Source organism: Brevundimonas sp. GW821-FHT09G01, from assembly GCF_059416065.1.
Map to the genome: position 1 here is coordinate 220,802 of NZ_JBWKOL010000004.1, position 52,961 is coordinate 273,762.

The following is a 52,961-nucleotide window of genomic DNA, read 5'->3' on the forward strand; positions in this document are numbered from 1 at the left end:
GATGCCGAACATCGCGGCCAATGCGGCGGCGATCGCGTTCGGCGATTTCCGGCGCGGCTATCTGATCGTCGACCGGGCGGGGGTGCGCGTGCTGAGGGACCCGTACTCGGCCAAGCCCTATGTGCTGTTCTACACCACCCGGCGTGTCGGCGGCGGGGTGCAGGACTTCGACGCGATCAAGGTGATGAAGTTCAGCGCGACCTAGCCCGCTGAGGGAGTGAGTTGGCGGCGGGTGGCGAGCGAGTCGCTACTCGCCGCCCGGCGTTCGCCACCATCAATCAAAGCGAGGTCGATATGACCGCACCGGTGTCCCTCACCGAGGCGAAGCTGTTCCTGCGCGTCGAGCACGGCGCTGAGGACGGGCTGATCCAGACATTGATCGACGCGGCCCGGGCGCGGGTCGAGGGCGACGTGGGCCTGATCCTGACGTCCACCTCGCCTGCTCCATTGCGGCTGGCCATCCTGATGCTGACGCTGCGCGGCTATGAGCGCGGCGAGACCGAAATGCCGATCCAGCCGGTCGAGGCCTGGCTGGCGCCGTACCGCGTGGTGCGGTTGTGATCGCCGCGCGCATGCCTTTGCTGGCCCAGGTGTTCGAGGTCATCGAGGCGGAGACGCCCTATGGCGGACGCAGCCTGACCTATGAGCTGATCGGTTCGGCCTGGCTAAGGGCGGGGCCGACGCGACGACGGGACAGGAGCGAAGCGGGGACCTTGACGACGGTTGAGACCCTGACGGCCGAGATCCGGCTGGATTCCCGACTGACCGCCGGGCGTGTGCTGCGCTTCGGCGGAGGAGACTGGCGGATCGTCTCGGGCGAGCCGGTCGACCGCCGGAGCATCCTTCATCTGGAGCGGACGCGATGAGCCATGAACTGGCCCTGCAGAAGGCGCTGATCGTGCATTTGAAGCACGATCCGGCGACCTCGGCCTTGCTGGGCGGTCGGATGTGGGATGCGCCGCCGCCGGAGCCGAGCTATCCGCACCTGCTGATCGGCCGCAGCGAAAGCCGGCCGGTCGCGGCGGACGGCGGCGGGATCGAGCATCTGCTGACGTTGACCATCGTGTCCCGCTTCCAGGGCGCGGAGGAAGCCAAGGCCGCCCTGGCGTCGGTCCGTGCATGCCTGACTGATGCGACGCTGGAGGCGGACGGGGTGCGGACCGTCAGCCTGGGCGTGCGCTTCAGCGATGTCTGGCGGTCGCCCACCGGTCCCCGAACCTATGCGGTCCTGCGTGTGCGGGCCGTGACCGAAGAAATCTGAACCGGACGGAGATTCACATGAGCGCTCAACGCGGCAAGGACATCCTGCTGAAGATCGAAAGCGGGGGCGGCGGTTTCACGACCGTGGCGGGGTTGAGGGCGCGGACCATCGCGCTGAACGCCCGGACGGTCGACGCGACCGACGGCGACAGCGCCGGGCGTTGGCGTGAGCTGCTGTCCGGCGCTGGAGTGCGGTCGGCGGCGGTGAACGGACAGGGCGTGTTCCGGGATGCGGCCTCGGACGCCCTGATCCGCGAGGCCTTCTTCAGCCAGGCGACGCGGATCTGGCGGCTGATCGTGCCGGACTTCGGGCAGCTGGAGGGACCGTTCCTTGTGGCGGCGCTGGAGTACGCCGGGGAGCATGAGGGGGAGGCGACTTTCGCGATCAGCCTGGCCAGCGCCGGCGAGATCGCCTTCGAGGCCCTGTGATGAATGGCGCACGGGGCGAGGCGAGGGTTCGACTGGCCGGCGAGGAACGCACGCTTTGCCTGACGCTGGGTGCGCTGGCGGAGATCGAGACGGCGTTGGGCGTGGAAGGGTTGGGCGGATTGGCGGACCGGATGCGCCGGTTGTCTGCGCGCGATCTGACGGCGGTGCTTACGGCTTTGCTCAGAGGCGGGGGCGAGACGGCGCTGGCCGGCGACCTGGTCGTGGCGCTCGATCCGCGCGAGGCCGCTGAAGCGGTGGCGATGGCGTTCACGGCGGCGGCGGAATGAGCAACCGCTGGGGTGAGATGCTGCGGACCGCAGTGAGCCTGGGGATCCGGCCGGCGGTCTTCTGGCGCCTTTCGCTGAGGGAGTGGCGGATGCTGACGGCGCGGCCTTCCGGGCCGGAGCCCATGGGACGCGATGCGCTCGAACGACTGGCGGAGGCATGGCCCGATGAATGAGATGTTCAGGCCCGATGGGCTGGAGGAGACGCCCCGACGGGTCGCGGAAGCGGCCGCGGCCCTGGAAAGTCTGCGGGAGCCCGCAGAGCGGGCGGCGGCGGCGGTCGAAGACGCCTTCGGGAAGGCGGCCGACGGACTGGCGCGATCATTGGCAAGGGCGGCGGCGGATGGGGAGATCACGCTCGCCGAACTGGCGCGCGCTGTGCTGACGGTCGTCAACAGCGCGGGCGGCGGAGGGGCGTCGGGGTTGTCGGGCGCCATCGCCAATGCGGTGTCGGGACTGTTCTCGGGCAGCCGGGCCGATGGCGGACCCGTCTCTGGCGGGGGAGCCTATCTGGTCGGCGAGCGTGGACCGGAAGTGTTTCGTCCGATGGGCTCGGGGACGATCGAAGCGGCGACGGGGAGCGCGGTGACGGTGAATGTGTCCCTCGGCGGCGGGGTCCCGGGTTTGCTGCGCTCCGAGGCCCAGATCGCGCAGATGCTAGCTCGAGCGGTGGCCTTGGGCGCGAGGAGGCTTTGATGTCTTTCCATGAGGTGAGACTGCCCACCCGTCTGGCGTTCGGATCGACGGGCGGGGTCGAGCGGCGAACCGAGGTGGTGACGCTGGGGTCGGGCCACGAGCGGCGATCGACGCCATGGGCGGCCGGCCGAAGGCGTTATCTGATCGGGGCCAACCTGCGATCGCTGGACGACATGGCGACGCTGACAGCCTTCTTCGAAGCGCGGCGGGGGCGGTTGTACGGCTTCCGGTTTCGGGACTTCTCGGACTTCAAATCCTGTGCGCCGGGCGCGAGCGTCGGTCCGGCGGATCAGAGGCTGGGGCAAGGCGACGGAGCGCAAACGATGTTTACCTTGCGCAAGACCTACGGCGAGGGTCCGGACGCCTGGAGCCGCCTGATCGCCAAACCGATCGACGGATCGGTGCGGGTGGCCGTCAATGGAGTGGAGACCTCGGCCTTCACGGTCGATGTGGCGACGGGTCGGGTGACGCTGGCGGCGGCCCCTGCAATCGGAGCGGCGGTCACCGCCGGGTTCGAGTTCGATACGCCCGTGCGCTTCGACTCCGATCGGATCGAGGTGACGCTGGAGAGTTTCGACGCCGGCCGGATAGCCGCCTTGCCGCTGATCGAGATCAGGATCTGAGACATGCGCGACATACCGACCGAGCTGGTCGCCCGCATTGAAAGCGGGGCGGCGACGCTGTGCCATGTCTGGCTGCTGATGCGGCAGGACGGCGAGCGATTGGGCTTCACGGACCACGACCGCGACCTGGACCTTGACGGCGTGATCTGCCGCGCGGCCAGCGGCTGGACGGCCGGGGTAATGGAGAGCGCGGTGAATCGCGTCGGGACGGTCTCAGTGGCAGGTGTTCTGGATGACGCGATGATCCGCGCGGAGGATCTGAACGCCGGTCTGTACGACCGTGCGAGCATCGATCTGTGGCGGGTGGATTGGGCCAGGCCCGAACTCAGGGTGCGGCTTTGGTGCGGACGGCTGGCCCGGGTGCGGCGGGAGGGTGAGGCCTTTACGGGAGAGCTGGAAGGGCCGTTCGCGGCGCTGGATCGGGTGGTCGGCCGGACCTTCGGCCGGGGCTGCGAGGCCGAACTGGGCGACAGTCGGTGCGGCGTGGTGCGCGCCGCCTTTCCGGGCCTGACCTGCGACCGGCGCTGGGCGACCTGCGTAGGCGTGTTCGGAAACGGGGCCAATTTCCGGGGCTTTCCCGACATCCCGGGCGACGATTTTCTCGCTGCATCTCCCGTGGAGGGTGGTCGGAACGACGGCGGGAGCCGCCGGTGAGGGCGCGGGTGCTGGCGGCGGCCCGGAGTTGGCTGGGAACACCCTATCGACATCAGGCCAGTATGAAGATGCAGGGGGCGGATTGCCTGGGGCTGGTGCGCGGGGTGTGGCGCGAGGTCGTGGGCGTGGAACCGGAGGCGGCCCTCGCCTACGGGCCTGACTGGGCGGAAGCGGGCGGTGAAGAGCTGTTGTGGGCTGCGGCGCGGCGATGGCTGGTCGAAATTCCGGTGGCGAGAGCGCAGGCGGGAGACGTGTTGCTGTTTCGCATGGCGGCGGGTGTGCCGGCCAAGCACTGCGCCATTCTGAGCGATGAGGCCGGCGAGGGGCGGATGATCCACGCCTACTGGGGGCGGGCGGTGGTGGAGAGCTGGATGGGGCGGTGGTGGCGCCGGCGGCTGGTCGCGGCTTTTGCCTGGCCCGCGCCCCGGGTCCCGGAAACAGACGGAGAATAGAGAAGATGGCGCAGGTGGTGCTGGGCGGCGTTGGGCAGGCCCTGGGCGGCGCGCCGGGCGCGATGCTGGGTAATTTCATCGGCCGCGGTATCGATCAGGCGGTCGTCGCGGGCCTGCAGCCGGCCCGGCAACGCGGGCCGAGGCTGGAAGGCCTGAAGCTGCAGAGCACTTCGGAAGGCGCTCCGATGGCCTGCATTCTGGGACGTGCCCGCGCGGTCGGACAGGTCATATGGGCCGCACGCTTCCTGGAGGACCGCCACACGTCGTGGGCCGGAAAGGGCGGGCCGCGCACAGTGGAGTACGGCTACTCCCTGAGCTTCGCGGTGGCGCTGTGCGAAGGCGAGATCGACGGCGTCGGAAGGATCTGGGCCGATGGCCAGCCGATGGATCTGTCCGGGGTCGTCTTCAGGGTGCATCGGGGCGGCGAGACCCAGGCGCCGGATCCCCTGATCGAGGCGGTTGAAGGCGCGGCGCCCGCCTATCGCGGGACAGCCTATGTGGTGTTCGAGGACTTGCCTCTGGGGCCGTTCGGCAACCGGATTCCGCAGCTGGCCTTCGAAGTTTTCAGGCGGCCGCGGGGCGTGGAGGCGCGACTCGAGGACCGGCTCGAGGGCGTCTGCCTGATCCCCGGCGCTGGGGAGTTCGTGCTGGCGACCGAAGCGGTTCTGCGGCGCGAAGGGCTGACGCGGACGACGCCGGAAAACGTCCATGGCGACGGGCGCGCCGATCTGACGGCTTCGCTAGATCAGCTCCAGGCGCAACTGCCGAATCTCAAGCGAGTCAGCCTGGTGCTCGGCTGGTTCGGTGACGACCTGCGCGCGGAGCATTGCCGGATCCGGCCCGGCGTCGAACGCGTCGGGAAGGCGACCGAGCCCCTGTCCTGGTCGGTGGCCGGGTTGGAACGACAGGACGCGCACCTGATCTCGGTCGCGAGCGGCGGCCCGGCCTATGGCGGCACGCCTTCCGATGACTGCGTGCGACAGGCCGTGGCGGAACTGAAGGCCCGGGGGCTGGAAGTGACGCTGTACCCCTTTGTCTTCATGGACATTCCGGCGGACAACGCCTTGCCCGATCCGTATGGCGGATCGGCGCAGGCGGCCTATCCGTGGCGAGGGCGTCTGAAAGGGCGTGACGGTGCGGCTGCGGCGGATGATGTGGCCGAGGTGTTCGGCGCCGAAGACGGCTGGGGGCTCAGGCGTCTGGCGCTGCACTATGCGGCTCTGGCGGTGGAGACCGGCGCCGACGGATTGCTGATCGGCTCGGAGATGCGCGGGCTGACGACGACGCGCGACGTCCCCGGCGGCTTCCCGGCGGTCGGCGCATTCCGCGATCTGGCCGCCGAATGCAGGGCCGTAGTGGGCGCGGACGTCAAGTTGTCCTACGCCGCCGACTGGTCGGAGTACGCCGGCCCGCGCGATGGCGGAGACGTGCGGTTTCACCTTGACCCGCTGTGGGCCGATCCGAACATCGATTACGTCGGCATCGACTGGTATCCGCCGCTGGGTGATTGGCGCGACAGGGATGGCGGGCTGGATGCGGCGAACCACAAAGGTCCGGATGATCCTGCCTATCTGGCGGCCCAGGTCTCGGGCGGCGAGGGCTTTGACTGGTTCTACCGCGACGACGCCGATCGCGCTGCGCAGATGCGGACTCCGATCACCGACGGCCTGACGGGTGAGGACTGGGTGTTCCGGGCCAAGGACCTGGTCGGCTGGTGGAGCCATCCGCATCATGAGCGGACCAGCGGGGTGCGCAATGCGTCTCCGACCGCCTGGCTGCCCGGCATGAAGCCGGTACGGCTGGCGGAGTTCGGCTGTGCGGCAGTGGATCGGGGCGGCAATGCACCGAACCTGTTTCAGGACCCGAAGAGCGCAGAGAGCGCCCTGCCGCCGTTCTCGACCGGAGCGCGGGACGACCGGATGCAGCGGCGCGCGCTGGAGGCGGTGCTGAGTCATTTCGCGGAGAATAATCCGCTATCGCCCATCTACGGCGGACCGATGCTTGAGGCCGCCGACGCCTGGTGCTGGGACGCCCGACCATGGCCGGCCTTTCCCGGTCGAGACGACATCTGGGCCGATGCGTCGGGCTGGCGCTGCGGCCATTGGCTGAATGGCCGTCTGCACGGCGAGACGCGGGACCTGATCCACGCGCTTCTGGAACGAGGCGGGCTGGACACGTTCGAGATCGGCGCGGTGACGGGGCAGATGGATGGATACGTCGTCGATCGCCCGATGCGGGTCCGCGACGCGCTTGAACCTCTGCTGGCGGGGCTCGGGATGCGCATGGTCGAACGGGGCGGGCGCATCGCCGTGATCGGCGATGAACCGGTGACGGCGAACCTTCAGGTTGAGGCCTTCGCCTTGCCGGACGAGGGAGCTGCGGTCGGCGTGGAGCGGAGCCTGGAGCCGCGCCCGGCGATCGCGCGGGTGCGCTTCATCGACGGGGCGCGGGACTATCAGATCGGTTCGGTTCTGGCGCGCACGGCCGGGGACGGCGGGGACGTCGATCTGGACTTGCCCGCGGTGTGCGGGCCGGCGCTGGCGCAAGCGGCCGCGGAACGCGCCCTGATCGCCGGCGAGGGCGGGCGCCTGAAGGTGACGCTCGGCCCGGTCGAGGCCCTGCGGCTGGAGCCCGGCGATGTCGTCGCCATCGACGGATGGAGCGGGCTGTGGCGCGTGAGCGGCCTTGATGTCTCCGAGGCCGCCTCGGCGACGCTGGAACCGGTCCGATCGGTTCACCCTGGCGATGACATGACCGTCCCTGGCCGTCCCGATGACGGCGCTGTGGTCGGTGCGCCCTTCTTCCGCATGCTTGAGCTGCCGCCCTTACCGGGCGTGGAAGACGCCGTAGGGCCGCTCGCGGTGGTGGCGGCGGAGCCTTGGCGGCCGATGCAGGTTCGGGCGGGGACGTCGACCGACGCCCTGACCTTGCGCACGGATGTCGACCGGCCCGCGACGGTGGGCGTCCTGACAGCGCCCCTGTCGTCCGGCCCGCGGCACCGCTGGGACGAGACCTCCGTCCTGACGGTTCAGGTGGAGGGACGGGCGCCCGAAAGCCGGAGCGAAGCCGCTGTACTGGCCGGGGCCAATGCGGTCGCGGTCGAAACCCCTGCGGGATGGGAGTTGCTCCAGTTCCGGCAGGCGGACTTGCTCGGCGACGACGTGTGGCGGCTTTCGGGACTGCTGAGGGGACAGCAGGGCACCGAGGCGGCGATGCGCGTGGGCGCCGGAGCCGGAGCTATCGCAGTGCTTCTGGACGCCGTTCCGCCGAAGGTATTGTCGCCCCGGGCGGAGCGCGGTCTGCCGTTGCTCTGGCGTGCGGGACCGACCGGCCTGCCGGGCGGGCGAGGCGTCAGCGAACTTCATTGGACGCCCAGGGGGCTGCATGATCGGCCGTGGAGCCCCGCGCACCTGCGGTGTCGGGCGCGATCGAACGGCGACTATGACCTGACCTGGGCGCCTCGCGCCCGTCTCGACGGGGACCGATGGGACGGTGAAATCGCCGCGAGCGATCCCTCGCGGTTCCGGGTCCAGGTCATCCATGAGGGCGCGCCCGTACGGAGCGTCGAGGTCGAGACGGCGGCGGTCGTCTACGCGGGGGCGGATGTCGGGGCCGATTTCCCGGCAGGGCCACCCGAAGGCGTCATGATCTCGGTGGCGCAGTGGGGCGAAGGCTATGGTTGGGGCGAGACCGCGACCACGACGCTCTGAATTCGTCCATGAACGACGGAAGTGGTTTGCGGAATCCGCCGGATGACCTAACTGAAACGCTCGGCATCCAGCGCAGGAGCGGACTCGAACGTGGCGGGCGATCCCTACAAGGAACTGGGCGTGGCCCGGGGCGCGAGCCAGGACGAGATCAAGAAGGCGTTCCGCAAGCTCGCCAAGGAACTCCATCCCGACAAAAACCCCGGCAACAAGGACACCGACGAGCGCTTCAAGCGCGTGACGGCGGCCTTCGACATCCTGGGCGACAAGGACAAGCGGACGAAGTTCGACCGCGGCGAGATCGACGCCGACGGGCGCGAGCAGTTCCGCGGCTACGGCGGCGGTGCGGCGGGCGGCGGGCGTGGCCCCGGCCAGAGCCCGTTTGGCCAGGGCGGCCAGCGCGGTGGTTTCGAAAACATCGACCTGGATGAAATCTTCGGCGGCATGTTCAGCGGCGGAGCCCGTCCCGGGACGCGCGGTGGCGGGTTCGCGGCCAAGGGCCAGGATGTGCGGGCGACGCTGGAGATCGGCCTTGAGGATTCGATCTCCGGTGCAACCCGGCGGATCCAGTTCTCGGACGGGCGCACGTTGGACGTGGCCATTCCCAAGGGGGCAGGCGACGGCCAGACGATCCGTTTGAAAGGGCAGGGCATGCCCGGCCGCGGCGCCGAGAACGGCGACGCCCTCATCGAACTGAAGCTGATGCCGCACCCGATCTTCACGCGTGACGGGGCTGACCTGACCATGGATCAGCCGGTGCCGCTGTACGATGCGGTGCTGGGGGGCAAGGTTCCGGTCCGGACGCCGGAGGGCACGGTCAGCATGACCATCCCGGCCGGCTCCAGTTCGGGCAAGGTGCTGCGCCTGAAGGGGCGGGGCGCCTACGCCAACGGCAAGCGCGGCGACCTGCTGGCCAAGCTGATGATCGTCCTGCCTGAAGACGACATGGCGCTGACCAAGCTGGCGCAGAAGGCGCGGGACGAGGGGCCGATCCGGCCGTTCCGGGACTAGGGCGGCGATGGCCAGCAAACCCAATATCAAACCGGCCCGCCCGTGGTTCTCCTCCGGGCCGACGGCGAAACGACCCGGATGGTCGTCGCAGGCCTTGCCGCATGACCTGCTGGGCCGCGGCATTCGCGCGCCCGAGGTGGTGGCGCGGTTCGCCCACGGACTGAAGCTGACCCGCGACCTGCTGCAGGTCCCGGCGGACTGGGCTCTGGTCTATGTGCCCGGTTCCGACACCGGCGCCGTCGAGGCGGCTATGTGGTCGATGCTGGGCGAGCGTCCCGTACAGGTCCTGGCGTTCGAGAATTTCGGCAAGGTCTGGGCGACCGATGCGAAGACCCACCTGAAGCTGGAACCCGAGGTGCTCTCGGCGCCGTGGGGTCAGTTCCCTGATGTGTCGAAGGTCGATCCGACGAAGGATCTGATCTTCCCCTGGAACGGCACGACCTCGGGCGTGAAGGCCCCGGGGGCCGACTGGATCGCCGCGGATCGCGAGGGAATCGTGATCTGCGACGCCACCTCGGCCGCCTTCGCCATGCCCTTGCCGTGGGACAAGCTGGATGTGGTGACCTTCAGCTTCCAGAAAGCGCTGGGCGGCGAGGCGGGACTGGGCGTGGCCGCGTTGTCGCCCCGGGCGGTGGAGCGGCTGGACCGCTACGAGCCGCCGCGGCCGGTGCCCAAGGTGCTGCGGCTGCGCGATGACAAGGGCTTCGACCGGCTTCTGGCGACCGGCTCGATGCTGAACACCTTTTCGGTCTGGACGCTGGAAGACTGGATCGATGGGGTCGAATGGGGGCTGTCGGTCGGCGGTCTGGACGCCCTGATCGCCCGGACGGACGCCAATGCGGCGGCGCTGGACAAATGGGTGTCGCGCACGCCGTGGGTCGAATATCTGGCCGAAACCGCTGACATCCGCTCGACCACCTCCGTCTGCCTGAACATCGTCGATCCACGCGTTAGGGCCATGGACGACGATGCGCGCCGCGATCTGGTCATCCGCATGAAGGCGCTGGTCGAGGATGACGGCGCAGCGTTCGACATCGAAGGCCACCGCAACGCGCCTGCCGGACTGCGTGTGTGGTGCGGCTGTACGGTCGACGCCGACGACATCGAGGCCCTGACGCCGTGGCTGGACTGGGCGTTCGCGACGGCGATGGCGGATTATTCCGCCGACTGACGGGACACCCGGCGATTCCCCGGTTATAGGCTGCGCCCGCATTCCGGATACCGGACAAGCGGAGAGTGAACCTTGGCGAACGTCGCAGTGGTCGGCGCCCAGTGGGGCGACGAGGGCAAGGGCAAGATCGTCGACTGGCTGTCGAACCGGGCCGATATGGTCGTGCGGTTCCAGGGCGGTCACAACGCGGGCCACACGCTGGTCGTCGACGGCAAGGTCTACAAGCTGGCGCTGCTGCCGTCAGGCGTGGTGCAGGGCAAGCCCTCGATCATCGGCAACGGCGTGGTGGTCGATCCATGGCACCTGGTCGGCGAGATCGAGAAGATCCAGGCCCAGGGCGTCGCCATTACTTCCGACATCCTGACGATCGCGGACAACGCCTGCCTGATCCTGCCGATCCATCCGGCGCTGGACGTGGCGCGCGAGGCCGCCGCCAGCGCGCCGGGCGCCAAGATCGGCACGACCGGCCGCGGCATCGGCCCGGCCTATGAGGACAAGGTCGGCCGCCGCGCCATCCGTGTCTGCGACTTGGCCAACGAGGAAGACCTGAAGGTCAAGATCGACCGCCTGCGCTCGCACCACGATCCGCTGCGCGCGGGCCTGGGGCTGGAGCCGATCGATCCGGCGGCCCTGCTGGCGCAACTGCTCGAGATCGCGCCGAAGATCCTTCCTTACGTGAAACCGGCCTGGCGGGTGCTGGATCAGGCCAAGAAGGACGGCAAGCGCGTGCTGTTCGAGGGGGCGCAGGGCGCCTTCCTGGACGTGGACCACGGCACCTATCCCTATGTCACCAGCTCCAACACGGTGGCCGGACAGGCGGCGGCGGGGGCGGGCATCGGGCCGCGCGGCGTCGGCTATGTGCTGGGCATCGTGAAGGCTTATACGACCCGCGTCGGCGAAGGCCCGTTTGCCTGTGAGCTGAACGATGAAGTGGGCGAGCATCTCGCGGTCGTCGGCCGCGAGGTCGGCGTCAACACCGGCCGTGCGCGTCGCTGCGGCTGGTTCGACGCCGTGCTGGTTCGCCAATCGGTGGCGATCAACGGCATCGACGGCATCGCGCTGACGAAACTCGATGTGCTGGATGGTCTGAAGACGCTGAAGATCTGCGTCGGCTACCGCATCAACGGCGAGGTGCTGGACTACCTGCCGTCCAGCCTGAAGGATCAGGCGTCGGCCGAGCCTGTGTTCGAGGAGCTGGAAGGCTGGACCGAGAGCACGGGCGGCGTGCGGACGTTCAAGGACCTGAACGCCCACGCGCTGAAATACGTGCGCCGGATCGAGGAGTTGATCGGGGCGCCCGTGGCCCTGCTGTCGACCAGTCCCGAGCGGGACGACACCATCATGATGCGCGATCCCTTCCTCGGCTAAGCCGGAACGCCAGCGTTCAAGGCAATTTAACCCCACGCGGTCATAGGGTGGCGGACCTGAGGGAGGTTCGTGCGTGTTCGCAATTGATCGTCGTATCCTGGCCCGGATCGAACCGGTGACGAAGCGGGTCCTGATCGTGGATCCGAACCCTCACGCCGCGCGTCTGCTCAACGATATCGTCAAGGCGCTCGGCGCCCGCGACATCATCATCGAGGTCGACGAAGAGCGGGCGATGAAGGCCGCCGCTGCGCTGGAACCCGGGATCGTCTTCACCGAACGCACCGGCCCGGGCCTGGCCGGTGAAAGCCTGTCCCGCCGCATCCGCCGCTCCGATATGGACTGTCGGCGCGCGCCCATCATCATGGTGACGGCCGAGGCCACGGCCACGACCATCCTCGGCGCTCGCGACGCCGGCGTGCACGAATTCCTGCGCAAGCCCTTCACCAGCGGCGATCTGTTCAAACGGGTCGAGAACGTGGCCCTGAAGCCGCGCGACTGGATCGAGGCCGTCGGCTACGTCGGTCCTGACCGCCGCCGCTTCAACTCGGGCGAATACACCGGTCCGGCCAAGCGCAGGGAGGACCGCGCCGCCAGCGGCGCCGCCGCCGTTGAGGCCGCCAAGGACCAGGCCATGCGCATCCTGGCCTCGGCCCTGGACCAGTTCGATCACGATCCGATGCAGGCCGTCCGCGCGATCCGCGAACAGGCCGCGACGCTGAAGACCATCGCGATGAAGGTTTCGGACACACGGTTGGTGGTCGCCGTCGGCGCGCTGGAAGTCAGCCTGGCCTCGGGGCCGGGCACCAAGGAAACGTTGTCAGCCCCCATCGGCGCCCTGCTGGCCATGCATCAGGCCCAGCCCATGAAAAAGGCGGGCTGAAAACAGCCCGCCTTCGTTTCTTTCCTTTGGCGCTAACGCTCGCGACGCAGTCGCTCGCTGCGTGAGCGACCTTATGCGTTGACCAGGTTCCGCTCTTCAGCGGCGGCGCGCATGGCCTTCTGCAGCTTCTCGAACGCCCGCACCTCGATCTGGCGCACGCGCTCGCGGCTGACGCCATACTGGCCGGCGAGTTCTTCCAGCGTGACCGGATCGTCCTTCAGGCGACGCTCGGTCAGGATGTGCTTCTCGCGGTCGGTCAACTCCTGCATGGCTTCCTGCAGAAGGCCCATGCGGAGCGACTTTTCCTCGCTCTCGGCCAGCGCCGTCTCCTGCGAAACGGCGGTGTCGTCGGCCAGCCAGTCCTGCCATTCGCTCTCGCCGTCGGCGCGGAGCGGCGCGTTCAGCGAGGCGTCGCCGCCAAGACGGCGGTTCATGCTGATGACGTCCTCGTTGGTCACGCCCAGCTTGGTGGCGATGGCCTCGACGTGCTCAGGGCGCAGGTCGCCTTCCTCGAAGGCCGAGATCTGGCTCTTGGCCTTGCGCAGGTTGAAGAAGAGCTTCTTTTGCGCCGCGGTGGTGCCCATCTTCACGAGCGACCAGCTGCGCAGGATGTATTCCTGGATCGAGGCGCGGATCCACCACATGGCGTAGGTCGCCAGGCGGAAGCCCTTGTCCGGATCGAATTTCTTGACGGCCTGCATCAGGCCGACGTTGCCCTCGGAGATCACTTCGCCGATCGGCAGGCCGTAGCCGCGATACCCCATGGCGATCTTGGCCACGAGACGAAGGTGCGAGGTTACGAGGCGGTGGGCGGCTTCGGGGTCCTGATGCTCGGTCCAGCGCTTGGCCAGCATGAACTCTTCGTCCTTGGCCAGCATCGGAAACTTACGGATTTCCGTGAGATAGCGCGACAGCCCCTGTTCAGGCGACATTACCGCGAGAGATTTAGCGACAGCCATGTGGTCCCTCCGACCGAAACTATGAGCGGGTCCATCGGAAACGGCCACCGAATGTGCGCCGCCGCCTCACCCCTCAACTGATGAAGTAGGGACGGGTTTCCGTCTTTGTCAGAGGCGGATCGTCACACGAAAGCGTGACCGTTGCCCGGGCGCCACTACGCCAGTCGAGGGAGCTTATAACCGATAGTCCGTCCTTAATCAAGACTGACTATTCAGAGGCCCAGAATCTGGCGGTAGGTCGGGTGAACGACGTCCGCGTGTTCCGGGTGCTTCTGGAAATAGGCCGAGAAGAACGGACAGACGGGCAAGATCAGAAGGCCGCGCGCGCGGGCGTCCTCGATCACGTACTTGGCCAGGCGGCTTGCGATGCCGCGGCCCTCCAGCTTCACGGGCACCAGGGTCTCGGTGATCATCAGGTTGGGCGGCGACAGGTTGTAGGTCACCACGGCGATCTCGCCCTCGACCGGCAGTTCGTAGCGTTTGGCGTCGGCGTTATCGCGGATGTCTGAGTCGGCCATGGGAGTGTCCTTCAAAGCTCTGACAGCAGGGCCTCGAGCCGCTGCATGTCAGGAGGGGGAGGGGTTTCGAACCGCAGCGTTTCGCCCGTCACTGGATGGACGAACCCCAGGACGGCGGCGTGCAAGGCTTGTCGTGTCAGCCCGGCCTCGGCGATCGCCGCCCGAACGGGCGCCGCCGGGCTGCCGGAGCCATAGGTCGCGTCACCGAGGATTGGCGCGCCCTTCGAGGCCAGATGCACGCGGATCTGATGGGTGCGGCCCGTATGCAGGGTGCAGGCGACCCGGGCGGACAGGGGCGCGCCGCCCGCACGGACGGGCTCGCCGAAGGTGCGCTGGACCACATAGTCGGTGATGGCGTTGCGGCCGCCGGAGCGTAGCACGGCCATCTTCTTGCGGTCCGACGACGAGCGGCCGATCAGGGTCTCGATCCGGCCCCTTTCCGGACTGGGCGCGCCGCGCGTCAGAGCGATGTAGGTGCGTTCGATATCGTGCGTCGCGAACAGGGCCGAGAGGCCCGCATGCGCCCGGTCGGTCTTGGCCGCGACCATCACGCCCGAGGTGTCCTTGTCCAGCCGGTGGACGATGCCCGGCCGGGCCACGCCGCCGATCCCGGACAGGCTGTCGCCGCAGTGGGCCAGCAGGGCGTTGACCAGCGTGCCGGTCTCGCTGCCCGGCGCCGGATGGGCGGCCATGCCCGCCGGTTTGTCGATGACGATGAGGTCCGCGTCCTCGTAAAGCACGGTCAGCGGAATGGCCTCGGGCTGCGGCGTGGCCGGCGCCACGGGCGGCAGGATGACGACGTACTGACCCGCCCGCGCCTTGGCCGAGCCGCTGTTGAGAGTTTCGCCCTCGAAGCTGACCGCGCCCTCGGCCAGCAGCGCCTGCAGACGGGCGCGCGAAAGGGTGGGGAAGACATCCGCCAGCGCCTTGTCCAGACGCACGCCCGGCGTCTCGATGCGGGCCTCCAGCACCGTCGTCTCGTCGTCTTCCGTCAGCAGGGGTTCGTCGGACACCAGGCGCTCCGCCGCCGGACGGCGGTTCCGTCCGTCTAGCATGCTCTGGACCGGCGGCGTCAAACGGGGGCTTGGTCAAAGCTTAACCGTAAGTTACCCTCCGGCCCTCTTCCGGGGAGGGGTCCCATGCGTACCGTTCTGTTGAGCATCGGCCTGATTGTCGCCACCACGCTGCTGGGCAGCTGCGCGACGATGAGCGCGGAGGAATGCGTGGCCGGCGACTGGAGCGGCAAGGGTTTCTCGGACGGCGCGGCGGGCTATGCCCAAAGCCGTCTGGGCGAGCATGCCGCAGCCTGCACCAAGCACGGGATCACGCCCGACGACGACGCCTACCGCGCCGGTTGGGCCCAAGGCGTGCTGCGCTACTGCACCCCGCCGAACGGCTTCGCGCAGGGCCGCAACGGCTCCGCCTACAACGGGGTCTGCCCGGCCAATCTCGAGGATGACTTCCTGCCCGCCTATCAGGACGGCCAGCTGGTCTATGCTTCGGAGCAGGCCATCTCCAATGCGCGCAGCAGCGTCGATAGTCTGGGCGGGCGGCTGGAAGAGCTGGACGACAAGCTCGCGTCCAAACAGCGCGAGCTGCGCGGCGAAGGGCTGACGGACGAGCAGCGCGACCAGCTCCGCAACCGCATCCAGGAAATCCGCCGCGAGCGCGAGGATACCGAGCGCAACTGGCGCCGCGCGCAGCGCGACCTCGACGACGCGGAGCGCAATGCGCGCGACGTCCGCTATCGTCTGCAGCGCCACTACGGCGCCTGGTGAATCCGGCGGGCGGGCGTCACGCGCCCGCCCTGCCGACAGGCGGTCAGGCCGCCTTCTTTTCCAGCTTGGCGTCCCACTGACCCAGCGAGGCCAGGCCATTCATGCGGGCGCGGTGGTGGAAGGCCGCCTGGGCCTTGGCGACGTTCTCGGCCTTGCCCGACCAGGCGCGCTGCGGCGCGGCCTGCAGGGCGCGTCCGTACGAGAAGGTCATCTTCCACGGGAAGCCGCCGATGCGGTTCATGGCGTCCAGGTGAGCCGTGGCCTGTTCGTCCGTCTGGCCGCCCGACAGATAGGCGATGCCCGGCACGGCCGACGGCACGGTGGCCTTCAGGGCGGCGATGGTGCGCTCGGCGACTTCCTCGACCGTCGCCTGACGCAGGCTGCCCTTGCCCGAGATGACCATGTTCGGCTTCAGGATGATGCCTTCCAGCGCCACGCGCTGCTCGGCCAGTTCATTGAAGACGGTCTGCAGCACCTGACGGGTGACCTCGTCGCAGCGCGCGATGTCGTGCGAACCGTCCATCAGCACTTCCGGCTCGACGATCGGCACGATCTGCTCCTGCTGGCAGATGCGGGCGTAGCGGGCCAGGGCGTGGGCGTTGGTCTTGATCGCGCCCCAGGTCGGGATGCCGTCGGCGATGTCGATGACGCCGCGCCACTTGGCGAAGCGGGCGCCGCGCTCGTAGTGGGCGCGCAGGCGCTTGGACAGGCCGTCCAGGCCCTTGGTCGCCGTCTCGCCGGGGAAGCCGGCCATCTTGGAGGCGCCCTTGTCGACCTTGATGCCCGGGATCGAGCCGGCGGCCGAGATCAGGTCGACCAGCGGCGTGCCGTCCTTGGCGTCCTGGTACAGGGTTTCCTCGAACAGGATCACGCCCGAGATATGCTCGCGCATCGTCTGCTCGGAACGGAACATCAGCTCGCGATAGTCGCGGCGATTCTCTTCGGTGTTCTCGACGCCGATCGCGTCAAAGCGCTTCTTGATCGTGCCCGTGGATTCGTCAGCCGCCAGAATGCCCTTGCCGGGCGCGACCATGGCTTCGGCCACGAGGTTGAGAGCCGCCAGATCCATCGGATTTCCCCTGAGTTGATGATTTGCGTGGCGGTCTAGCGCCGAACGCGGATGAAGTCATCACGCCTTGTTACAGGCGCGGGGCTCAACGGCCCTTGAACAACGGTGTCCTTACTGCGCCTGCAGCGCCTCGACGCCGGGCAGGGGTTTGCCTTCCATCCATTCCAGGAAGGCGCCGCCGGCTGTGGAGACGAAGGTCATGTCGTCGGCCACGCCCGCATGGTGCAGCGCCGCGACCGTGTCGCCGCCGCCGGCCACCGCCACCAGCGCACCGGCCTTGGCCAGTTCCGCCGCATGCTTCGCCGCGGCCACCGTGGCGGCGTCGAAGGGCGGCACCTCGAACACGCCCAGCGGGCCGTTCCAGATCAGGGTCTTGGAGGCGTCCATGGCGGCGATCAGGCGCGCCACGGTCTCGGGGCCGGCGTCCAGGATCTTGTCGTCGGCGGACAGAGCCTCGCCCGCCTTGACGGTCCGCGTCGCGGCGCCCGGCTTGACCTCGGTCGCCACCACCACATCGACGGGCAGCAGCAGTTCACAGCCCTTGGCCTTCGCCGTTTCCATGATGGCGCGGGCGGTGTCGGCCATGTCCTTCTCGGCCAGCGAGCCGCCGATATCCACGCCCTGCGCATACAGGAAGGTGTTGGCCATGCCGCCGCCGATGGCCAGGCGGTCCAGCTTGGCGACCAGGTTCTGCAGCAGGTCCAGCTTGGTCGAGACCTTGGCCCCGCCCACGATGCCGATCACCGGCTTGACCGGATTGCCCAGCGCCTTGTCCAGCGCATCCAGCTCACGGCGCATCGACTCGCCCGCATAGGCCGGCAGCAGGCGCGCCAGTCCCTCGGTCGAGGCGTGGGCGCGGTGCGCGGCGGAGAAGGCGTCGTTGACGTAGACGTCGCCCAGCTCGGCCAGCTGCTTGGCGAAGGCCGGATCGTTCTTTTCCTCGCCCGCATGGAAGCGAATGTTCTCCAGCAGCACCACGCCGCCCGCGTCCAGGTCGGCGATGGCGGCCTTGGCGTCCTCGCCGACGCAGTCATTGGCGAAACGGACGGGCGCGCCCAGCAGCTGCTCCAGGTCGTCGACGACCGGCTGCAGGCTCATCGACGGCACGCGCTGGCCCTTGGGCCGGTCGAAGTGGGCCAGCAGGGCCACCTTGGCGCCCGCGTCGCGCAGCTTGTTTATCGTCGGCAGGGCTACGCGCAGGCGGGTGTCCTCGGTGACCTTCCCGGCCTCCATCGGCACATTGAAGTCCACGCGAACCAGCGCGGTCTTGCCGGCGAGAGAGCCTGCGTCGTCGAGAGTGCGGAAGGTCATGGCAGGCATCCGGTTACATCTGGCTCCACGCCCAGATGACGTAGACGAAAAAGACGGTGACGAAGGTGAGCATCAGTAGCAGGCCGCCGACAAGAATGCTCAGCAGAAGCCTTGGAGGACGAACCGATCCGCGCCGCCGCCAGAGGATGATCACCCAACCGGCGGAAAGCAGCCAGAAGATCGGGATGAGGCGGAGGAAGAGGTTCCACAGGCCGCCGGAGGTCAGCAGGTTTCCCTGCGACAACCCTTGGCCAATGTAGTGGGGCAGGTCGAAAGCGGTCGGGCCACAGTACAGAGCCAGCGGCGCTGACAGAACCAGAAGGACCGTCAGCGCCCACTTCATTCAGAGGAACTTCGCCATCACCAGCGCGGTGTCGGCCATCCGCGTCGCGAAGCCCCACTCGTTGTCGTACCAGCTCAGCACGCGGGCCAGCTTGCCGTCGACGACTTGCGTCTGGGGCAGGGCGGCGGTCGACGAGGCCGCGATGTGGTTCAGGTCCGACGAGACCAGCGGGTCGGTCGTCGTGAACAGCACGCCCTTCATCGGGCCATCGGCGGCGGCCTGCAGGGCGGCGTTGATCTCGGCGACGGTCACTTCACGACCGGCGACGACCTTCAGATCGACGACCGAGACGTTCGGGGTCGGGACGCGGATCGACGAGCCGTCCAGCTTGCCCTTCAGTTCCGGCAGGACCAGGCCCAGGGCCTTGGCGGCGCCCGTCGAGGTCGGGATCATCGACAGGGCGGCGGCGCGGCCGCGGTACAGGTCCTTGTGCATCGTATCCAGCGTCGGCTGGTCGCCGGTGTAGGCGTGGATGGTGGTCATGTAGCCGCGCTCGATTCCGAACAGGTCGTTCAGCACCTTGGCCACCGGGGCCAGGGCGTTGGTGGTGCACGAGCCGTTCGAGACGATGATGTCGTCGGCGGTCAGGGTCTCGTGGTTGACCTTGTAGACGATGGTCTTGTCGGCGTTCTCGCCCGGAGCCGAGATCAGCACGCGCTTGGCGCCGGCCTTCAGGTGGGCCTCGGCCTTGTCACGGGCGGTGAAGATGCCGGTGCACTCGAACGCGATGTCGACGTTCAGTTCCTTGTGCGGCAGGTTCGCGGGATCGCGCTCGGCGGTCACCTTGATCTTGCCCAGGCCCACGTCGATCCAATCGTCGCCGTGCTCGACCGTGCCGGGGAAGCGGCCGTGGACCGAGTCGTACTTCAGCAGGTGGGCGTTGGTGGACACCGGGCCCAGATCGTTGATCGCCACCACTTCGATGTCGCGACGGCCGTGCTCGACGATCGAACGCAGGACGAGGCGGCCGATGCGGCCGAAACCATTGATGGCGACGCGGACGGTCATGGGCAGGGCTCCTTTGGAAGCGCGATGTTCAGGGTCGGCGCTTCAATGGAACCCCCGGGCCGGGGATTCAACCCCGCGACCGTAACAAGGCGTGATCAACTGTAACGCCGACCCTCAATCGGTGCGGCGCGACCGGGGCCCCGGACCATTCGGGCTCAGCCCGTCGAAGGCAATCACCCGCCCGCTCGCATCGCGGCTGAAGCGGTAGCGCCGCGAGGGATCGCCGACCACGGTGAAAGTGTCTCCGTCCAGCCGCCGCAGCAGAACCGGCGGGCGCCGGCCGCGCGCGATGGCCAGGCCGTCGCCGCTCACCGACACCGCGGCCTCGCCGTAGGTCCCGGCATAGGAGGCCAGATCGCCTGGCGCGGTCGATGCGGTCAGCGCCTCCAGCGCCCAGGCGGCGTCGCGGCGCCCGGCGTCGGCCGCGACGATTCGCTCCAGCGCCAGCGCCTGCGCGCGGTCCAGCGCTTCGTTCCACGGCGTGGCCTCGTCGGGCTGCACGCCGCTGCCTTCCCAGTTTCGGCCCGTGACGGGATTTCGGGGCGACCCTTGCGAGATGAAGACCGCGAACCCGCCGCCGACGGGAACCATGCCGCCCGGATTGGCCGCGCCTCCGGAGGCCTCGCCGACGATCGTCGCGCGGCGGGCGCCCTGCAGGGTGTAGGGAAAGGCCTCGCCCGCCGATCCGGTCCGGGCGCTGATCAGCACATACAGCGGCACGTCCAGCCGGGGCGTCGGATAGAAGACCGTCGGCGCCTCGCTCTCCATACCCTCGCGGCTATGGAAGACGTTGTAGATCGGCGCATTGGCCGGGGTGAAGGCGCTGGTCAGATAGCCGACCATCGACGGCGCGCCGCCGCCGTTGTCGCGCAGATCGAAGATGACCGCGTCCGTATCCGCCACGAAGGCCAGGGCCGCGTCCGCCGCCTTGCGCGCCGGATCGTCCGCATTGGAGAAGTCGATGTTCGAGAACTGGCGCAGGTCGATGTAGCCGATGTTGCCCGGCAGGATCTCGACCTTGCGGAAGCCATAGTGGGCGCGCGCCTCCGGGTTCGGGCCCCGCGCCACGGGCCTGGGCGCTGGCCCGCCCTCGCCCGGACGCGGGCGGGCGACGGGTGCGTCCGGATCGTAGGCGACGTTGAAATGCGCGTCGGCGGGCCGCAGGCGGGCGCTCAGCGCGGCGGCCAGGTCCGGTCCGTCCGTCAGGGCGTCGAAGGCGCCAGAGGCGGCGGCCTGTTCCAGATCGCCGGCGATCCGCTCGGCGGCGGCGGGATCGAAATAGAGCTGGCGGATGCGGGCCGCGACGGCCTCGGCGGTCTGGCGCGGCGTCTGCCGCTCCGCCGCCGCGACCGGCGCGGGCCGCTGCTGGGCCAGGGCGGGCGTGGCGGCCAGCAGGGCGGCGGCGATCAGGAGATGACGCATCAGGCGGACTCCGCGGGGTTCAGGGGCAGATGCAGCCGGGCGGTCAGGCCGCCGCCCGTTCGGTTGGACAGGATCACGTCCCCGCCCGAGGCGCGCGCCGCCTGCCGGGCGACGGTCAGGCCCAGGCCCGCGCCGCCGGTCTCGCGGCTGCGCGACCGCTCGCCGCGATGGAAGGGCTCGAACGCGGTCTCCAGTTCCTCGTCCGGCAGGCCGGGCCCGTCGTCCTCGACGGTGACGACCGCGGCGCCGTCGGCGGTGAAGGCTTTCACCCGCGCGCCGCCGCCGTACTTCACGGCGTTGCCGATCAGATTGTCCAGCGCCCGGCGCATGGCGGCCGGGTCGGCCAGTACGGGCAGGGCGCCGCCGCCGTCGAACGCCGCCGCCGCCCCGGTCTCGGCGAAGCCCGCCACGCAGTCGGCGGCCAGGGCGTCGAGGTCCAGCGCCTCGCGCCGCTCCGGCTGCGTCTCGCCGCGAACGAAGGCCATGGCCTGGGCGATCAGGGCGTCCATCTCCTCGATGTCGGCGGCCATGCGGTCGCGCACCGCGTCCGGCGCCTGCTCGGCCCGGAAGCGCAGCCGGGTCAGGGGGGTGCGCAGGTCGTGGGCGATGGCCGCCACCGTCTGGGTCCGCTGGCGCATGTGATTGCGCAGGGACGCCTGCATGTCGTTGAACGCGTGGATGGCGGTGCGCACCTCGCTGGGGCCCGAGGGCGTCAGCGGTTCGGCGTCGGGATCGGCGCCCAGCCGTTCGGCGGCGTCGGCGAAGACCCGGATGGGCCGGGTCAGCCGCCGCGCCATCCACCACACCAGCGGGGCCAGCAGCAGCATCGAGATCATCAGGCCCAGCAGCACCCTCTGCTGCCAGGGCGACAGCAGGCCGCGCGGCGGCTCGACCGTGGCCCAGCGCCCGTCGTCCTGTTGCACCGAGGCGGTGAAGGGGGCGAAGGTCAGCCGGTCGGCCTGGATGGTGAACTGCTGGATCGTCGAGTTCACGATCGTGCGGCCGTCGCCTCCCGCACGGCGCATGGTGAAGCGCGTCGGACCGTTCGGGGACGTCACGACTGCGCCGCTGCGGACGGTTGTCGCGCTTCCCGGACCTTCGGGGCGCACGAAGATGAAATCCGTCTCGCGTCTGGGGCCTTCCGCCTCGGGCGGCCTTTCACGGCGCGGACCCCGACGGCGCGGACCGTGTTCGACCGAGACCCGCACCTTGCCCGGCGCGACGTCCAGCCGTTGGGCCAGGTAGCCGGCTATGGCCAGGGCGATCGGGTCGCCGGCGTCGCGGTCGCTGCGTTTGACGGGTTCATCGGTGATGCGGCGGCGCAGGGGGCGCCCGTCGGAGGTCTCGGCGGTTTCGCCCTTCAGCGCCTGGACGGCGGCGGCCATGCTGAAGCCCACCGGCTTGGGATCGGGCGACAGCACGACCAGGCCGAAGGTCACGGCCTGCGACAGGATCAGCGCCACCGCCGCCAGCGCGGCGACCTGGACGAAGACCGGGAAGGAGGAGGGACGCTTCAAGTCGCGGCCCGTTGCCGTTCGACCTTCACGTCGAACATATAGCCCTCGCCGCGCAGGGTCTGGATCATCTCCAGCCCCGAACCGTCGTCCAGCTTCTTCCTCAGGCGGCTGATCTGCACGTCCATGGCGCGGTCGAAGACATCGGCGTCCGCGCCCCGCGCCCGCTCCAGCAGCTGGTCGCGGGTCATGACCCGTCCGGGCCGCTCGGCGAAGGCGCGCAGCAGGGCGAATTCACCGGCGGACAGGCTGACCGGCTCGCCGTCCGGCCGGGTCAGGTCGCGCCGCAGCAGGTCCAGCCGCCAGCCGGCGAAATTCAGCGCCGGTCCGGTCGCGCCGGGCTCCTCGCGCGGGCGGCGCAGCACCGCCCGCACCCGGGCCAGAAGCTCGCGGGGATTGCAGGGCTTGGCCAGGTAGTCGTCGGCGCCCAGTTCCAGGCCGATGATCCGGTCGGTGTCCTCGCCCATGGCGCTCAGCATCACGATCGGCACGCCCTTGCCGGACATGCGTCGGCAGACGGACAGCCCGTCCTCTCCCGGCATCATCAGGTCCAGCACGATCAGGTCGGGCGCGCGGGCCGCGATCGCGCGGTCCATCTCGGCGGCCGAGGCGGCGCCCACGGCGTCATAGCCGTGCTGGATCAGGTAGTCGCACAGCACCTCGCGGATGCCGGGATCGTCGTCGACGACGAGAATGCGTTGAGTGTCGTTCTGCATGGCCGCCATTCTGTCGAACCTTGAAGACGCCGTCATTTCAGCACTGAAACATTGTCCGCGAACGCTGAAATATCGATGCAAGGCGGTGGTGCTTCAACAGACCGTCGAAAACTCCGGAAGGCCCTTCGCCCATGCTGACCCTGATCGCCCTGTCCGCGGCCCTGCTGCAGGATCCGCCCGCGCCGCCGCCCCCGCCGGAAGTGCGCAGCCACTTCGTCTTCATGGGCGCCGGCGGCGACGGTCCGGGCAATATCGACGCCGACGGCGACGGCCAGGTCACCCGCGAGGAGTTCGCCGCCCCCCTGAACGACGCGTTCGCCAAGATGGACAAGGACGGCGACGGTCGACTGTCGCGGGACGAGCTGGCGTCCGGACATGGACCGGGCGACGGTCATGTCGCTGTCCGGCGTCTGGGCGGCGGAGCCGGCGTGGAACGGTTCGAGTTCCGGCGTCCGGGCCCGGGGGGCGAGCGCGCCGCCCGCATCGAACGCGACGGCGAGCACACCATGGTCTTCGTCGGTCCCGACGGCCCGGGCGAGGACGGCCGCGTGGTGGTCCGGACCCTGCCGGACGGCGGTCCCGGCGTCATCCGCTTCCGGCGCGGGCCCGGCGGCGAACCCGGCGGACGCGTCGAGGTCCGCACCGCCGTCAGCGACCACGGCTCCGACGATCTGGACAAGGACGGCGACGGCAAGATCAGCGAGGCCGAGTTCACCGCGCCGCTGCGTGAGGCCTTCTCCCGCATGGACGCCGATCACTCCGGTTTCGTCGAGGAAGGCGAGGGCGCCGGCGAGAACCAGGTCCACGTCTTCGCCCGTCGCGTCGCGCCGGCCGATGGCGAGTGATCCGCACCCGGCGAATTCGTGATTTGGCCGTCATACGACGGGCGCCCTAACGTGGGTTGATGTCCTTCCGTCGTCTCGTTTCACGACTGACCGTGTCAGCCGCGATGGGCCTTGCGCTCGTCGCGGCTCCGTCGTTCGCCGGGGCGCGCGCCACTGACGAGGCGCCCGCCGTCGCGGCCCCTGCCGCCTCGCCGGTCCTGTCCCCGCGCGAACGGATGCGGATGAACCAGCGGGTCTTCGACCAGGTCTGGGGCGAGGTCCGCACCCAATACTACGACCCTCGCCTGCATGGGGTCGACTGGAACGCGGCGCGCGGCGTCTACCGCCCGCGCGCCCTGGCCGCGCAGGACGACCGCACCCTCTATGTCGTGCTGGACGAGATGCTGGGCCTGCTGGACGACGACCACGCCGGCGCCGCGCCGCCCGCCGTCGTTCGCCGCCAGGACACCCTGCGTCAGCCCCGCGCCGCCATCGGGGTCACCCTGCGGCCGGATCCTGCCCATCCCGGCGACTACACCATCGAGTCCGTCCGTCGCGGCTCTCCGGCCGAGGCGGCGGGCGTAACCGAGGGCTGGCGGCTGCATACGGGCGAAGGCCTGTGGAGCCCCGAACAGGATGTGGTCGCGGGCCGCGTGATCAACCTGGCCTTCGTCGATGAGGAGGGGCGGCCTCGCCCTCTGGATTTGACCCCGGTCGTCATGGAACCCCAGCCCGCCTTCGTCGCCGACCGCTCGCGGCCCGGCGTGGTGGTGCTGAAGGTCGATGGCTTCGAGCCCGGGCTCGGCCGCTGGATGGGGCGGGAACTGGCGGACCTGCCGCCCGAAACCGATGTCATCGTCGACCTGCGCGGCAACCCCGGCGGGCGGCTGATGGAGGCCGAGGCCGTGCTCAGCTGCTTCCTTCCGCGCGATCAGGTCTGGGCCACGCGCACGCCGCGCTCGGGCCGCCAGATCGTCATGCGCGCCGGCGGCGGCTGTGGCGAGCTGAACGGGCCGGTGGCCAATCCCGTCGCCGTTCTGGTCGATGGCGACAGCCGCAGCGCCGCCGAACTGACCCCCGCCGCCCTGCAGGAAGCCGGGCGCGCCATGGTCGTGGGTGAGCGGACCGCCGGCGCGGTGCTGGTGTCGCAGGAGACGCGTCTGCCCGACGGTGGACGCCTGACGCTCAGCCGCGCCGACTTCGTCACCTCGGGCGGGGTGCGGCTGGAGAAGCGCGGCGTGACCCCCGATTATGAGGCCGCCGCGACCCGCGAGGATCGTCAGGCCGGTCGCGATCCGGCCCTCCAGGCGGCGATTTCCGCCCTCGCGGCCCGGCCCCAGGGCGAAACAGCCTTGGCCGGAGCGGCTCCTGCGCTCTAGCTTGGGCGGATGATCCGCACCGCTCAACGCATCCTTGTCGTCGCTTTCGCCCTGTCGCTGGCGGCCTGCGCCTCAATCCCCTACGCCCGTCTGGATGAACTGCCCCCGCCGGTGCAGGTCGCCGACGGTTCACCGGCGCGAGCCGCGCTCAACGCCGAGGTCTATGACGCCGCGGTCGGTTATGTGGAGCGGCTGTTCTACAAGCGCGACTTCGGCGGCGTGCCCTTCAGGGAGGCCGCCGCCTCCCGCCGCGCCGCCGCCGTGGCCGAGCCGGACGAGGACGGCTTTTACGCCCGGCTGACCGAACTTCTGGAGCTGCTGGACGACGACCACACCCACACCCTCAGCCCGGTCGAGCGGGAGATGGTGCGCGCCCGCGAACAGGGCGAGGCGCGGGCCGGCTTCGGCATCGTGGTCACCCCGCGTGGCGACGAGCGCTACGTCGCCCTTGTCCGTCCGGGCACGCCGGCGGCGGAGGCGGGCGTCCTGCCGGGCTGGAAGATCCACACAATCGCGGGCCGTCCGGCGCTTCTGGCCTCGCCGCCTGTCGTCGGCCGGACCGACCGGGTCGTCTTCCTGGACGAGGAGGGCCGGGAGCATGCCCTGGACCTCACCGCCGTCCTGACCCCGCCCATCGCCCGGTTCGAGACGCGGACGCTGGAGGGCGGCGTCGCCTATATCCGCTTCGATGACTTCGACCAGACCCGTTACGACCAGTTCAAGGCCGAGATGCAGCGGCTGGCGGGCGAGCCGCCTCCCGGCCTGATCCTCGACCTGCGCACCAATGGCGGCGGGCAGTTGAACCTCGAAGCCCTGACGATGTCATGGTTCTTCACCGAAGACCGGGACGTCGTCATCCTCAAGGGACGCTTCATCGACAAGCGGATGCACGTCGATCCGGCCCCGCAACCCTATCTGGGACCTGTCGTCATCCTGACCGGCCCCGGTTCGGCCAGCGCGGCCGAGCTGCTGGCGGGTGTGATGCGCGAGCACGGCAGGGTCACCATCGTCGGGGGAACCACGCGCGGGGCGGTCACCGGCACCCGGGCGATCAATCTGCCGGACGGCGGTCTGCTGCGGGTCGGAATGCTGGTCATGACCACGCCCAACAGGGTGACGCTGGAGAAGGTCGGGGTCACGCCCGACATCGTCGTGCCCGACGACTGGCGCGCCGTCCGCGAGGGGCGCGATCCGGCGCTGGAGGCGGCGTTGGCCGCCGTCCGCGACCTGGCGTCTAGCGCAGCGCCACGCTGATCCGGAGGGAGGCCACGACCAGGGCCGACGCGTCGCGGTCGCCGCCGGGATTGTTCACCCATTGGACGCTCGGCTGCAGGGTCACGCGCCCGAAGGTGTCGGCATAGGTCAGCTCGATTCCTTCCTCGGCGTGGGCGGCGTCGATGCCCTCGTCGCGGAAATTGGCCCGCGCCTTGTTCGACAGCAGCCCCTGATGCAGGCCCAGCGACAGGGCCGCGTCGGGCCGTGACGGGAAGACGTGGTCCAGCCGCACCCCGGTCTGCCAGCCGCCCTCGAAATCGGTGGTGTCGCCGTCCGAAAGCCCGACCCGCAGGAAGGCGCGCGCGTTCAGCCCGGCGTCGTTCTCATAGAAGCCGCCCTCGGCCAGGGCATAGGCGCCCTGGGCCTGGCGGTGAGCCGGATCGCCCAGGACCGTGGTGTCGCGGATATCGTCCTGGTCCTCGCCATAGCGCCAGCCGCCGACAGCCAGCCGCACCGGACCGTTCCAGCCCGCTTCAGCCAGGTAGAGGGCGCCGCTGTCCAGGTCGGTGTCCACATGGGCGTCGCCCAGCGAGCCCGCCTCGGCGTTCACCGCCGCGACCTGCACATAACGGCCGTCCAGGTCGCCCAGCCGCAGGCGCACGGCCAGGGCGGTCGAGGGGAAGATGGAGGGGCCGTTGGGACCGGTCGCCGCCAGCTCCGAGCCGATGCCGAACGGCGGGGCGATCAGGAGGTCCGAGGCCGAGGTGGAATAGAATTCGCTATTCACGTCATACAAGCCGGCCAGCACCGAACCGGCGCCGAAGTCCTGCTCGACCCACAGCTCGTAGACGCGGGCGCCCTGGTCGGCGACCTCGATGTTGTCGACGCCCTGCAGCGTTCCGGCCACCGCATTGGGCTCGCCGCCGTTGTTGTTCAGCAGATAGACGTGAAGCTTGGCGCCGCGCAGGCCGATCAGCCGCTCAAGATCGCCGTCGATGATGACGTCCAGATTGTCCAGAAATCGCCCGGCCCTCGCCGGTCCGCCTGAGACGACGCCAGTGATATCGGCGGTATAGGTAACCTCGGTCGTCCAAGCGCCGCCTGTGTCCTGAGCCGAACATTGGGATGAAATCGCGATTGAACCCAGAACCGCGGCGGCGGACAGGCCAAACAACTTGATGCGTCTCGAAGTCGTCATATAGAATGTTCTTCACGTCAGGAGAATTGTAGCCCAGTCGTGAGTTATTACACATCGACTTTGCACAGATTGACTTCTACCGATAACGATTTGAACTTGACTTAAGCTTCGCATACGTAGTTTCCACCGAGCAAAAAAGCGAAGTATTAACCGCTTTCGGTGGAATTAGCCTTCAATCGAGAGGGCTGTATGTTCAAGACGATCCGTACCAAGGTCGCGTTCGCGGGCCTTTCCGTTCTCCTGCTCTGCGGATTCAGCGCCGGCGCGGGCCTCTGGATGACCACCGCCCTGGGCGACGCCCTGGAGCAGTCCAGCCATTCGTCGGAGGTGCTGCGCAATCACATGCTGGCCGACATGATGCACGACGCCCTGCGCTCGGACGTATTGTCGGCCATTCTCTCCTCCGACCCCTCCGCCGGCGTCAGCCTCTCCGATGTGCGGACCGAGACGGGCGAGCATGTCGCCACCTTCCGCGAGGCCATGGAGTCCAACCGCGCGCTGGCCACCGACCCCCAGATTCGCGAGGCCCTGACCGGCATCGAGGCCCCGCTGCAGGCCTACATCGCCTCGGCCGACCGTATCGTCGACCTGGCCGGCCGGGACCCCGCCGCGGCCCGCGCGGCGCTTCCGGCCTTCAAGACCGCCTTCCTCGAACTCGAAACGCAGATGGAGACGGTGTCCGAGCGCATCGAAGCCGTCGCCGGCGCCGCCAAGGCCTCAGCCGACGCCCAGGCCGCCCTGGGCGAACGCATCATGCAGGGCGCCATCGGCCTGGGCGTGCTGTTCAGCGTGATGCTGATCATCGCCTCCCTGCGCATGGTCGTGGTCCCGATCCAGGCCCTGGCGCGCGAGATGCGCGCCCTGGCCTCGGGCCAGACCGGCGTCGACCTGACCAGCGCCCGCCGCGGCGACGAGATCGGCTCCGTCGGGCGTGCGGTCGAGGACCTGCAGGCCCTGATCGTCGAACGCATGAACGCCGAGACCGCCGAGGCCGACCGCCGCCGCGCTGCCGAGGACGCCCAACGCCGCCTGACCGAGAGCGAGCGCGAGGCCCAGGCCCGCGACCAGAGCCTGGTCGTCACCGCCCTCGGCGACGGCCTGGCCTCGCTCAGCAAGGGCGACCTGACCCACCGCATCGACGAGCGTTTCCCCGTCGACTACGAGCAGCTCAAGGCCGACTTCAACGCCGCCATCGCCCAGCTTGAACAGGCCATGTCGCAGGTCGTCGCCAATGTCGCGGGCATCCGGTCCGGCTCGGGCGAGATCAGCCACGCCGCCGACGACCTGTCGCGCCGCACCGAACAGCAGGCCGCCTCGCTCGAAGAGACCGCCGCCGCGCTGGACCAGATCACCGCCACGGTGAACCGCACCGCCTCCGGCGCCCGTCAGGCGGCGGGCGTGGTGCTCGCCGCGCGCGGCGACGCCGAAACCAGCGGGGCCGTCGTGCGCGACGCCGTCGCGGCCATGAGCGCCATCGAGCGCTCGGCCCAGGAGATCAGCCAGATCATCGGCGTCATCGATGAGATCGCCTTCCAGACCAATCTGCTGGCCCTGAACGCCGGGGTCGAGGCCGCGCGCGCCGGCGACGCCGGCCGCGGTTTCGCGGTCGTCGCCTCCGAAGTTCGAGCCCTGGCCCAGCGCTCGGCCGAAGCGGCCAAGGAGATCAAGTCGCTGATCTCGGCCTCGACCAGCCAGGTCGACACCGGTGTGAAGCTCGTCGGCCAGACGGGCGAGGCGCTGCAACGCATCGTCGGCCGCGTCGCCGAGATCGACGGCCTGGTCTCCGAAATCGCGGCCTCGGCCAATGAACAGGCCACGGGACTCCAGCAGGTCAACACCGCCGTCAACCAGATGGACCAGGTCACCCAGCAGAACGCCGCCATGGTCGAGGAATCGACCGCCGCCAGCCACTCGCTGTCGCAGGAGGCCGATGTGCTGGCCAGTTCGGTGTCACGCTTCCGCACCTCGGGCGCGGCGACCCAGCCGCAGACCGCCCGCACGCAGGCCCGCCCGGTCGCACAGATGCGGACTGTGGGTCGCGGCGGCGCGGCGCCCCGGCCGCACGCGGTCGAGGACGGCTGGGAAGAGTTCTAGGCGCGGCTCAGTTCGCGACCGGCTTCACGCGCGACGCCGCCTCGCGGGCGCGCTCGCGGGCCTGGTCGGTGTCCGCGCCCCGGGCCAGGGCCACGCCCATGCGGCGACGCTCGAAGCTCTCGGGCTTGCCGAACAGCCGCAGGTCGGCGGTCGGCACGGACAGGGCCTCGGCCACGCCCTCGAAGGCGATCCCTACGGCGTCTATGCCGCCGTAGATCACCGCGCTGGCACCGATGTCGCGTTGGCTGACGTCGACCGGCAGGCCCAGAATGGCGCGGGCGTGCAGGGCGAATTCGCTCATCGTCTGGGTCGCCAGGGTGACCAGTCCGGTATCGTGCGGACGCGGGCTGACTTCCGAGAACCAGACCTGGTCGCCCTTCACGAACAGCTCGACCCCGAACACGCCCAGGCCGCCGAGCGCATCCGTGACCTTGCCCGAGATGTCCTGCGCCGAGGCCAGGGCGGCCGCGCTCATCGCCTGCGGCTGCCAGCTCTCGACATAGTCGCCCTTCACCTGCCGATGGCCGATGGGGGCGCAGAAGTCGGTGCGGGTCGAACCGTCCGCCGCCTTCGACCGCACGGTCAGCAGGGTGATCTCGAAATCGAAGTCGATCCGGCCCTCGACGATCACCGTCGCCGTCTCGACCCGTCCGCCCGACTGCGCATAGGCCCAGGCATTGCCCGCGTCCTCCAGCGCCTCGATCATCGACTGGCCCTTGCCCGAGGACGACATCACCGGCTTCACAAACACCGGCAGGCCGATGCGATGCGCCGCTTCCGCCAGTTCGGCCGCCGAGGTCGCGAAGGCGTAGGGGCTGGTCGGCAGGCCCAGTTCTTCCGCCGCCAGCCGCCGGATGCCCTCGCGGTTCATGGTCAGCTGGGTCGCGCGCGCGGTCGGGATCACGGTCGCCAGGCCGGCGGCCTCGATATGGGCCAGCACCTCGGTGGCGATGGCCTCGATCTCCGGCACGATGATGTGCGGCGCCTCGGCCATGATGACGCCGTTCAGCACCTGCGGGTCGGTCATCGGGATGACGTGGCTGCGGTGCGCCACCTGCATGGCCGGGGCGTTGGGATAGCGGTCCACCGCGATCACCTCGGCGCCCAGCCGCTGCAGCTCGATGGCCACCTCCTTGCCCAGTTCGCCTGAACCCAGGAGCATGACCCGCACGGCGGTGTCGGACAGCGGCGTTCCCAATTTCATCGCGGGATCTCCAGTCAGTTTTCGGGCGGGACGGCGTACAGCCGCCGGAAGGCGTCCAGCGCCGCGCCGTGATAGATGGTGGCGTGGTTCTCGGTCGGGCGGGGCTGATAATCCCAGGTCACGCCGGGCATGGCGTACTGGCGCAGATTGCCCACCAGCACGTCCATGGCCGCCTGCATCTCCCCGCCCTCGTCGGCGATGGTCAGGATCAGGGTGCGCGGATCGTTCGAGTGATCCCGCAGATGGGCTCCGGCCTGTCGCGCCAGCTGCCCGCCGTCCCACCACAGGCTGGGGCTGACGGCGACGTAGGCGTCGAACAGCTGCGGCTCCTTCAGGAAGGTCTCGACCACGAACAGGCCCGCCAGCGACTCGCCCATCAGGGCCGTCTCGCCGTCGGTGCGGAAGCGGCCCTCCACGAACGGCTGGACCTCTTTCCACAGGAAGTCGCGGAAGCGCGCCGACTGACCCTGCGTCGGATAGCGGGCGATCAGTTCCGGATCCTCGGTCGGCAGGGCCAGTTCGTTGCGGCGGTCGACCGAGGCGACGCCGACCACGATCACGTCCCGCGTCGTGCCGACGATGGTCCCCAGCTGGGCCAGGCCCGAGATGTGGTGGAAGTCCTGCGCCTGCCCGCCGTCCAGCAGGTAGAGCACCGGATAGGTCTTGCCGCTCTCGGCGTAGCCGGGCGGCAGCCAGACGTTGATCTCCCGCGTCCCGCCATAGGTCGCGGAGGGCAGGGCGTAGGACTGGCCGATGACGATGGGCGTCGGCTCGGGGCCGGTGGTCTGCGCGGCCGCCGGGGCCGCGAAAACCAGCAGGGCGATCAGGGCGGCGACGGCGCGGATCATCAGACGGTCTCTCCTTTGGTCGGTTCGATCAGGTCCCAGGCGTTGCCGTACAGATCCTCGAACACCGCCACCACGCCATAGGGTTCATGCCGCGGCGTCTCGCGGAAGGTCACGCCCGCCGCCGTCCACGCGTCGTGGTCGCGGGCGAAATCATCGGTCTCCAGGAACAGCCAGACCCGCCCGCCGGCCTGATCGCCGATACGGGCGACCTGTTCCGGCGTCGTGGCCTTGGCCAGCACAAGGGCGGTGTCTCCGCCCTTTGGCGTCACCGTCACCCAGCGCTTGCGGCCCTGGTCGATATCGGCGGTCAGATCGAAGCCGAGCTTGCCGACATAGAAGGCGATCGCTTCGTCGTAGTCACGGACCAGCAGGCTGACGGCGCCGAGGCGGGACACGGCCTTACAGCCGCGCCTTGACCGCCGCGACCACGGCCTGGGTGGTGATGCCGAACTTCTCGTACAGCACTTCCGCCGGGGCCGAGGCGCCGAAGCCGGTCATGCCCACGAAGGCGCCGTCCTCGCCGATGAAGCGCTCCCAACCCTGCTGGATCGCGGCCTCGACGGCGACGCGCACCGTGCCCCGGCCGATGACCGAGGCCTGATAGGCCTTGGGCTGCTGGAAGAAGAGCTCTAAGCAGGGAACCGAGACCACGCGGGTCGGCGTGCCTTCGGCTTCCAGCTGGTCGGCGGCGGCCAGGGCCAGCGAAACCTCGGTGCCGGTGGCGAACAGGGTCGCCTTCGCCTCGCCGTTGGCGGCGCGCAGTTCATAAGCGCCCTTGGCCGTCAGGTTCTCCGACGAGGCCGTGACGCGCACGGCGGCGGTCTTCTGGCGCGACAGGGCCAGGGCCGACGGGGCGTCCTTGGTCTGCAGCGCGATCTTCCAGGCTTCCATCGCCTCGATCGTGTCGGCCGGGCGGAAGACCAGCAGATTCGGAATGGCGCGCAGGGCGGCCAGGTGCTCGACCGGCTGGTGGGTCGGGCCGTCCTCGCCCAGGCCGATGGAGTCGTGGGTCAGCACGTGGATCGCGCGCACGCCCATCAGGGCGCCCAGGCGGATCGCCGGTCGGCTGTAGTCCGAGAACACCATGAAGGTGCCGCCGTACGGGATGACCCCGCCGTGCAGCGCCAGGCCGTTCATCGCCGCGGCCATGCCGAACTCGCGGATGCCGTAGTTGATGTAGCGGCCCTCATAGGTCGGGGCGTCCAGGATCGGCGTGTCCTTGACGAAGGTGTTGTTCGAACCGGTCAGGTCGGCCGAGCCGCCGACCAGTTCCGGCACCGCCGCGAACAGCTCGTCCAGCGCCGCGCCCGACGACTGGCGCGTGGCCTGGGCGGGCTTGGTCTCGACCAGTTCGGCGATCTTGGCGTCCAGCTTGGCGAAGGCGCCGTCCGGCAGGTCGCCCTTCATGGCCCGGGTGAAGTCCGCCGCCTGCTTCGAGGCGTTCAGGCGGGCTTCCCACGCCTTGCGGTCCTTGGCGCCGCGACGGCCGACCTTGCGCCAGGCCGACAGGATATTCTCCGGCATTTCGAAGGGATCGTGATCCCAGGCCAGGCCCAGGCGGGTGGCGGCGATCTCGGCCGCGCCCAGCGCCGCGCCGTGAGTCTTGTGGCTGCCTTCCATGGTGGCGGCGCCCTTGCCGATCTTGGTCTTGCAGGCGATCAGCGTCGGCTTGTCCTGCTTGGCGGCCCAGGCCAGCACCGACTTGATGGCCTTCATGTCGTGCCCGTCGACGGCCTTCACGGCCCAGCCGGCGGCCTTGAAGCGCGCCTTCTGGTCGGTGGCGTCCGACAGCGACACCTTGCCGTCGATGGTGATCTCGTTGTCGTCCCACAGCACCGTCAGCTTGTTCAGCTTCAGGCGGCCGGCCAGGGCGATGGCTTCCTGCGACACGCCTTCCATCAGGCAGCCGTCGCCGGCGATGACCCAGGTGCGGTGATCCACCAGATCGTCGCCGTACTTGGCCGCCAGATGACGCTCGGCCAGCGCGAAGCCGACCGAGGTGGCCAGGCCCTGACCCAGCGGACCCGTGGTGACCTCGACGCCCGGCATGTGGCCATACTCGGGGTGGCCGGCGGTCTTGGAGCCCCACTGGCGGAAGTTCGACAGCTCTTCCTTGGTCGCGGCCTTGTATCCGGTCAGGTGCAGCAGGGCGTAGATCAGCATCGAGCCGTGGCCCGCCGACAGGATGAAGCGGTCGCGGTCGGCCCAGTCGGGACGGCTCGCATCGAACTTCATGAACTTGGAGAACAGCACGGTCGCCACGTCCGCCATGCCCATCGGCATGCCCGGGTGGCCGCTCTTCGCCTTCTCTACACCATCCATCGCCAGGACCCGGATGGCGTCGGCCATCTGCTTCGGAGTGGCTTTCGCGGATACGGCTTTGGCGTCGGTCACTGTGGAGACCTTTCGTCGGAAGGCGGAAAAAGGGAGGCGCGCCGCTTTACCCCGACGCGTGCGCGGGTTCTATACGGATTCTGGAGGTTCTGACCGGATGGATGCTGCATCGGCCGCAAAGGATCGCGTTGATCGGGCTCTCGCCCTGCTCGAACGCCGTCTGCTCGACCTGAAAAGCCGCGCCGCGGGAAGCAGCCGCGTGCCCGAAGATGATCTGTTCGCGCCCCAGCCGTCCAGCGAGACCGACCGCGCCCGGATTCACGAGCTCGAGGCCGCCGGCCGCGACGCCGCCGAGACCCTGGCCCGCGCCGCCGACGCGATTCGCCTGGCCCTCTCCGAACAGGAGGGGCGCTGATGGCCACCGTCACGGTCGAGATCAACGGCCGTCCCTACGCTGTCGGCTGCGCTGACGGTCAGGAAGACCGGGTCCGCGCCCTGGCCGCCGAGTTCGACGGTCACGTCCGGCAGGTGTCGGGCGAGGTCGGTCACGTCGGCGACCTGCGCCTGTTCCTGATGGCCGGCCTGCTGCTGGCCGACGAACTGCACGAGGCCCGCACCAACGGCGGCGGCTCCGCCCCTGTGGGCGAGCCGGTCGCCACCACCGACGGCGTCGCCGAGGCGCTGAACGCCGTCGCCGCCCGCCTCGAGAAGATCGCCCAGGGACTTTAGGTCGCAGCGTCCAGTCTCGGCGCGCGATTGACTCATGATCTGTCGTGTCTGATATTTCTGTAATGACAGAAATAAAGAAACTGCCCGGATCGCTCGAACGCTTCGTCCTCCATTGGGGCGAGATGGGCGGCTTCTGGGGCGTGAACCGCTCGGTGGCCCAGATCCACGCCTTCCTGATGACCGCCGACAAGCCGATGACCGCCGAGGACATCGCGGTCACGCTGGAGATGGCGCGGTCCAACGTTTCCAACTCCCTCAAGGAGCTGCTGGCCTGGAACCTGATCCGGCGGGTCCCGATCCGGGGCGACCGCCGCGACCATTTCGAGGCCGAGGTCGATGTCTGGGAGGTCGCCTCCCGCATCGCCGCCGGGCGCAAGGCCAAGGAAATCGATCCCGCGCTGGAGACTCTTCGCCAATGCGTGGCCGAGGCCGAAGCGGACCCGACGGTCCATCCGGTCGCGCTGAAGCGGTTGAGGGAGATGCTGGAGTTCACCGAGACGATCGACCGCTGGTACGGCCAGATCACCACGGTCGCTCGGCCCAAGCTGATGGCGCTGCTGAAACTGGGCGCCCGCATCGCGGCGCTTATTCCCGGCGGCAAGTAATGAAGAGGAGGGGACGGTGGGGGCTGTTGCAACGATCAGGACTGGGATTCAGCCGCAGGACGGCGAGCTCGCCGACCTCCGCTTCCGCGCCCTGCTCCCCGCCGAGGACTGGGCCGCGCTTCCTCTCGCCGTGCGCCGCCGCTTCTCCAAGCGGATGAAGGGCGGCGCCACCGTCGTCTATCGCGGCGAGGTCGTCGCCGTCGAAGCGCATCCGATGGGCCGCCTGCTGGCCCAGGCCGCCCGGCTGATCGGCGGCCCCTTGCCGCTGGTGTTCAAACCGGGCGCCGCGGTGGTCGCCGTCACCGAGGACGCCGTCGGTCGAGGTCAGGTCTGGAGCCGCATGTATGTGCGCAAGACCGGCTTCCCGCAGGTGATCCACAGCGCCAAGCGCTTTGCCGGCCCCACGGGATTGGAAGAGCATGTCGGCGGCGGCGTCGGCATGGCCCTGACCGTGGCGGCGGAAGAGGGCGCGCTGGTATTCCGCAGCGCCTTCTATTTCGCGACCGTGCTGGGCCTGCGCCTTCGCCTGCCGCGCTGGACCGAGCCCGGCGCCCTGACCATCACCCACCGCGACCTGGGCGAGGGGCGCTTCGCCTTCACCCTGGCGCTGGACCATCCACTGCTCGGCCGCCTGCTCGGCCAGGACGCGGTCTTCCACGACGCCTGAAGCGAGAGGGAAACACCTTTCTTCTTTGTCATTTGCGAAGATGTAACAGCGCTTATACATCTTTCGGCATGACCTATTCGCAGCGCACCCACGGCGTCCTGCTTCGCCGCCTGATCGAGCATCTCGACGGCGCTGTGGAGCAGGCCTACGTCAATGCGGGCCTCGACTACCGCCCACGCTTCACGCCGATCCTGCGCGCCCTGGTGAACCATGGCCCGGCCAGTCTCCGCGTCCTGTCGGCGCGAACCGGCGTCACCCATTCGGCCGTCAGCCAGACCGTCAGCCAGATGGCCAGGCGGGGTTGGGTCGCGCTGGAGCCGGGCGTCGACGCCCGCGAACGCATCGTCGCCCTGACGCCCTTCGCGATGGAGCAGCTCCCCCTGCTGGAGCGCTGCTGGGCCGCCACCGCCGCCGCGGCGTCGGGGCTCGACGCCGACATCGGCCAACCGCTGGCTGACGTGCTGACCCGCGCCCTCGAGGCCCTCGACCGCCAACCCTTCTCCGACCGCCTCGCGGCGGCGTCCTCCCCCCAAACCGGAGCTGACCGATGACCCGTTTCCGCCTCGCCGTTTCCGTTTGCGCCCTGGCCTGCCTGACGGGTTCCCCTGTGCTGGCCCAGCGCGCCGCCCCCGTGGCGGTCGCCCGGAGCGAAGCGCCGCTCGCCCCTCTCACAGCCGATCAGCGCGCCGCCGCCGTCGCCCGCATCAAGCAGATCGTCCAGGAGCGCTATGTCTTCCCCGACCGCGTTCCCGCCATCCTGGCCCGGCTAGACCAGGGTCTGGCGTCCGGCCGCTATGACGAGACCGTGCCCCGGACCTTCGCCGACCGGCTGACGGAAGACCTGCGCGACTCCAGCGGCGATCGGCACATGTATGTGAACGTGGACCCGGCCCAGTATGCCGCCGCGATCTCCGGCCCGGCCGAGCCGGAAGCCCGGAACCCGGCGTTGGAGGCCCTGTGGGAGCGCGGCGCCGTGCGCGGCAACCACGGCCTGTCGGACATGCGCCTGCTGCCCGGCAACGTCCGCTACCTGCGCATCACCCAGTTCCACTGGGTCGATGACCGCACCGGCGAGGCCTACGACGAAGCCGCCCGCTTCCTGCGCGAAGGCGACGCCGTCATCATCGATATCCGCAACAACGGGGGCGGTTCGCACGGCGCCGTCCGCTACTTCATCAGCCACTTCATGGACGGCAACCAGCTGGAGATGACCTTCCTCCGGAGCGGCGAGGCGCCTTCGCAATCCCGCACCCTCGAGTATCTCCCGTCCGGGCGGATCAAGGGCAAGCCGGTCTACGTCCTGATCAACGCCAACGTCGGCTCCGCCGCCGAGGCCTTCGCCTACGACATGCAGCAGTTCCACCTGGGGACCCTGGTCGGGTCCAAGACGGCCGGCGCCGCCAACAACAACGGCTTCGAACCCGTCGCGCCCGCCTTCATGCTCAGCGTCTCCTTCGGCCGGCCGGTTCATCCGGTCTCCGGGACCAACTGGGAGGCTGTCGGAATTTCTCCCGATGTCGCCGCGCCCGACGGTCAGGAACTGGACGCCGCCCAGGCCTTGGCCCTGGCTGCTCTTGAGGCCCGGCCAGACGCGAACCCGGCCGACCGCGCCGACTGGGAATGGGCCCGCATCGGGATCGAGGCGCGCATGCACCCCGTCACTATTCCCGTCGCCCGGCTCCGGGCCCTGGCCGGCGACTATCAGAGCCGCCGCATCCTCTTCGCCGACGGAGTCCTGCTCTACCGCCGAACCAATGGCCAGACCGCGCGTCTGACCCCGCTGACCGCTGACGGCCTGTTCGCCGTCGAGGGCTTCGACGACCGGTTCCGCGTCCGCCTGACCGGAGACGCCCTGGAGTCGCAATGGATCAGCGACGCGGCGCCCATCCGCTTCCCCCGGTCCTAGGACCCGGGACTGGCGCCGGAGAGGGTGAAGGACTATCTTGCTCGGCGGCGGGTCCTGCTGCGGCCCACGTCGAAGGCAACATTTCCTCGCGACCTTAATTCACTCGAAGGGATCTGTCCCTGTTTGGGCTCGAGGGCCCGGGCACACGGAGCCCACCTGGCTACCCAGGTCGAGAGGATTTAAACGCCCTTCACGGTTCTTGCGGCGCCGCCACCCTTTCTCCCCGGAGCTGACGATGAAGCGCGGCTGGTTCGGACCCAAGGCGTTCGGCTGGGGCGCGTCCCCGGCCTCGTGGGAGGGTTGGGCGGCCACCGCCGTCATGATCCTGGCCATGATCGGCGCCGGCGTCATCATCGATCCGGCTGACGGCGCCCTCGCCTGGAGCGCGCGGGGCCTCATCATCGCCGTCTATCTCGCCGTCGTCGCCTTCACCTACCGCAGCGACGCTCGGACTTCGCTTTGACCCCTCATGACAAGGCGGCCCTGCGCGCCGAGGCCCGCGCACTGCGCAAGCGCCTAGCCGGACTCGATCCCGAGGCCGCCTCCCGCGCCGCCGACCATGTCGGAGCCCTCCCGCCGGGCGATCCGGTCGCGGTCTATCGCGCCATCGGCTCCGAACTGGACATGGGCGCCCTGTCCCTGGCCCTGACCCGTCAGGGACGGACCCTGTGCCTGCCGGTGGTGACGGCGCTCGACGCGCCGATGGTCTTCCGCCTATGGACGCCGGGCGAACCGCTGGAGCTGGACCAGGCCGGCGTTCCCGCGCCCCTGCCGCTGGCCGAAACGGTCACGCCAGAGCTGATCCTCGCCCCCCTGCTGGCCTTCGACGCCAGGGGCGGTCGGCTGGGGCAGGGGGGCGGCTATTACGACCGCACCTTCGCCGCCCTGCCGGACGCGATCCGCATCGGTTTCGCCTACGCCGGACAGCAGGTCGAGGACCTGCCGCTCGAAGGGCACGACATCCGCCTGCATGGCGTTCTGACCGAGGTCGGCTATACCGCCGCCCGAAAGGTACTCTGAATATGCGTCTCGCGTTCTTCGGCGATGTGGTCGGCAAGTCCGGCCGCGACGGCCTCACCGACCACCTGCCCGGTCTCAAGCGGGACCTGAAGCTCGACTTCGTGGTGGTCAACGCCGAGAACGCCGCGGGCGGTTTCGGCATCACCGAGCACACGGCCAACGAGCTGTTCATGGCCGGCGCCGACTGTCTGACCCTGGGCAACCACAGCTGGGACCAGCGCGAGGCCCTGACCTATATCGTGCGCGAGCCGCGCCTGATCCGGCCGCTCAACTATCCGCGCCTGATGGACGCCCCCGGCGCCGGCGCCAATCTGTTCGAGACCCATTCGGGCAAGACGGTGCTGGTCATGAACGCCCTCGGCCGCATCCACATGGACGCCGTCGACGATCCCTTCGGCGCCATCGAGAAGGAACTGGACGCCTGTCCGCTGGCCATCGCCGCCGACGCCATCATCGTCGACATGCATTGCGAGGCGACGAGCGAGAAGATGGCCATGGGCCATTTCTGCGACGGGCGCGCGTCGCTCGTGGTGGGCACCCACACGCACGTCCCGACCGCCGACTGCCAGATCCTGCCCGGCGGCACCGCGTACCAGACTGACGCCGGCGCCTGCGCCGACTATGACTCGGTCATCGGCAACGAGAAGGAAGAGCCCCTGCGGCGCTTCACCACCCGCATCTCGGGCGGTCGCTATACCCCCGCGCACGGCCCGGCCACCATCTGCGGCGTCTATGTCGAGACCGACGACCGCACCGGCTTGGCCACCCGCGTCGAGCCGATCCGGGTCGGCGGGCGGCTGAGCCAGGCGATCCCGGTTCTCTGAGGGATTGACGCGAAAGATTACATGCGTAATCTGACTGGATTACAAACGTAATCCAGAGGGCGCCATGTCGACCATCCGTCTCACTGCCATCGGCGCCGCGGCGTCGCTCATCCCCGGACTGGCGCTCGCGCAGACCCGGATCACCCCGGCTGTAGTTTTCGCCGACGCCGCGCCGGCGATGAAGCTCATCATGGTGCTGCTGCTGGTCTCAGCGATCGCCGCCATCGTCGTCACGGTGCTCAAGGTCCTGTCGGGTCCTCGGTTGACCGGCGGATCGGCCTATCTCCAGGCCCTGCGTCTGGGCGGGCCTTTGATCGGCCTGCTGGGTGCGGCCTACAATGTGCTGATGATCAACATCGGCATCGCCAATATCGGCGAGCAGCCGCCGTACAACGTGCTCGCTCCCGGCGTGGCCGAGGCGGCCTTCATCTTCGTCCTCGGCCTGATCGCGGGCGTGGTCGCGGTCATCTGCAACTGGATCGTCGAGGCGCGCATCGACCGCGCGGTGCTGCGGTCCTGACCCGCATCGCCGTCACCGAGGCGGAGAGCGCCGTCCTCGCCGCCCTGTGGCGCTGCGGGCCGCTGTCCGCCGCCTCCCTGATGGACGAGGTCAAGTCGCGCCAGCCGTGGGGCGACGCCACCATCAAGACCCTTCTGCATCGCCTCATGCAGAAGGGGGCGGTCCGCTCCGAGCGCGAGGACGGGCGCCAGCGCTATCACGCCGTGCTGGCGCGCGACGTCTGGCTGGACGCCGAGATCGGCGACCTCGTCGACCGGCTGTTCGGCGGGGATTTCGAGGCGTTGGTCGCGCATGCGCGGCGGGACCGGTCGGACAAGGGCTGAACCTGTCCAAGACTTAACTCGCCCCGCCGCATCCGTGCGTTACAGCCGACGCCTCATAGAGGTGAAAGCCTCCGGGGAGATCATCATGCTGAAAGTCGTCGCGGCCCTCGTCGCCCTTGTCATGCCGACTGCCGCCCTGGCCCAGACCGCCGCACCGGCGCCTGAACCCGCGCCCATCGAGGTGATGATCCTCGGCAGCTATCACATGGATAATCCGGGTCAGGACGTTCACAACGCCCGCATCGACTCGGTCCTGACGCCGGAGAAACAGGCCCAGCTTCAGGCCGTGTCGCGGGCGCTGGCGCGGTTCAACCCCACCGCCCTGGGCATCGAGCGGATCGCGGACGACCGGACGACCCTGCTCGATCAGGCCTATCCGAACTACACGCCCGCCGACGTGCTGACCGACGCCGACGAGCGGGTGCAGATCGGCTACCGGCTCGCCCACGACCTGGGGATCCAGCGCGTCTACGCCATCGACGAGAACGACCGGGAAGGCCAGCCCTCCTACTTCCCGTTCGACGAGGTGATCCAGTGGGTGCGGGCCAACGGCCGCGACGCCGACTTCGCCGCGTTGAACGATCAGATGGGCGCCATCTCGGCCGAGATGGAACGCCGCCAGCACACCGGCACGGTGGCTGAACTGCTGGCCTGGATGAACACGCCCGAGCACATCGCCTACGGTCAGGGCGTCTACGCCCAGCTCCTGACGTTCGGCGCCGGCGACGCCCAGCCGGGCGCCGTCCTCAACGGCCGCTGGTACACCCGCAACGCCGTCATCTTCGCCCACCTGAGGCAGGTCGCGCGACCGGGCGACCGGATCGTGATCCTTTACGGCGCCGGCCACAACTACTGGCTCCGCCAGATGGTCAGCACCACGCCGGGCTACAAGCTGGTCGAGCCCAACGACTACCTGCTGCCCTAGGGCGCGACCGCCCGGGCGTCCAGCAGGCGGCGGCGCAGGGCCGACAGTTCGGCCGCGCGCGCGGCGGGCGTGTGCGTTTTCATCACGTGGTCCTGGCCGGTGCGGGCCAGGGCCAGGCGCCGTTCCGGATCGGTGATCAGGGCCTCGATGGCGGTCGCCAACGCATCAGCGGTCAGAGGCTCGACATAGACGGCGTGCGGACCGCTGACCTCCCGCAGACCGCCTCGGCCGGAAGACACCAGGGCCGCTCCGGCGGCGTGGGCCTCCAATGCCGACAGGCCCAGCGGCTCGGCCCAGACGGACGGGACCACGGCGATGGCGGCGCGCCGCGTCGCCTCCCGCACCTCGGTCAGCGGGGCATGGGGCCGGATGACGACCCGGTCCGTGCGCGCCAGCATCCGCTCGACGTGAGGTCCGGCCCAGCCCACGTGTTTCCGCCAGTCGCCGAGGAACAGCTCCGCCCGCCACTCGGGATGCCGGTTCAGCACGTCCGGCAGCGCCTCGCACAGCAGGTCCATGCCCTTTTCCGGAATGGCGCGACCGGCGAAGACGATCAGCGGCTCACGGGTGTCCGGGGATGCGGCCCATAGCGTGGCGTCGATCGGATTTCGCACCGCGAAGGCGCGATCGGCGAAGGTGGGATAGACCGCGATGAAGGCGGCGCGGGACGCCTCGCTGACGAAGATCAGCCCGTCGAACGCCTTGTAGCGCTGGCGGTAGCGCCACATGTCGATCGGGTTGCGAGGCGCTTTGACGTCATTGTGGCGGTACAGCAGCCGAAGCGCCTTTGGGAACCGACGGGCCAACCGGGCGGCGCTGATGGCGTGCTGGTGAAACTCGATGATGTCCGGCGCGAAGGCTTCCAGGGCTTGGACCAGACGCTCGTGGCGGTCGCCGCCCGCCGGCGTGACGTGCACCGGCAGATCGCCGTGCGTCCTGGCGCCCTCGTCGCAGAAGATCTTCAGGACTTCGTCTTCGCCCGCCTGCGTGGCCAGCGTCCGGATCACCGTCTCGATGGAGTTCGGCTGCTCAACAGCGAACAGGCCGCCCGGGGGCAGGACGATCGCGATTCTCATTCGGCGGGGGCGCTCGGGACGAACGATTCCAGCTCGGCGATCTCACGCGTCCGGTTGTCGATGACCGCCTGTGCCGACCGGCGAATGCGTGGGTCCCGGGAGTCCGCCAGAACGGCGCGCGCCGTGGTGATGGCCTCGCGGTTCTCCCGGATCATCACCTCGGCGTAGGCGGCCTCGGCTTCGGTGGGCGCGGCCGGGGGACTAACCTCTTGAGGCGCGGCGCTCTCGTCATAGGTCACGGTCGCCGACTGGTTCGCCGCCGCCGTCTCGCGCAGGGCCTGCTCGACCGGGTCGCCGCCGCCGTCGCAGGCGGCCAGCGTCAGGATTGCCGCCAGCCCTGACACGGCGACGCGCATCAGCCGTTCATCCAGTTCGGCATCCAGCTTTCGTGCATCTCGCGCAGGTGATCCAGCGGCAGGGTGAACAGCTCGCCCGAGCGGAAGTCCCGGCCCTTGGCGCGGCCGACGACCGACGCGTGCAGGCCGGCGGCCTGGGCCTTGGCGATGACTTCGGTCGGGTCGGACACGGCGACCAGGTAGCGGGCCTGGTCTTCGCTGAACAGGAAGACGTGGGCGTGGGTCGCCGAGGTGGCGTCCAGCTCGACCCCGACGTCCGAGGCCAGGGCGATGTCCGCCGCCGCGCCGATCAGGCCGCCGTCGGACAGGTCGTGGACGCAGGTCAGGTCGCCCTTCGTGATCAGGTCGCGCACGAAGTCGCCGGTCTTGCGCTCCAGCTTCAGATCGACGGGCGGCGGGGCGCCGTCCTCGCGGCCCAGCACTTCGCGCAGATAGATCGAGGCGCCCAGCTCGCCGTGCGTCTCGCCGATCAGCACCAGCACGTCGCCTTCGACAGCGCCGCCGAAGCCGACGGTCACGTCATAGTTGGACAGCAGGCCCACGGCGCCGACCGTCGGGGTCGGCGGGATCGCGGCGCCGTTGGTCTCGTTGTAGAGGCTGACGTTGCCGCTCACGACCGGGAAGTCCAGGTCGCGGCAGGCCTCGGCCATGCCGTCGATCGCGCGCACGATCTGGCCCATGATTTCGGGGCGCTGCGGGTTGCCGAAATTCAGGTTGTCGGTGATCGCGATGGGCAGGGAGCCGACGGCGGTCAGGTTGCGCCAGGCCTCGGCCACGCATTGCTTGCCGCCCTCATAGGGGTCGTTCTGGACGTAGCGCGGGGTGCAGTCCGAGGTGACGGCCAGCCCCTTGTCCGTCCCGTGCACGCGGACCACCCCGGCGTCCGCGCCGGTGGACGAATCCTGCAGAGTGTCAGCCATCACGTGACGGTCGTACTGCTCCCAGATCCAGCGCTTGGAGGCCATGTCGGGGCAGGTCAGCACCTTGATCACCGCATCGACCCAGCTCTCGGGGGCGGGGACCTCCTTGGGATCGAGGCGCGGGTGCAGCGCCGGCTGGACCCAGGGACGGTCGTACATCGGCGCGTCGTCGAACAGCGGGGCCAGCGGCACGTCGCAGACCGTCTCGCCGTGATGCTTCAGCACCAGGCGGCCGGTGTCGGTGGTCACGCCGATCACGGCGGCGTCCAGGCCCCATTTCTCGAAGATGCGGTGGCCGTCGGCCTCGCGGCCCGGCTTCAGGACCGCCAGCATCCGCTCCTGGCTTTCCGACAGCATCATCTCATAGGCGGTCATGCCCTCTTCGCGCTGGGGCACGGCGTTCATGTTCAGCTCGATGCCGACGCCGCCCTTGCCGGCCATTTCGACCGACGACGAGGTCAGGCCCGCCGCGCCCATGTCCTGGATCGCGGCGACCGCGCCCGAGGCCATCAGCTCCAGCGTCGCCTCGATCAGCAGCTTCTCGGCGAAGGGATCGCCGACCTGAACCGTGGGACGCTTCTCGTCCGAATCCTCGTCGAACTCGGCAGAGGCCATGGTCGCGCCGTGGATGCCGTCGCGGCCGGTCTTGGAGCCGAAATACACCACGCTGAAGCCCGCCGACGGCGCGGCCGAGTAGAAGATCGCGTCCGACTTCGCCAGGCCCACGCACATGGCGTTGACCAGGATGTTGCCGTTGTAGCCGGCGTGGAAATTCGTCTCGCCGGCCACGGTCGGAACCCCGACGCAGTTGCCGTAGCCGCCGATGCCCGAGACCACGCCCGAGACCAGACGCTTGGTCTTCTCGTGGTTCACGTCGCCGAAGCGCAGGGCGTTCAGCAACGCCACCGGGCGCGCACCCATGGTGAAGACGTCACGCATGATGCCGCCCACGCCCGTCGCCGCGCCCTGATAGGGCTCGATGTAGGACGGGTGGTTGTGGCTCTCCATCTTGAAGATGCAGGCGTCGCCGTCGTCGATGTCGATGACGCCGGCGTTCTCGCCCGGCCCACAGATGACGCGCGGTCCCTTGGTCGGGAACTTGCCCAGATGGATCTTGGAGGATTTGTACGAGCAGTGCTCGGACCACATCACCGAGAAGACGCCCAGTTCGACATGGTTGGGCTCGCGGCCCAGCCGGTCGAGGACGACCTGATATTCGTTCGGGGCCAGGCCGTATTCGGCGGCCAGCTCGGCCATGGTCTTTTCAGGAGCGCTCATGGCCCGGCCTTCTAGCGACAGAAGACCCCTCTGTCAGCCTTGCAGAGCGGAACATCGGCCCCGCGTGGCCATTGAATCGGGGAACGCCCGCTGAAGGAGCCTCCCATGCCCGACCAGCCCATCGATCCGGCCGCCACGCCGGAAGACCCGGACACCCCGACCATCGCCGCAGACGACGCCGGCGCCACGGCCTTGGCCGAACGCGCCGCCCGCGAGGCGGCTAATGACGACGGCGGACAGGAGGACGACTGATGCGCCGCGACGACATCACCCCCGACCATCAGCAGATGGACCTTTCGAACGATCCGGTGGAGGCGGCCCGGCTGAAGGCGCTGGCCCCGGAACTGGCCATGGCCAGCCGCCAGCGCCTGACCGGTTCGGCCACGGGCGTCGGCAGCGTCGGCTTCGACGAATCAGGTGCCTTCGACGTGGGCGCCGCGGACGACGACCCCGATGACCCCGAGCCCGGCGCCCCGCCCTTCGCCGGACGGCTCTGAGAGCGAAATCGGTTGAGCTGGACGCGGTCCGGCTCAGCTCAGATTCGCTTCAGGTCTCAATCCGGCCTTTCGACCGGCGGCTTCAGCCGGAATGTCAGGATGAAGGCGCCGACCAGCGTCAGGCCGGACGCGACCATCGCGCCGCCCGCCAGCGCCGGGTTGCGCTCAAGCTCGGCCACGAACACCCCCAGCAGACCCCAGGCGATTGGCAGGGCGTAGGCGGGCGTGCGCAGCGTCCATGTGACGGCCAGCGCCTTCATCATCACGACCACGATGGCCAGCAGGGCCCACAGGGTGGGCGACAGCACGGTCGGCAGGTCGCCGTTGCCGGTCAGCACCGTCAGCAGGTTCACCGGGGCGGCCACGCCCAGCCAGCCCGCCAGCAGGGCCAGCGGCCAGACCACGGTCCAGCGCTCCCGGTCGGTACGGGGCAGGGCCCGGATGGTCCGAGCGTTGAGCAGCAGCGGAACCAGCAGCACCAGCAGCGAGCCGAAGATCAGGATCACCGTGCCGGCCTCCCAGTCCACGGCCGCCGCCACGATCCACCAGCCGATGCCGAGGAAGGCCGCCGCCGACGGCCAGCCCAGCCGGGTCAGCAGCGCGCTCTCGCCCGTCGCGGGCAACGCCTGCCGCACGGCGTAGATCAACAGCCCCAGATAGATCACGCCCCAGATGGCGAAGGCGTAGCCCGCCACCTTCAGGGTCGCGTCGCTGTCCGCCGCGAACTCGCCCGCGGTCTGGCCCCAGCCCAGCAGCATCTGCGCCTGGGCGACGACGACGGCGAAGACCGCGCAGGCCAGAACGATCAGACGCCGGGTCTGCTGGGCGGCGGTGGGGCGGATGATGGACGACATGCAAGCTCCTGCGGCGACGCTTCATCGGAACCGCCGGGTCCCGGACCGGTTCCCTCTTCATATCTGCGGAGAAGACCGATGGCTGAAGAGAAACCCCATTTCGAAACCGACTTCGTCCAGACGGACCGCGCGCGTGAGCAGGGCCTCGGCCTCGGCGAGCGTGAGCTGAAGGCCCAGCGCGATCCGGGCGGGATCGTCACGCCCGATGTCGACGAGGATGACGAGCCGGGCGATCCGGTGGTCCGCAATATCGCGGACGATCTGGAAAACTGACGGTCAGCGTCTCGCGCGAGCCGGATTGCCCATCACGGTCGCGCCCGAAGCCACGTCCCGGGTGACGACCGATCCTGCGCCGACGACGGCGTCCTCGCCGATGGTCACGCCCGGCAGGATCAGCGCCCCGCCGCCGATCCAGACGTTGCGCCCGATCGTGATGGGCTTGCCGAATTCCATGCCGCGCGCCCGCTCGCCGGGATCGCGTGGATGGTCGGCGGCCAGGATCTGCACCCCCGGCCCGATCTGCGTCAGGTCGCCGATCTCGACCTCGCACACGTCCAGGATCACGCAGTTGAAATTCAGAAAGACATTGCGGCCCAGACGAATGTTGTAGCCGTAGTCGCAGTGGAAGGGCGGGCGGATCACCGCGCCTTCGCCGACCTCGCCCAGCCGCTGGCGCAGCAGGTCGCGCCTGTCCGCCGGCGTCGCCGCCAGCGAGGCGTTGTAGCGCACCATCCACTGCTTGGCGGCGATCTGGTCGGCCTGAAGTTCGGGATCGCCGGGATTGTACGGCTGCCCCGAGATCATCTTCTGGCGTTCACTGATGAACATGGGCGCCCCTTCGCTCTCCAGTCCGGAGAACGACCGCTCGGACGGCCCGGGTCAAGCCCGATCAGGCGGCGTTGTAGATGCTCTGGAACAGGGTGGCGCCGTCCGCCGAACCCAGCTCGGCCTCGAAGGCCCGGTCCGGGTGGGGCATCATGCCCAGCACGTTGCCGCGCGCGTTCTGGATGCCGGCGATGTCGGCGACCGAGCCGTTGGGGTTGTCGACGTAGCGGAACACCACCTGGCCCTCGCCCTCAAGCCGCGCCAGCGTCTCGGCGTCGGCGAAGTAGTTCCCGTCGCCGTTGCCCTGGGTCATGACGACCTCGCGCTGGCCCTGGTAGCCCGAGGTGAAGCGGGTCTGGCCGTTCGCGACCGTCAGGCTGATCGGCTTGCAGACGTATTTGAGGCCCGAGTTGCGCAGCAGGGCGCCCGGCAGCATCCCGGCCTCGCACAGCACCTGGAAGCCGTTGCAGATGCCCAGGACAGCCACGCCGTCGTCGGCGGCCTTGCGGATCGCCTGCATGATCGGGGCCTGCGCCGCCATAGCGCCGCAGCGCAGATAGTCGCCGTAGGAGAAGCCGCCCGGAAGGACGATCAGGTCGAGGCCCTGTGGCAGCTCGGTCTCCTGATGCCACACCATCTGGACCTGCTCGCCGGTGGAGCGTTCGACGGCGACCTTGCAATCGCGATCACAGTTGGAACCGGGGAAGACGATGACGGCTGCGCTCATGGCGCGGCCTCCTAGCAGGGTTCGGGGCGTTTGTCAGGCCGCCGTGACGGTCGGGCGCGAGACGCGTCCGTCCAGCCAGGCCCAGAGCCAGATGGCCAGGCCGCCCAGCGTCAGTCCCACGGCCACCCAGCCCGTCGAACCCCAGCCGAATCCGGCCGCCACCGCCGCGCCCGCCAGCAGCGGGCCCAGCGCGTTGGCGGTGTTGAAGGCCGAGTGATTCAGGGCCGCCGCCAGCGTCTGCGCCTCGCCGGCCACATCCATCAGCCGGGTCTGCAGGATCGCGCCCAGTCCGCCGCCGGCGCCGACGCACAGCACGATGACCAGCATCGACCACAGGTGATGCGAGGCCAGCGGATACAGGGCCAGGGACGCCGCGCTCCAGATCAGCACTCCGGCCGCGGCCTTGAAGCCGAACCGGTCTCCGGCCCAGGCGCCCAGCAGGTTGCCGCTGAACATGCCGACCCCGAACACGGCGAAGACCCAGGGCAGAACCTCCGGACCCACGCCCGTCACCTCCCGCAGGGTCGAGGCCAGGTAGGCGTAGACCGCGAACATGCCGCCGAAGCCGATGGCGCTGACGCCGAGCGTCAGCCAGACCTGCCGGTTCTTCAGAGCCTTCAGTTCGCGCAGGGGGCTGGCGTCCGGATGCGCCGGATCGCGCGGCGCGAACAGGGCCACCAGCGTCATGGTCAGCACCGCCAGCATTCCGACGATGCCGAAGGTCCAGCGCCAGCCGTGCGCCTGGCTGATCAGATTGACCACCGGCACGCCCAGCACGGTCGCGAGGGTCAGTCCCATCAGCAGGGTCGACACCGCCCGTGTGCGGAATTTCAGTGGTACGATCGACGCGGCGACCAGCGCCGCGACGCCGAAATAGGCCCCGTGCGGCAGACCGCTGAGGAAGCGGAACACCAGCATGGTCTCGAAATTCGGCGACAGGGCGCTCAGCGTATTGGCCGCCGCGAACAGGCCCATGAGCACGATCAGCAGGATCCAGCGCGGCAGCCGCGCCCCGAACGCGGCCAGCAGGGGCGCGCCCACCACCACCCCGGCCGCATAGGCGCTGATGGCGTGGCCGGCGGTCGGCTCGTCGACGCCGAGGCCGCTGGCGAAGTCCGGAAGCACGCTCATCGCCGCGAACTCGGTGATCCCGATGGCGAACCCGCCCATCGCCAGAGCCGTCAGCACCAGGCTGACCGCCAGGGGGCCGCGCGCAGGCGTTTCGGAAACGACATCGGCGTCGCTGCAGGTCGTGCAGTCGGCAGGGGACATGGCGATCACCGGGGAGGAGAGAATGTTGCACTGCAACATGGGCGGAGCCCTCGCCGCCTTCAACCCGGCGCGTCTGGACGGCGATCACTTACCGTTGCGGGACGCCTCAGCCCTGGCCGGTGTTCTCGTAGGTGGCGGTGATCGTCGCCTTGGCCAGGGTGTGGAAATGCAGGTTGAAGCCGAACACGGCGCCCGAATTGTCCGGCGTCACGTCCAGCTTGTCCGTATCCACGGCGAAGACGGTGAAGATGTAGCGGTGCGGGCCGTGGCCGGGAGGCGGGGCGGCGCCGCCGAAGCCGGGCGCGCCGAAGTCCGTGCGGCCCTCGACCGCGCCGGCCGGGACCGGACCGCCGGCGGGGAGTTCGCTCACCTCGGCCGGGATGTTGGCCACGGTCCAGTGCCAGAAGCCCGAGCCCGTCGGCGCGTCCGGATCATAGCAGGTGACCGCGTAGCTCTTCGTGCCCTCGGGCGCGCCCGACCACTTCAGATGCGGCGAGGCGTTGCCCTTGGCCTGCACCTGCGCGTCCGGCAGCACGCCGCCGTCGGTGATGTCGTTGGAGATCAGGGTGAAAGGCATGCTCGCTCCGGGCTTCCGCGTCCGTCGAGCCTAACGCATCAGATCCTGCGCCGTCGCGTCCCTGCGAAACTTCCGTTGTGGAGGATCGGCATGCGGCAGCTGTACGGCCGCGGACACGAGATGATCGAGCTCCCGACGCATCGCGAAGCGGTTGCGCCTGCCGGATTTTCCCGCTTGAGTAAGATCAAACATCAAGCGTGGCCGTGTCCCAGACGCTCTTTCATTTCACGACCGAAGAGGAGGTTCGCCGTACGGCTCAGTTCCGTCGCGACATGTTCGAAGGCTCGGGCAACCTCGATGAGGACACCCTGGCCGTCGATGAGGATTTCGACGCCAGCTCCAATTGCGTCGTCGTCGGAATTGTGGAGCGCGACGAGATCATGGCCGTGATGCGAATTCATGTTCTCGGGGGCAAGGTGAGGACATCTCCCGCGCACCACGTCTTTCCCGACGTGCTTGGCCCTGAACTGGACCGAGGGGTTCGGATCGTCGATTCCAGCGGGTTCTGCGTACGGTCGGCGCTGTCCAGGGAGCGGATCGATGCGGCGTACAGGCTGCTCGCCGTGTCCATCCACATCGCCGGACGGCTCTCGCCGTCAAAGATGATCGCGACGGCGCGCGGAAAGCACGGCCTGTTCTATCGGCACGTCTTCGGCGGAAGGTTGGCGTGCGAGGCCCGGAGCTATCCCGGGCGGCGTCATCCGCTTTCCCTCTACATTCAGGACACCGGCGATCTTGTCGCCCGGTTGGACAACAGGGGCGAGCGCCGCTTCCAGCTCGACGGGGCGGACCGCGCGATCGTCGACGGCGCGTTGAAAACGGTCATGGACCGAAGGGGAGAGGGATGATGGCGCAGCTGGACGAGGTTGATCCGCCCCGGACGCTGCGAATGGCCGGCGGGATCATCCGCCATATCGAGGCCCTGATCGCCCAGACATCGCCCGTGGGGGACAGCCACTTCTTCGATCCGGCCCTGTTTCCTTGGACGTCCGTGCTCGAGGCGGCCCATCCGGATATCGTGCGGGAACTGGCGGCGTTGACCGCCAACCTGGACGAGGTGCCGGGGTTCGAAGTGATCTCCACGGACCAGGAAAAACTCACCAACGACGGCCGCTGGAAAACCTACTTCTTCCGCGGCTACGGCGTCGATTTTCCGGACAACTGCCAAGCCTGCCCCAGGACGTGGGCGGCGTTGCGGAAGATACCGCGGATGACCACCGCCTTCTTCTCGATACTCGAGCCGATGAAGCGGATTCCGCCCCATCGCGGTCCTTACAAGGGCGTCCTTCGCTATCACCTCGGCCTGGTGGTGCCTCGCGCCGCCGAGAACGCCTGGCTGGACGTCGGGGGTGAGCGCCGCCATTGGCGGGCTGGAGGAAGCCTCGTCTTCGACGACAGCTTTGTCCACAGCGCGGGCAATGACACGGATGAGATCAGGGTCGTCCTCTTCGTGGACTTCGTCAGGCCTCTGCCGTTCCCGGTTTCCCTGCTCAACGAACTGGTGATCGGCCTTATCAGCCGATCGCCCTATGTGCGTGAGGCAAAGCAGAACTACGACGACTGGCGGGCCCGACGCCGTGAGGGCGCCCGGTGATTCTAGTGCGCCGCGCCCTTGACCGCCGTGGTGAAGGCGCTGTCGTCCATGAGCCCGCCGGCCAGGGCGGCGGCGAACACCACGCACCCGCCGATGATAAAGAGGACGACCAGCAGCTTCAGGACGCGTTTCACGCGACCTCGATGCGGTAGCTTTCGATCACGGTGTTGGCGAGCAGCTGCTCGCACATCTTCTTGGTCTCGGCGGCGGGGTCGCCTTCGCCGTTGAAATCGAACTCGATCAGCTTGCCGACGCGGGCGTTGGCCACGCCGCCCCAGCCCAGACCGTTCAGCGCGCCTTCGACGGCCTTGCCCTGAACATCCAGCACGCCGGGTTTCAGGAACACATGCACCTTCACCTTGGCCATTAGTGCAGTCCCCCCTGAATCACCGTCGGCATGCCCTTCATGATTCCCAGGCGACGCGCGACTTCCGTATAGCTTTCGATGACATTGCCCAGATCGCGGCGGAAGCGGTCCTTGTCCAGCTTCTCACCGGTTGTGGTGTCCCACAGACGGCAGCTGTCCGGGCTGATCTCGTCGGCCAGGATCACCCGGGCGAAATCGTTCTCCCAGATGCGGCCGAACTCGATCTTGAAGTCCACCAGGGTGATGCCGACGGCGCCGAACATGCCCGACAGATAGTCGTTCACCCGCACGGTCATCGCCAGGATGTCGTCCAGCTCCTGGGTCGAGGCCCAGTTGAAGGCGGTGATGTGCTCTTCGGTGACCATCGGGTCGTTGAGCTCGTCCTTCTTCAGGTAGAACTCGATGATCGAGCGGGGCAGGGGCGTGCCTTCCGCGATGCCCAGGCGCTGGCTCATCGAGCCGGCCACGACGTTGCGGCACACCACTTCCAGCGGAATGATCTCAACTTCGCGGATCAGCTGCTCGCGCAGGTTCAGCCGCTTGATGAAGTGATTGGTCACGCCGATGCCGTTCAGGCGCGACATGACGAATTCGCTGATCTGGTTGTTGATGACGCCCTTGCCCTCGAGTTGGGCCTTCTTCTCGCCGTTGAAGGCAGTGGCGTCGTCCTTGAAATACTGGATCAGGGTGCCGGGCTCAGGTCCTTCGTACAGGATCTTTGCCTTGCCCTCGTAGAGCTTCTTGCGCTTGACGTTCATGGGGTCTCGTCCGGGCGGGGCCTCGTCAGAAACGAAAATCGCGCGGCCAGCGCGTAGGTCTGGTCAGCGCGA

Annotated in this window: 64 protein-coding genes and 1 other RNA gene (1 of these 65 cut by a window edge); 39 read left to right on the forward strand and 26 right to left on the reverse strand. The window is 69.0% G+C overall.

Annotation, left to right across the window (positions count from 1 at the left end; translation table 11 throughout):
* The 16 genes from AC07NB_RS10285 to AC07NB_RS10360 all read left to right on the forward strand — a co-directional run.
* A protein-coding gene (locus AC07NB_RS10285; RefSeq protein ID WP_291833053.1) for a phage major capsid protein crosses the window boundary here: on the forward strand, nt 1–205 show its end. The gene continues 1,019 nt to the left of window position 1, outside the view; the window shows 205 of its 1,224 coding nt (coding positions 1,020–1,224); its start codon lies beyond the left edge, outside the window; its stop codon occupies nt 203–205.
* Nucleotides 206–294: 89 nt separating this feature from the next.
* On the forward strand, nt 295–561 hold the full coding sequence (locus AC07NB_RS10290) for a head-tail connector protein (RefSeq protein WP_291833056.1): 267 nt from the start codon (nt 295–297) through the stop codon (nt 559–561).
* An 11-nt stretch (nt 562–572) separates the two neighbouring features.
* Entirely contained in the window at nt 573–866 is a 294-nt protein-coding gene (locus AC07NB_RS10295; RefSeq protein WP_494570777.1) for a phage head-tail adapter protein, read from the forward strand.
* Nucleotides 863–1,261 (forward strand): DUF3168 domain-containing protein, encoded by a 399-nt coding sequence (locus tag AC07NB_RS10300; RefSeq protein WP_291833062.1) that lies wholly within the window; start codon nt 863–865, stop codon nt 1,259–1,261. The genes AC07NB_RS10295 and AC07NB_RS10300 overlap by 4 nt, the downstream gene beginning before the upstream one ends.
* A gap of 17 nt (nt 1,262–1,278) precedes the next feature.
* Nucleotides 1,279–1,689, forward strand: coding sequence for a phage major tail protein, TP901-1 family (locus tag AC07NB_RS10305; RefSeq protein ID WP_492312453.1), 411 nt, complete (start codon nt 1,279–1,281; stop codon nt 1,687–1,689).
* Entirely contained in the window at nt 1,689–1,976 is a 288-nt protein-coding gene (locus tag AC07NB_RS10310) for a GTA-gp10 family protein (protein WP_492312454.1), read from the forward strand. The genes AC07NB_RS10305 and AC07NB_RS10310 overlap by 1 nt, the downstream gene beginning before the upstream one ends.
* Nucleotides 1,977–1,993: 17 nt before the next feature.
* The gene (locus AC07NB_RS10315) at nt 1,994–2,149 is read left to right on the forward strand and encodes a phage tail assembly chaperone (protein WP_492312722.1); all 156 of its coding nucleotides are present in this window, start codon (nt 1,994–1,996) and stop codon (nt 2,147–2,149) included.
* Nucleotides 2,142–2,669: a phage tail tape measure protein gene (locus AC07NB_RS10320; protein ID WP_492312455.1), complete on the forward strand. Its 528-nt coding sequence runs from the start codon at nt 2,142–2,144 to the stop codon at nt 2,667–2,669. Before AC07NB_RS10315 ends, AC07NB_RS10320 begins: the two co-directional genes overlap by 8 nt.
* Nucleotides 2,669–3,292 (forward strand): phage distal tail protein, Rcc01695 family, encoded by a 624-nt coding sequence (locus AC07NB_RS10325; protein ID WP_494570778.1) that lies wholly within the window; start codon nt 2,669–2,671, stop codon nt 3,290–3,292. The genes AC07NB_RS10320 and AC07NB_RS10325 overlap by 1 nt, the downstream gene beginning before the upstream one ends.
* Nucleotides 3,293–3,295: 3 nt before the next feature.
* Entirely contained in the window at nt 3,296–3,946 is a 651-nt protein-coding gene (locus AC07NB_RS10330) for a phage/gene transfer agent baseplate hub protein (protein WP_492312457.1), read from the forward strand.
* Nucleotides 3,947–3,954: 8 nt separating this feature from the next.
* Nucleotides 3,955–4,398, forward strand: coding sequence for an NlpC/P60 family protein (locus AC07NB_RS10335; protein WP_494570779.1), 444 nt, complete (start codon nt 3,955–3,957; stop codon nt 4,396–4,398).
* A gap of 5 nt (nt 4,399–4,403) precedes the next feature.
* Nucleotides 4,404–8,108: a baseplate multidomain protein megatron gene (locus AC07NB_RS10340; RefSeq protein WP_494570780.1), complete on the forward strand. Its 3,705-nt coding sequence runs from the start codon at nt 4,404–4,406 to the stop codon at nt 8,106–8,108.
* A gap of 90 nt (nt 8,109–8,198) precedes the next feature.
* Nucleotides 8,199–9,116, forward strand: coding sequence for a J domain-containing protein (locus AC07NB_RS10345; protein WP_291833083.1), 918 nt, complete (start codon nt 8,199–8,201; stop codon nt 9,114–9,116).
* Between the two features lie 7 nt (nt 9,117–9,123).
* A complete protein-coding gene (locus AC07NB_RS10350; protein WP_291833088.1) occupies nt 9,124–10,287 on the forward strand; it encodes a phosphoserine transaminase in 1,164 nt (387 codons plus the stop codon).
* Nucleotides 10,288–10,359: 72 nt separating this feature from the next.
* On the forward strand, nt 10,360–11,655 hold the full coding sequence (locus AC07NB_RS10355) for an adenylosuccinate synthase (protein ID WP_494570781.1): 1,296 nt from the start codon (nt 10,360–10,362) through the stop codon (nt 11,653–11,655).
* Between the two features lie 73 nt (nt 11,656–11,728).
* On the forward strand, nt 11,729–12,535 hold the full coding sequence (locus AC07NB_RS10360) for a response regulator (RefSeq protein ID WP_494570782.1): 807 nt from the start codon (nt 11,729–11,731) through the stop codon (nt 12,533–12,535).
* A 71-nt stretch (nt 12,536–12,606) separates the two neighbouring features.
* Here the strand turns inward: AC07NB_RS10360 and rpoH are convergent, their stop codons facing one another.
* The 3 genes from rpoH to AC07NB_RS10375 form a co-directional block, all read right to left on the reverse strand.
* Complete coding sequence (rpoH, locus tag AC07NB_RS10365; protein WP_291833096.1) at nt 12,607–13,494, reverse strand: RNA polymerase sigma factor RpoH; 888 nt, start codon at nt 13,492–13,494, stop codon at nt 12,607–12,609.
* A 212-nt stretch (nt 13,495–13,706) separates the two neighbouring features.
* A complete protein-coding gene (locus tag AC07NB_RS10370; protein ID WP_492312462.1) occupies nt 13,707–14,012 on the reverse strand; it encodes a GNAT family N-acetyltransferase in 306 nt (101 codons plus the stop codon).
* Between the two features lie 11 nt (nt 14,013–14,023).
* On the reverse strand, nt 14,024–15,025 hold the full coding sequence (locus tag AC07NB_RS10375) for an RluA family pseudouridine synthase (protein ID WP_494570783.1): 1,002 nt from the start codon (nt 15,023–15,025) through the stop codon (nt 14,024–14,026).
* A 126-nt stretch (nt 15,026–15,151) separates the two neighbouring features.
* Between AC07NB_RS10375 and AC07NB_RS10380 the strand changes: the two genes are divergently transcribed.
* On the forward strand, nt 15,152–15,790 hold the full coding sequence (locus AC07NB_RS10380; protein ID WP_494570784.1) for a DUF2799 domain-containing protein: 639 nt from the start codon (nt 15,152–15,154) through the stop codon (nt 15,788–15,790).
* A gap of 43 nt (nt 15,791–15,833) precedes the next feature.
* Here AC07NB_RS10380 and AC07NB_RS10385 read toward each other — a convergent pair whose 3' ends face one another.
* From AC07NB_RS10385 to AC07NB_RS10415, 7 genes are all read right to left on the reverse strand, one after another.
* The gene (locus AC07NB_RS10385) at nt 15,834–16,859 is read right to left on the reverse strand and encodes a class I fructose-bisphosphate aldolase (RefSeq protein ID WP_291833109.1); all 1,026 of its coding nucleotides are present in this window, start codon (nt 16,857–16,859) and stop codon (nt 15,834–15,836) included.
* A 111-nt stretch (nt 16,860–16,970) separates the two neighbouring features.
* Nucleotides 16,971–18,170 carry a phosphoglycerate kinase gene (locus AC07NB_RS10390; RefSeq protein ID WP_492312465.1) on the reverse strand — a complete coding sequence of 400 codons (1,200 nt, stop codon included), beginning with the start codon at nt 18,168–18,170 and terminating at the stop codon, nt 16,971–16,973.
* Between the two features lie 13 nt (nt 18,171–18,183).
* Complete coding sequence (locus AC07NB_RS10395) at nt 18,184–18,513, reverse strand: hypothetical protein (protein WP_492312466.1); 330 nt, start codon at nt 18,511–18,513, stop codon at nt 18,184–18,186.
* On the reverse strand, nt 18,514–19,521 hold the full coding sequence (gap, locus tag AC07NB_RS10400; protein WP_492312467.1) for a type I glyceraldehyde-3-phosphate dehydrogenase: 1,008 nt from the start codon (nt 19,519–19,521) through the stop codon (nt 18,514–18,516).
* A 114-nt stretch (nt 19,522–19,635) separates the two neighbouring features.
* Nucleotides 19,636–20,943 (reverse strand): S41 family peptidase, encoded by a 1,308-nt coding sequence (locus tag AC07NB_RS10405; RefSeq protein ID WP_494570785.1) that lies wholly within the window; start codon nt 20,941–20,943, stop codon nt 19,636–19,638.
* Nucleotides 20,943–22,460, reverse strand: a complete 1,518-nt coding sequence (locus AC07NB_RS10410; RefSeq protein ID WP_494570786.1) for an ATP-binding protein — start codon at nt 22,458–22,460, stop codon at nt 20,943–20,945. Before AC07NB_RS10410 ends, AC07NB_RS10405 begins: the two co-directional genes overlap by 1 nt.
* Entirely contained in the window at nt 22,457–23,173 is a 717-nt protein-coding gene (locus AC07NB_RS10415) for a response regulator (RefSeq protein WP_492312470.1), read from the reverse strand. The genes AC07NB_RS10410 and AC07NB_RS10415 overlap by 4 nt, the downstream gene beginning before the upstream one ends.
* A 131-nt stretch (nt 23,174–23,304) precedes the next feature.
* Here AC07NB_RS10415 and AC07NB_RS10420 point away from each other — a divergent pair, with 131 nt between their 5' ends.
* The 3 genes from AC07NB_RS10420 (at nt 23,305) to AC07NB_RS10430 (ending at nt 26,630) form a co-directional block, all read left to right on the forward strand.
* On the forward strand, nt 23,305–24,018 hold the full coding sequence (locus AC07NB_RS10420; protein WP_492312471.1) for a hypothetical protein: 714 nt from the start codon (nt 23,305–23,307) through the stop codon (nt 24,016–24,018).
* Nucleotides 24,019–24,110: 92 nt separating this feature from the next.
* A complete protein-coding gene (locus AC07NB_RS10425) occupies nt 24,111–25,376 on the forward strand; it encodes a S41 family peptidase (RefSeq protein ID WP_494570787.1) in 1,266 nt (421 codons plus the stop codon).
* Between the two features lie 9 nt (nt 25,377–25,385).
* The gene (locus tag AC07NB_RS10430) at nt 25,386–26,630 is read left to right on the forward strand and encodes a S41 family peptidase (protein WP_494570788.1); all 1,245 of its coding nucleotides are present in this window, start codon (nt 25,386–25,388) and stop codon (nt 26,628–26,630) included.
* On the opposite strand, the gene AC07NB_RS10435 is transcribed toward AC07NB_RS10430, so the two are convergent.
* Nucleotides 26,611–27,789, reverse strand: a complete 1,179-nt coding sequence (locus AC07NB_RS10435) for a carbohydrate porin (RefSeq protein WP_492312474.1) — start codon at nt 27,787–27,789, stop codon at nt 26,611–26,613. The two genes, AC07NB_RS10430 and AC07NB_RS10435, sit on opposite strands and share 20 nt — an antisense overlap.
* 189 nt (nt 27,790–27,978) lie before the next feature.
* Here AC07NB_RS10435 and AC07NB_RS10440 point away from each other — a divergent pair, with 189 nt between their 5' ends.
* Nucleotides 27,979–29,883, forward strand: a complete 1,905-nt coding sequence (locus AC07NB_RS10440; RefSeq protein WP_494570789.1) for a methyl-accepting chemotaxis protein — start codon at nt 27,979–27,981, stop codon at nt 29,881–29,883.
* Nucleotides 29,884–29,890: 7 nt separating this feature from the next.
* On the opposite strand, the gene purT is transcribed toward AC07NB_RS10440, so the two are convergent.
* Genes purT through tkt form a run of 4 tightly spaced genes read right to left on the reverse strand, consistent with a single transcriptional unit; the run spans nt 29,891 to nt 34,284 of the window.
* On the reverse strand, nt 29,891–31,087 hold the full coding sequence (gene purT / locus AC07NB_RS10445; protein WP_494570790.1) for a formate-dependent phosphoribosylglycinamide formyltransferase: 1,197 nt from the start codon (nt 31,085–31,087) through the stop codon (nt 29,891–29,893).
* Between the two features lie 14 nt (nt 31,088–31,101).
* The gene (locus AC07NB_RS10450; protein WP_494570791.1) at nt 31,102–31,935 is read right to left on the reverse strand and encodes an alpha/beta hydrolase; all 834 of its coding nucleotides are present in this window, start codon (nt 31,933–31,935) and stop codon (nt 31,102–31,104) included.
* Complete coding sequence (locus AC07NB_RS10455) at nt 31,935–32,330, reverse strand: VOC family protein (protein WP_494570792.1); 396 nt, start codon at nt 32,328–32,330, stop codon at nt 31,935–31,937. The genes AC07NB_RS10450 and AC07NB_RS10455 overlap by 1 nt, the downstream gene beginning before the upstream one ends.
* Nucleotides 32,331–32,334: 4 nt before the next feature.
* Nucleotides 32,335–34,284, reverse strand: coding sequence for a transketolase (gene tkt / locus AC07NB_RS10460; protein ID WP_494570793.1), 1,950 nt, complete (start codon nt 34,282–34,284; stop codon nt 32,335–32,337).
* Between tkt and AC07NB_RS10465 the strand changes: the two genes are divergently transcribed.
* The 13 genes from AC07NB_RS10465 (at nt 34,271) to AC07NB_RS10525 (ending at nt 41,788) form a co-directional block, all read left to right on the forward strand.
* Nucleotides 34,271–34,684 carry a hypothetical protein gene (locus AC07NB_RS10465; RefSeq protein WP_492312480.1) on the forward strand — a complete coding sequence of 138 codons (414 nt, stop codon included), beginning with the start codon at nt 34,271–34,273 and terminating at the stop codon, nt 34,682–34,684. The genes tkt and AC07NB_RS10465 overlap by 14 nt on opposite strands.
* Nucleotides 34,684–34,998 carry a cell division protein ZapA gene (locus AC07NB_RS10470; protein ID WP_291839674.1) on the forward strand — a complete coding sequence of 105 codons (315 nt, stop codon included), beginning with the start codon at nt 34,684–34,686 and terminating at the stop codon, nt 34,996–34,998. Before AC07NB_RS10465 ends, AC07NB_RS10470 begins: the two co-directional genes overlap by 1 nt.
* A 62-nt stretch (nt 34,999–35,060) precedes the next feature.
* The gene (locus tag AC07NB_RS10475) at nt 35,061–35,603 is read left to right on the forward strand and encodes a GbsR/MarR family transcriptional regulator (RefSeq protein ID WP_494570794.1); all 543 of its coding nucleotides are present in this window, start codon (nt 35,061–35,063) and stop codon (nt 35,601–35,603) included.
* Between the two features lie 16 nt (nt 35,604–35,619).
* On the forward strand, nt 35,620–36,270 hold the full coding sequence (locus AC07NB_RS10480) for a DUF4166 domain-containing protein (RefSeq protein ID WP_494570795.1): 651 nt from the start codon (nt 35,620–35,622) through the stop codon (nt 36,268–36,270).
* A 68-nt stretch (nt 36,271–36,338) separates the two neighbouring features.
* Nucleotides 36,339–36,821 carry a MarR family winged helix-turn-helix transcriptional regulator gene (locus AC07NB_RS10485; protein WP_494570796.1) on the forward strand — a complete coding sequence of 161 codons (483 nt, stop codon included), beginning with the start codon at nt 36,339–36,341 and terminating at the stop codon, nt 36,819–36,821.
* Nucleotides 36,818–38,176 (forward strand): S41 family peptidase, encoded by a 1,359-nt coding sequence (locus AC07NB_RS10490; protein WP_494570797.1) that lies wholly within the window; start codon nt 36,818–36,820, stop codon nt 38,174–38,176. The genes AC07NB_RS10485 and AC07NB_RS10490 overlap by 4 nt, the downstream gene beginning before the upstream one ends.
* Before the next feature lie 51 nt (nt 38,177–38,227).
* Nucleotides 38,228–38,388: non-coding RNA, 6S RNA (ssrS, locus tag AC07NB_RS10495), on the forward strand.
* A 23-nt stretch (nt 38,389–38,411) separates the two neighbouring features.
* On the forward strand, nt 38,412–38,639 hold the full coding sequence (locus tag AC07NB_RS10500) for a hypothetical protein (protein WP_494570798.1): 228 nt from the start codon (nt 38,412–38,414) through the stop codon (nt 38,637–38,639).
* On the forward strand, nt 38,636–39,196 hold the full coding sequence (locus AC07NB_RS10505) for a 5-formyltetrahydrofolate cyclo-ligase (RefSeq protein WP_492312486.1): 561 nt from the start codon (nt 38,636–38,638) through the stop codon (nt 39,194–39,196). Before AC07NB_RS10500 ends, AC07NB_RS10505 begins: the two co-directional genes overlap by 4 nt.
* A gap of 2 nt (nt 39,197–39,198) precedes the next feature.
* Nucleotides 39,199–40,020: a TIGR00282 family metallophosphoesterase gene (locus AC07NB_RS10510; protein ID WP_494570799.1), complete on the forward strand. Its 822-nt coding sequence runs from the start codon at nt 39,199–39,201 to the stop codon at nt 40,018–40,020.
* Nucleotides 40,021–40,084: 64 nt separating this feature from the next.
* Nucleotides 40,085–40,540 (forward strand): MotA/TolQ/ExbB proton channel family protein, encoded by a 456-nt coding sequence (locus AC07NB_RS10515; protein WP_492312488.1) that lies wholly within the window; start codon nt 40,085–40,087, stop codon nt 40,538–40,540.
* 5 nt (nt 40,541–40,545) lie between these two features.
* Nucleotides 40,546–40,863 (forward strand): BlaI/MecI/CopY family transcriptional regulator, encoded by a 318-nt coding sequence (locus AC07NB_RS10520; RefSeq protein WP_291834541.1) that lies wholly within the window; start codon nt 40,546–40,548, stop codon nt 40,861–40,863.
* Nucleotides 40,864–40,948: 85 nt separating this feature from the next.
* Entirely contained in the window at nt 40,949–41,788 is an 840-nt protein-coding gene (locus tag AC07NB_RS10525) for a DUF5694 domain-containing protein (RefSeq protein ID WP_492312489.1), read from the forward strand.
* Here the strand turns inward: AC07NB_RS10525 and AC07NB_RS10530 are convergent.
* Genes AC07NB_RS10530 through purL form a run of 3 tightly spaced genes read right to left on the reverse strand, consistent with a single transcriptional unit; the run spans nt 41,785 to nt 45,418 of the window.
* The gene (locus tag AC07NB_RS10530; RefSeq protein ID WP_291834521.1) at nt 41,785–42,864 is read right to left on the reverse strand and encodes a glycosyltransferase family 4 protein; all 1,080 of its coding nucleotides are present in this window, start codon (nt 42,862–42,864) and stop codon (nt 41,785–41,787) included. The genes AC07NB_RS10525 and AC07NB_RS10530 overlap by 4 nt on opposite strands.
* Entirely contained in the window at nt 42,861–43,220 is a 360-nt protein-coding gene (locus AC07NB_RS10535) for a DUF305 domain-containing protein (RefSeq protein WP_494570800.1), read from the reverse strand. The genes AC07NB_RS10530 and AC07NB_RS10535 overlap by 4 nt, the downstream gene beginning before the upstream one ends.
* Complete coding sequence (gene purL / locus AC07NB_RS10540) at nt 43,220–45,418, reverse strand: phosphoribosylformylglycinamidine synthase subunit PurL (protein ID WP_494570801.1); 2,199 nt, start codon at nt 45,416–45,418, stop codon at nt 43,220–43,222. The genes AC07NB_RS10535 and purL overlap by 1 nt, the downstream gene beginning before the upstream one ends.
* A gap of 105 nt (nt 45,419–45,523) precedes the next feature.
* On the opposite strand from purL, the gene AC07NB_RS10545 reads away from it, so the two are divergent.
* Both AC07NB_RS10545 and AC07NB_RS10550 read left to right on the forward strand, forming a co-directional pair.
* Nucleotides 45,524–45,670: a hypothetical protein gene (locus AC07NB_RS10545; RefSeq protein WP_291834513.1), complete on the forward strand. Its 147-nt coding sequence runs from the start codon at nt 45,524–45,526 to the stop codon at nt 45,668–45,670.
* Nucleotides 45,670–45,915: a Tat pathway signal protein gene (locus AC07NB_RS10550; protein ID WP_291834510.1), complete on the forward strand. Its 246-nt coding sequence runs from the start codon at nt 45,670–45,672 to the stop codon at nt 45,913–45,915. The genes AC07NB_RS10545 and AC07NB_RS10550 overlap by 1 nt, the downstream gene beginning before the upstream one ends.
* 56 nt (nt 45,916–45,971) lie before the next feature.
* Here the strand turns inward: AC07NB_RS10550 and AC07NB_RS10555 are convergent, their stop codons facing one another.
* The gene (locus AC07NB_RS10555) at nt 45,972–46,769 is read right to left on the reverse strand and encodes a TspO-related membrane protein (RefSeq protein WP_494570802.1); all 798 of its coding nucleotides are present in this window, start codon (nt 46,767–46,769) and stop codon (nt 45,972–45,974) included.
* A gap of 78 nt (nt 46,770–46,847) precedes the next feature.
* Between AC07NB_RS10555 and AC07NB_RS10560 the strand changes: the two genes are divergently transcribed.
* On the forward strand, nt 46,848–47,042 hold the full coding sequence (locus AC07NB_RS10560) for a hypothetical protein (protein WP_291834504.1): 195 nt from the start codon (nt 46,848–46,850) through the stop codon (nt 47,040–47,042).
* 3 nt (nt 47,043–47,045) lie between these two features.
* Here AC07NB_RS10560 and AC07NB_RS10565 read toward each other — a convergent pair whose 3' ends face one another.
* The 4 genes from AC07NB_RS10565 to AC07NB_RS10580 form a co-directional block, all read right to left on the reverse strand.
* A complete protein-coding gene (locus AC07NB_RS10565) occupies nt 47,046–47,597 on the reverse strand; it encodes a sugar O-acetyltransferase (RefSeq protein WP_492312492.1) in 552 nt (183 codons plus the stop codon).
* 61 nt (nt 47,598–47,658) lie between these two features.
* Entirely contained in the window at nt 47,659–48,321 is a 663-nt protein-coding gene (gene purQ, locus AC07NB_RS10570) for a phosphoribosylformylglycinamidine synthase subunit PurQ (RefSeq protein ID WP_291834499.1), read from the reverse strand.
* 33 nt (nt 48,322–48,354) lie between these two features.
* Nucleotides 48,355–49,593: an MFS transporter gene (locus tag AC07NB_RS10575; RefSeq protein ID WP_494570803.1), complete on the reverse strand. Its 1,239-nt coding sequence runs from the start codon at nt 49,591–49,593 to the stop codon at nt 48,355–48,357.
* Nucleotides 49,594–49,699: 106 nt separating this feature from the next.
* Nucleotides 49,700–50,170: a YbhB/YbcL family Raf kinase inhibitor-like protein gene (locus tag AC07NB_RS10580; RefSeq protein ID WP_291834491.1), complete on the reverse strand. Its 471-nt coding sequence runs from the start codon at nt 50,168–50,170 to the stop codon at nt 49,700–49,702.
* A 203-nt stretch (nt 50,171–50,373) separates the two neighbouring features.
* On the opposite strand from AC07NB_RS10580, the gene AC07NB_RS10585 reads away from it, so the two are divergent.
* Together AC07NB_RS10585 and AC07NB_RS10590 are read left to right on the forward strand one after the other, a co-directional pair.
* The gene (locus tag AC07NB_RS10585; protein ID WP_291834489.1) at nt 50,374–51,018 is read left to right on the forward strand and encodes an N-acyl amino acid synthase FeeM domain-containing protein; all 645 of its coding nucleotides are present in this window, start codon (nt 50,374–50,376) and stop codon (nt 51,016–51,018) included.
* Entirely contained in the window at nt 51,018–51,764 is a 747-nt protein-coding gene (locus AC07NB_RS10590; RefSeq protein WP_494570804.1) for an aspartyl/asparaginyl beta-hydroxylase domain-containing protein, read from the forward strand. The genes AC07NB_RS10585 and AC07NB_RS10590 overlap by 1 nt, the downstream gene beginning before the upstream one ends.
* Nucleotides 51,765–51,766: 2 nt before the next feature.
* Here AC07NB_RS10590 and AC07NB_RS10595 read toward each other — a convergent pair whose 3' ends face one another.
* From AC07NB_RS10595 to purC, 3 genes are read right to left on the reverse strand one after another with little or no spacing between them, the layout of a single operon-like run.
* Nucleotides 51,767–51,898 carry a hypothetical protein gene (locus AC07NB_RS10595; protein WP_494570805.1) on the reverse strand — a complete coding sequence of 44 codons (132 nt, stop codon included), beginning with the start codon at nt 51,896–51,898 and terminating at the stop codon, nt 51,767–51,769.
* Nucleotides 51,895–52,131, reverse strand: coding sequence for a phosphoribosylformylglycinamidine synthase subunit PurS (purS, locus tag AC07NB_RS10600; RefSeq protein WP_492312497.1), 237 nt, complete (start codon nt 52,129–52,131; stop codon nt 51,895–51,897). Before purS ends, AC07NB_RS10595 begins: the two co-directional genes overlap by 4 nt.
* Nucleotides 52,131–52,889 (reverse strand): phosphoribosylaminoimidazolesuccinocarboxamide synthase, encoded by a 759-nt coding sequence (gene purC / locus AC07NB_RS10605; RefSeq protein ID WP_492312498.1) that lies wholly within the window; start codon nt 52,887–52,889, stop codon nt 52,131–52,133. Before purC ends, purS begins: the two co-directional genes overlap by 1 nt.
* Between the last annotated feature and the right edge of the window lie 72 nt (nt 52,890–52,961).

Excerpts from the sequence above, each read along its gene's own strand:
- AC07NB_RS10290 (WP_291833056.1), top strand. The coding sequence starts at position 295 with ATGACCGCACCGGTGTCCCTCACCGAGGCGAAGCTGTTCCTGCGCGTC.
- AC07NB_RS10295 (WP_494570777.1), top strand. The coding sequence starts at position 573 with ATGCCTTTGCTGGCCCAGGTGTTCGAGGTCATCGAGGCGGAGACGCCC.
- AC07NB_RS10300 (WP_291833062.1), top strand. The coding sequence starts at position 863 with ATGAGCCATGAACTGGCCCTGCAGAAGGCGCTGATCGTGCATTTGAAG.
- AC07NB_RS10305 (WP_492312453.1), top strand. The coding sequence starts at position 1,279 with ATGAGCGCTCAACGCGGCAAGGACATCCTGCTGAAGATCGAAAGCGGG.
- AC07NB_RS10310 (WP_492312454.1), top strand. The coding sequence starts at position 1,689 with ATGAATGGCGCACGGGGCGAGGCGAGGGTTCGACTGGCCGGCGAGGAA.
- AC07NB_RS10315 (WP_492312722.1), top strand. The coding sequence starts at position 1,994 with ATGCTGCGGACCGCAGTGAGCCTGGGGATCCGGCCGGCGGTCTTCTGG.
- AC07NB_RS10320 (WP_492312455.1), top strand. The coding sequence starts at position 2,142 with ATGAATGAGATGTTCAGGCCCGATGGGCTGGAGGAGACGCCCCGACGG.
- AC07NB_RS10325 (WP_494570778.1), top strand. The coding sequence starts at position 2,669 with ATGTCTTTCCATGAGGTGAGACTGCCCACCCGTCTGGCGTTCGGATCG.
- AC07NB_RS10330 (WP_492312457.1), top strand. The coding sequence starts at position 3,296 with ATGCGCGACATACCGACCGAGCTGGTCGCCCGCATTGAAAGCGGGGCG.
- AC07NB_RS10340 (WP_494570780.1), top strand. The coding sequence starts at position 4,404 with ATGGCGCAGGTGGTGCTGGGCGGCGTTGGGCAGGCCCTGGGCGGCGCG.
- AC07NB_RS10350 (WP_291833088.1), top strand. The coding sequence starts at position 9,124 with ATGGCCAGCAAACCCAATATCAAACCGGCCCGCCCGTGGTTCTCCTCC.
- rpoH (WP_291833096.1), bottom strand. The coding sequence starts at position 13,494 with ATGGCTGTCGCTAAATCTCTCGCGGTAATGTCGCCTGAACAGGGGCTG.
- AC07NB_RS10370 (WP_492312462.1), bottom strand. The coding sequence starts at position 14,012 with ATGGCCGACTCAGACATCCGCGATAACGCCGACGCCAAACGCTACGAA.
- AC07NB_RS10380 (WP_494570784.1), top strand. The coding sequence starts at position 15,152 with ATGCGTACCGTTCTGTTGAGCATCGGCCTGATTGTCGCCACCACGCTG.
- AC07NB_RS10385 (WP_291833109.1), bottom strand. The coding sequence starts at position 16,859 with ATGGATCTGGCGGCTCTCAACCTCGTGGCCGAAGCCATGGTCGCGCCC.
- AC07NB_RS10390 (WP_492312465.1), bottom strand. The coding sequence starts at position 18,170 with ATGACCTTCCGCACTCTCGACGACGCAGGCTCTCTCGCCGGCAAGACC.
- AC07NB_RS10395 (WP_492312466.1), bottom strand. The coding sequence starts at position 18,513 with ATGAAGTGGGCGCTGACGGTCCTTCTGGTTCTGTCAGCGCCGCTGGCT.
- gap (WP_492312467.1), bottom strand. The coding sequence starts at position 19,521 with ATGACCGTCCGCGTCGCCATCAATGGTTTCGGCCGCATCGGCCGCCTC.
- AC07NB_RS10405 (WP_494570785.1), bottom strand. The coding sequence starts at position 20,943 with ATGCGTCATCTCCTGATCGCCGCCGCCCTGCTGGCCGCCACGCCCGCC.
- AC07NB_RS10415 (WP_492312470.1), bottom strand. The coding sequence starts at position 23,173 with ATGCAGAACGACACTCAACGCATTCTCGTCGTCGACGACGATCCCGGC.
- AC07NB_RS10420 (WP_492312471.1), top strand. The coding sequence starts at position 23,305 with ATGCTGACCCTGATCGCCCTGTCCGCGGCCCTGCTGCAGGATCCGCCC.
- AC07NB_RS10430 (WP_494570788.1), top strand. The coding sequence starts at position 25,386 with ATGATCCGCACCGCTCAACGCATCCTTGTCGTCGCTTTCGCCCTGTCG.
- AC07NB_RS10435 (WP_492312474.1), bottom strand. The coding sequence starts at position 27,789 with ATGACGACTTCGAGACGCATCAAGTTGTTTGGCCTGTCCGCCGCCGCG.
- AC07NB_RS10440 (WP_494570789.1), top strand. The coding sequence starts at position 27,979 with ATGTTCAAGACGATCCGTACCAAGGTCGCGTTCGCGGGCCTTTCCGTT.
- purT (WP_494570790.1), bottom strand. The coding sequence starts at position 31,087 with ATGAAATTGGGAACGCCGCTGTCCGACACCGCCGTGCGGGTCATGCTC.
- AC07NB_RS10450 (WP_494570791.1), bottom strand. The coding sequence starts at position 31,935 with ATGATCCGCGCCGTCGCCGCCCTGATCGCCCTGCTGGTTTTCGCGGCC.
- AC07NB_RS10465 (WP_492312480.1), top strand. The coding sequence starts at position 34,271 with ATGGCGTCGGCCATCTGCTTCGGAGTGGCTTTCGCGGATACGGCTTTG.
- tkt (WP_494570793.1), bottom strand. The coding sequence starts at position 34,284 with ATGGCCGACGCCATCCGGGTCCTGGCGATGGATGGTGTAGAGAAGGCG.
- AC07NB_RS10470 (WP_291839674.1), top strand. The coding sequence starts at position 34,684 with ATGGCCACCGTCACGGTCGAGATCAACGGCCGTCCCTACGCTGTCGGC.
- AC07NB_RS10475 (WP_494570794.1), top strand. The coding sequence starts at position 35,061 with ATGACAGAAATAAAGAAACTGCCCGGATCGCTCGAACGCTTCGTCCTC.
- AC07NB_RS10485 (WP_494570796.1), top strand. The coding sequence starts at position 36,339 with ATGACCTATTCGCAGCGCACCCACGGCGTCCTGCTTCGCCGCCTGATC.
- AC07NB_RS10490 (WP_494570797.1), top strand. The coding sequence starts at position 36,818 with ATGACCCGTTTCCGCCTCGCCGTTTCCGTTTGCGCCCTGGCCTGCCTG.
- AC07NB_RS10500 (WP_494570798.1), top strand. The coding sequence starts at position 38,412 with ATGAAGCGCGGCTGGTTCGGACCCAAGGCGTTCGGCTGGGGCGCGTCC.
- AC07NB_RS10510 (WP_494570799.1), top strand. The coding sequence starts at position 39,199 with ATGCGTCTCGCGTTCTTCGGCGATGTGGTCGGCAAGTCCGGCCGCGAC.
- AC07NB_RS10515 (WP_492312488.1), top strand. The coding sequence starts at position 40,085 with ATGTCGACCATCCGTCTCACTGCCATCGGCGCCGCGGCGTCGCTCATC.
- AC07NB_RS10525 (WP_492312489.1), top strand. The coding sequence starts at position 40,949 with ATGCTGAAAGTCGTCGCGGCCCTCGTCGCCCTTGTCATGCCGACTGCC.
- AC07NB_RS10530 (WP_291834521.1), bottom strand. The coding sequence starts at position 42,864 with ATGAGAATCGCGATCGTCCTGCCCCCGGGCGGCCTGTTCGCTGTTGAG.
- AC07NB_RS10535 (WP_494570800.1), bottom strand. The coding sequence starts at position 43,220 with ATGCGCGTCGCCGTGTCAGGGCTGGCGGCAATCCTGACGCTGGCCGCC.
- purL (WP_494570801.1), bottom strand. The coding sequence starts at position 45,418 with ATGAGCGCTCCTGAAAAGACCATGGCCGAGCTGGCCGCCGAATACGGC.
- AC07NB_RS10545 (WP_291834513.1), top strand. The coding sequence starts at position 45,524 with ATGCCCGACCAGCCCATCGATCCGGCCGCCACGCCGGAAGACCCGGAC.
- AC07NB_RS10550 (WP_291834510.1), top strand. The coding sequence starts at position 45,670 with ATGCGCCGCGACGACATCACCCCCGACCATCAGCAGATGGACCTTTCG.
- AC07NB_RS10555 (WP_494570802.1), bottom strand. The coding sequence starts at position 46,769 with ATGTCGTCCATCATCCGCCCCACCGCCGCCCAGCAGACCCGGCGTCTG.
- AC07NB_RS10560 (WP_291834504.1), top strand. The coding sequence starts at position 46,848 with ATGGCTGAAGAGAAACCCCATTTCGAAACCGACTTCGTCCAGACGGAC.
- AC07NB_RS10565 (WP_492312492.1), bottom strand. The coding sequence starts at position 47,597 with ATGTTCATCAGTGAACGCCAGAAGATGATCTCGGGGCAGCCGTACAAT.
- purQ (WP_291834499.1), bottom strand. The coding sequence starts at position 48,321 with ATGAGCGCAGCCGTCATCGTCTTCCCCGGTTCCAACTGTGATCGCGAT.
- AC07NB_RS10575 (WP_494570803.1), bottom strand. The coding sequence starts at position 49,593 with ATGTCCCCTGCCGACTGCACGACCTGCAGCGACGCCGATGTCGTTTCC.
- AC07NB_RS10580 (WP_291834491.1), bottom strand. The coding sequence starts at position 50,170 with ATGCCTTTCACCCTGATCTCCAACGACATCACCGACGGCGGCGTGCTG.
- AC07NB_RS10590 (WP_494570804.1), top strand. The coding sequence starts at position 51,018 with ATGGCGCAGCTGGACGAGGTTGATCCGCCCCGGACGCTGCGAATGGCC.
- purS (WP_492312497.1), bottom strand. The coding sequence starts at position 52,131 with ATGGCCAAGGTGAAGGTGCATGTGTTCCTGAAACCCGGCGTGCTGGAT.
- purC (WP_492312498.1), bottom strand. The coding sequence starts at position 52,889 with ATGAACGTCAAGCGCAAGAAGCTCTACGAGGGCAAGGCAAAGATCCTG.